49 protein-coding genes and 1 riboswitch (2 of these 50 only partly in view) are annotated in these 56,713 nt (G+C 73.0%); of the genes, 35 read left to right on the top strand and 14 right to left on the bottom strand.

What is annotated here, in order from left to right:
- Positions 1-185, top strand: partial view of a tRNA (adenosine(37)-N6)-threonylcarbamoyltransferase complex ATPase subunit type 1 TsaE gene (gene tsaE, locus B9W62_RS15320; RefSeq protein ID WP_373433688.1) — the 3' portion only. The gene continues 376 nt to the left of window position 1, outside the view; 185 of the gene's 561 nt are visible here — the last part of the coding sequence; its start codon lies beyond the left edge, outside the window; it ends in the stop codon at positions 183-185.
- Positions 186-340: 155 nt separating this feature from the next.
- On the top strand, positions 341-589 hold the full coding sequence (locus tag B9W62_RS15315) for a hypothetical protein (RefSeq protein ID WP_087811921.1): 249 nt from the start codon (positions 341-343) through the stop codon (positions 587-589).
- A gap of 61 nt (positions 590-650) precedes the next feature.
- Here the strand turns inward: B9W62_RS15315 and B9W62_RS15310 are convergent, their stop codons facing one another.
- A complete protein-coding gene (locus B9W62_RS15310) occupies positions 651-1,205 on the bottom strand; it encodes a hypothetical protein (protein WP_087807718.1) in 555 nt (184 codons plus the stop codon).
- A gap of 260 nt (positions 1,206-1,465) precedes the next feature.
- Here B9W62_RS15310 and tsaB point away from each other — a divergent pair, with 260 nt between their 5' ends.
- The 8 genes from tsaB to B9W62_RS15265 all read left to right on the top strand — a co-directional run bounded on the left by tsaB (position 1,466) and on the right by B9W62_RS15265 (position 8,247).
- Entirely contained in the window at positions 1,466-2,119 is a 654-nt protein-coding gene (tsaB, locus tag B9W62_RS15300) for a tRNA (adenosine(37)-N6)-threonylcarbamoyltransferase complex dimerization subunit type 1 TsaB (RefSeq protein ID WP_087807716.1), read from the top strand.
- On the top strand, positions 2,116-2,649 hold the full coding sequence (gene rimI, locus B9W62_RS15295) for a ribosomal protein S18-alanine N-acetyltransferase (RefSeq protein ID WP_087807715.1): 534 nt from the start codon (positions 2,116-2,118) through the stop codon (positions 2,647-2,649). Before tsaB ends, rimI begins: the two co-directional genes overlap by 4 nt.
- A complete protein-coding gene (gene tsaD, locus B9W62_RS15290) occupies positions 2,642-3,763 on the top strand; it encodes a tRNA (adenosine(37)-N6)-threonylcarbamoyltransferase complex transferase subunit TsaD (RefSeq protein WP_087807714.1) in 1,122 nt (373 codons plus the stop codon). Before rimI ends, tsaD begins: the two co-directional genes overlap by 8 nt.
- Positions 3,760-4,044, top strand: a complete 285-nt coding sequence (locus B9W62_RS15285; protein ID WP_087807713.1) for a hypothetical protein — start codon at positions 3,760-3,762, stop codon at positions 4,042-4,044. The genes tsaD and B9W62_RS15285 overlap by 4 nt, the downstream gene beginning before the upstream one ends.
- A 174-nt stretch (positions 4,045-4,218) precedes the next feature.
- Complete coding sequence (locus B9W62_RS15280; protein WP_087807712.1) at positions 4,219-5,286, top strand: LacI family DNA-binding transcriptional regulator; 1,068 nt, start codon at positions 4,219-4,221, stop codon at positions 5,284-5,286.
- Positions 5,287-5,419: 133 nt separating this feature from the next.
- The gene (locus B9W62_RS15275) at positions 5,420-6,457 is read left to right on the top strand and encodes an LCP family protein (protein WP_179236013.1); all 1,038 of its coding nucleotides are present in this window, start codon (positions 5,420-5,422) and stop codon (positions 6,455-6,457) included.
- Between the two features lie 109 nt (positions 6,458-6,566).
- Positions 6,567-6,923 (top strand): YciI family protein, encoded by a 357-nt coding sequence (locus B9W62_RS15270; RefSeq protein WP_087807710.1) that lies wholly within the window; start codon positions 6,567-6,569, stop codon positions 6,921-6,923.
- 64 nt (positions 6,924-6,987) lie between these two features.
- Positions 6,988-8,247, top strand: coding sequence for an RNA polymerase sigma factor (locus B9W62_RS15265; RefSeq protein WP_087807709.1), 1,260 nt, complete (start codon positions 6,988-6,990; stop codon positions 8,245-8,247).
- Here the strand turns inward: B9W62_RS15265 and B9W62_RS15260 are convergent.
- Positions 8,244-9,416: a class I SAM-dependent methyltransferase gene (locus tag B9W62_RS15260; RefSeq protein ID WP_179235502.1), complete on the bottom strand. Its 1,173-nt coding sequence runs from the start codon at positions 9,414-9,416 to the stop codon at positions 8,244-8,246. The genes B9W62_RS15265 and B9W62_RS15260 overlap by 4 nt on opposite strands.
- A gap of 90 nt (positions 9,417-9,506) precedes the next feature.
- Here B9W62_RS15260 and B9W62_RS15255 point away from each other — a divergent pair, with 90 nt between their 5' ends.
- The 4 genes from B9W62_RS15255 (at position 9,507) to groL (ending at position 13,585) form a co-directional block, all read left to right on the top strand.
- Complete coding sequence (locus B9W62_RS15255; protein ID WP_087807707.1) at positions 9,507-10,442, top strand: polysaccharide deacetylase family protein; 936 nt, start codon at positions 9,507-9,509, stop codon at positions 10,440-10,442.
- Positions 10,439-11,179, top strand: coding sequence for a polysaccharide deacetylase family protein (locus B9W62_RS15250; protein ID WP_087807706.1), 741 nt, complete (start codon positions 10,439-10,441; stop codon positions 11,177-11,179). Before B9W62_RS15255 ends, B9W62_RS15250 begins: the two co-directional genes overlap by 4 nt.
- A 338-nt stretch (positions 11,180-11,517) precedes the next feature.
- Positions 11,518-11,826 (top strand): co-chaperone GroES, encoded by a 309-nt coding sequence (gene groES, locus B9W62_RS15245; protein ID WP_019329594.1) that lies wholly within the window; start codon positions 11,518-11,520, stop codon positions 11,824-11,826.
- A 133-nt stretch (positions 11,827-11,959) separates the two neighbouring features.
- Entirely contained in the window at positions 11,960-13,585 is a 1,626-nt protein-coding gene (groL, locus tag B9W62_RS15240) for a chaperonin GroEL (RefSeq protein ID WP_052839820.1), read from the top strand.
- A 231-nt stretch (positions 13,586-13,816) separates the two neighbouring features.
- Here the strand turns inward: groL and B9W62_RS15235 are convergent, their stop codons facing one another.
- Together B9W62_RS15235 and B9W62_RS15230 are read right to left on the bottom strand one after the other, a co-directional pair.
- Positions 13,817-14,590 carry an SDR family NAD(P)-dependent oxidoreductase gene (locus B9W62_RS15235; protein WP_087807705.1) on the bottom strand — a complete coding sequence of 258 codons (774 nt, stop codon included), beginning with the start codon at positions 14,588-14,590 and terminating at the stop codon, positions 13,817-13,819.
- Positions 14,591-14,599: 9 nt separating this feature from the next.
- Complete coding sequence (locus B9W62_RS15230) at positions 14,600-15,313, bottom strand: MOSC domain-containing protein (protein WP_179235501.1); 714 nt, start codon at positions 15,311-15,313, stop codon at positions 14,600-14,602.
- Positions 15,314-15,409: 96 nt separating this feature from the next.
- Between B9W62_RS15230 and B9W62_RS15225 the strand changes: the two genes are divergently transcribed.
- Positions 15,410-16,324, top strand: coding sequence for a LysR family transcriptional regulator (locus B9W62_RS15225; RefSeq protein ID WP_087807703.1), 915 nt, complete (start codon positions 15,410-15,412; stop codon positions 16,322-16,324).
- Positions 16,325-16,430: 106 nt separating this feature from the next.
- Here the strand turns inward: B9W62_RS15225 and B9W62_RS15220 are convergent, their stop codons facing one another.
- Positions 16,431-16,769: a WhiB family transcriptional regulator gene (locus B9W62_RS15220; protein ID WP_007444023.1), complete on the bottom strand. Its 339-nt coding sequence runs from the start codon at positions 16,767-16,769 to the stop codon at positions 16,431-16,433.
- A gap of 381 nt (positions 16,770-17,150) precedes the next feature.
- On the opposite strand from B9W62_RS15220, the gene B9W62_RS15215 reads away from it, so the two are divergent.
- The 4 genes from B9W62_RS15215 (at position 17,151) to B9W62_RS15200 (ending at position 21,541) form a co-directional block, all read left to right on the top strand.
- Positions 17,151-17,762, top strand: a complete 612-nt coding sequence (locus B9W62_RS15215; RefSeq protein ID WP_003948568.1) for a response regulator transcription factor — start codon at positions 17,151-17,153, stop codon at positions 17,760-17,762.
- Between the two features lie 281 nt (positions 17,763-18,043).
- Entirely contained in the window at positions 18,044-18,631 is a 588-nt protein-coding gene (locus B9W62_RS15210) for a sigma-70 family RNA polymerase sigma factor (protein ID WP_087807702.1), read from the top strand.
- Positions 18,632-18,770: 139 nt separating this feature from the next.
- Positions 18,771-20,276 (top strand): IMP dehydrogenase, encoded by a 1,506-nt coding sequence (gene guaB, locus B9W62_RS15205; RefSeq protein WP_087807701.1) that lies wholly within the window; start codon positions 18,771-18,773, stop codon positions 20,274-20,276.
- A gap of 140 nt (positions 20,277-20,416) precedes the next feature.
- Positions 20,417-21,541 (top strand): GuaB3 family IMP dehydrogenase-related protein, encoded by a 1,125-nt coding sequence (locus B9W62_RS15200; RefSeq protein WP_052839813.1) that lies wholly within the window; start codon positions 20,417-20,419, stop codon positions 21,539-21,541.
- A 631-nt stretch (positions 21,542-22,172) separates the two neighbouring features.
- Here B9W62_RS15200 and B9W62_RS15195 read toward each other — a convergent pair.
- Positions 22,173-23,390, bottom strand: coding sequence for a nucleotide sugar dehydrogenase (locus B9W62_RS15195; RefSeq protein WP_087807700.1), 1,218 nt, complete (start codon positions 23,388-23,390; stop codon positions 22,173-22,175).
- Between the two features lie 302 nt (positions 23,391-23,692).
- Between B9W62_RS15195 and B9W62_RS15185 the strand changes: the two genes are divergently transcribed.
- The 8 genes from B9W62_RS15185 (at position 23,693) to B9W62_RS15150 (ending at position 39,385) form a co-directional block, all read left to right on the top strand.
- The gene (locus tag B9W62_RS15185; RefSeq protein WP_087807698.1) at positions 23,693-25,399 is read left to right on the top strand and encodes a glycerol-3-phosphate dehydrogenase/oxidase; all 1,707 of its coding nucleotides are present in this window, start codon (positions 23,693-23,695) and stop codon (positions 25,397-25,399) included.
- Between the two features lie 100 nt (positions 25,400-25,499).
- On the top strand, positions 25,500-27,614 hold the full coding sequence (locus B9W62_RS15180) for a serine/threonine-protein kinase (protein ID WP_087807697.1): 2,115 nt from the start codon (positions 25,500-25,502) through the stop codon (positions 27,612-27,614).
- Positions 27,615-27,787: 173 nt separating this feature from the next.
- Complete coding sequence (locus tag B9W62_RS15175; RefSeq protein ID WP_087807696.1) at positions 27,788-30,823, top strand: protein kinase; 3,036 nt, start codon at positions 27,788-27,790, stop codon at positions 30,821-30,823.
- Between the two features lie 145 nt (positions 30,824-30,968).
- Complete coding sequence (locus B9W62_RS15170) at positions 30,969-32,741, top strand: protein kinase domain-containing protein (RefSeq protein ID WP_179235500.1); 1,773 nt, start codon at positions 30,969-30,971, stop codon at positions 32,739-32,741.
- A 93-nt stretch (positions 32,742-32,834) separates the two neighbouring features.
- Complete coding sequence (locus B9W62_RS15165; protein WP_087811919.1) at positions 32,835-33,980, top strand: serine/threonine-protein kinase; 1,146 nt, start codon at positions 32,835-32,837, stop codon at positions 33,978-33,980.
- 92 nt (positions 33,981-34,072) lie between these two features.
- Positions 34,073-35,743: a serine/threonine-protein kinase gene (locus B9W62_RS15160; RefSeq protein ID WP_179235499.1), complete on the top strand. Its 1,671-nt coding sequence runs from the start codon at positions 34,073-34,075 to the stop codon at positions 35,741-35,743.
- Positions 35,744-35,882: 139 nt separating this feature from the next.
- Positions 35,883-37,496: a succinic semialdehyde dehydrogenase gene (locus B9W62_RS15155; RefSeq protein WP_087807694.1), complete on the top strand. Its 1,614-nt coding sequence runs from the start codon at positions 35,883-35,885 to the stop codon at positions 37,494-37,496.
- Between the two features lie 53 nt (positions 37,497-37,549).
- Positions 37,550-39,385: a GMC oxidoreductase gene (locus B9W62_RS15150; RefSeq protein ID WP_087807693.1), complete on the top strand. Its 1,836-nt coding sequence runs from the start codon at positions 37,550-37,552 to the stop codon at positions 39,383-39,385.
- Between the two features lie 529 nt (positions 39,386-39,914).
- Here the strand turns inward: B9W62_RS15150 and B9W62_RS15145 are convergent.
- Entirely contained in the window at positions 39,915-40,202 is a 288-nt protein-coding gene (locus tag B9W62_RS15145; protein ID WP_179235498.1) for a chorismate mutase, read from the bottom strand.
- A gap of 357 nt (positions 40,203-40,559) precedes the next feature.
- Between B9W62_RS15145 and guaA the strand changes: the two genes are divergently transcribed.
- Entirely contained in the window at positions 40,560-42,140 is a 1,581-nt protein-coding gene (gene guaA / locus B9W62_RS15140) for a glutamine-hydrolyzing GMP synthase (RefSeq protein WP_087807691.1), read from the top strand.
- A gap of 15 nt (positions 42,141-42,155) precedes the next feature.
- On the opposite strand, the gene B9W62_RS15135 is transcribed toward guaA, so the two are convergent.
- Positions 42,156-42,641, bottom strand: coding sequence for a pyridoxamine 5'-phosphate oxidase family protein (locus B9W62_RS15135; RefSeq protein ID WP_179235497.1), 486 nt, complete (start codon positions 42,639-42,641; stop codon positions 42,156-42,158).
- Between the two features lie 126 nt (positions 42,642-42,767).
- Between B9W62_RS15135 and B9W62_RS15130 the strand changes: the two genes are divergently transcribed.
- The 3 genes from B9W62_RS15130 (at position 42,768) to B9W62_RS15120 (ending at position 45,672) form a co-directional block, all read left to right on the top strand.
- Positions 42,768-43,571 (top strand): class II aldolase/adducin family protein, encoded by an 804-nt coding sequence (locus tag B9W62_RS15130; protein ID WP_087807689.1) that lies wholly within the window; start codon positions 42,768-42,770, stop codon positions 43,569-43,571.
- Between the two features lie 161 nt (positions 43,572-43,732).
- Positions 43,733-45,028 (top strand): hypothetical protein, encoded by a 1,296-nt coding sequence (locus B9W62_RS15125; RefSeq protein ID WP_087807688.1) that lies wholly within the window; start codon positions 43,733-43,735, stop codon positions 45,026-45,028.
- 116 nt (positions 45,029-45,144) lie between these two features.
- Positions 45,145-45,672, top strand: coding sequence for a DoxX family membrane protein (locus tag B9W62_RS15120; RefSeq protein ID WP_179235496.1), 528 nt, complete (start codon positions 45,145-45,147; stop codon positions 45,670-45,672).
- Between the two features lie 16 nt (positions 45,673-45,688).
- Here B9W62_RS15120 and B9W62_RS15115 read toward each other — a convergent pair whose 3' ends face one another.
- Together B9W62_RS15115 and B9W62_RS15110 are read right to left on the bottom strand one after the other, a co-directional pair.
- Complete coding sequence (locus tag B9W62_RS15115; protein ID WP_087807686.1) at positions 45,689-45,934, bottom strand: hypothetical protein; 246 nt, start codon at positions 45,932-45,934, stop codon at positions 45,689-45,691.
- Positions 45,921-47,369 (bottom strand): PspC domain-containing protein, encoded by a 1,449-nt coding sequence (locus B9W62_RS15110; RefSeq protein ID WP_087807685.1) that lies wholly within the window; start codon positions 47,367-47,369, stop codon positions 45,921-45,923. The genes B9W62_RS15115 and B9W62_RS15110 overlap by 14 nt, the downstream gene beginning before the upstream one ends.
- A gap of 190 nt (positions 47,370-47,559) precedes the next feature.
- On the opposite strand from B9W62_RS15110, the gene B9W62_RS15105 reads away from it, so the two are divergent.
- Both B9W62_RS15105 and B9W62_RS15100 read left to right on the top strand, forming a co-directional pair.
- A complete protein-coding gene (locus tag B9W62_RS15105) occupies positions 47,560-48,852 on the top strand; it encodes an ATP-binding protein (RefSeq protein ID WP_087811918.1) in 1,293 nt (430 codons plus the stop codon).
- Complete coding sequence (locus B9W62_RS15100) at positions 48,849-49,604, top strand: LuxR C-terminal-related transcriptional regulator (protein WP_087807684.1); 756 nt, start codon at positions 48,849-48,851, stop codon at positions 49,602-49,604. Before B9W62_RS15105 ends, B9W62_RS15100 begins: the two co-directional genes overlap by 4 nt.
- 21 nt (positions 49,605-49,625) lie before the next feature.
- Here B9W62_RS15100 and B9W62_RS15095 read toward each other — a convergent pair whose 3' ends face one another.
- Positions 49,626-50,669 carry a C40 family peptidase gene (locus B9W62_RS15095; RefSeq protein ID WP_087807683.1) on the bottom strand — a complete coding sequence of 348 codons (1,044 nt, stop codon included), beginning with the start codon at positions 50,667-50,669 and terminating at the stop codon, positions 49,626-49,628.
- Positions 50,670-51,026: 357 nt separating this feature from the next.
- On the opposite strand from B9W62_RS15095, the gene B9W62_RS15090 reads away from it, so the two are divergent.
- Entirely contained in the window at positions 51,027-51,380 is a 354-nt protein-coding gene (locus tag B9W62_RS15090) for a hypothetical protein (RefSeq protein ID WP_087807682.1), read from the top strand.
- Here B9W62_RS15090 and B9W62_RS15085 read toward each other — a convergent pair.
- Both B9W62_RS15085 and B9W62_RS15080 read right to left on the bottom strand, forming a co-directional pair.
- Positions 51,358-52,374, bottom strand: coding sequence for a tellurite resistance/C4-dicarboxylate transporter family protein (locus B9W62_RS15085; protein ID WP_087807681.1), 1,017 nt, complete (start codon positions 52,372-52,374; stop codon positions 51,358-51,360). The genes B9W62_RS15090 and B9W62_RS15085 overlap by 23 nt on opposite strands.
- Before the next feature lie 27 nt (positions 52,375-52,401).
- A complete protein-coding gene (locus B9W62_RS15080) occupies positions 52,402-53,592 on the bottom strand; it encodes a C40 family peptidase (protein ID WP_087807680.1) in 1,191 nt (396 codons plus the stop codon).
- Positions 53,593-53,598: 6 nt separating this feature from the next.
- Positions 53,599-53,781, bottom strand: a riboswitch (cyclic di-AMP (ydaO/yuaA leader).
- Between the two features lie 254 nt (positions 53,782-54,035).
- Here B9W62_RS15080 and pcrA point away from each other — a divergent pair.
- Positions 54,036-56,525: a DNA helicase PcrA gene (gene pcrA / locus B9W62_RS15075; RefSeq protein ID WP_087807679.1), complete on the top strand. Its 2,490-nt coding sequence runs from the start codon at positions 54,036-54,038 to the stop codon at positions 56,523-56,525.
- A 113-nt stretch (positions 56,526-56,638) separates the two neighbouring features.
- On the opposite strand, the gene B9W62_RS15070 is transcribed toward pcrA, so the two are convergent.
- Positions 56,639-56,713 carry the 3' portion of a peptidoglycan DD-metalloendopeptidase family protein gene (locus B9W62_RS15070; protein ID WP_087807678.1) on the bottom strand. The gene runs 1,518 nt beyond the window's last position, so 75 of the gene's 1,593 nt are visible here — the last part of the coding sequence; the start codon falls outside the window, past its right edge; it ends in the stop codon at positions 56,639-56,641.

Here is a 56,713-nt window from a genome sequence, read left to right as displayed (position 1 = left end):
CCCTGTCCGACTCGGTGATCGTGGTCGAGTGGGGCGAGGGCAAGGTCGAGGAGCTGACCGAGGACCGGTTGCGAGTCCGGATCGACCGGGCCGTCGGCGACACCACCGACGAGGTGCGGCACGTGACGGTGACCGGCCTCGGCGAGCGCTGGACCACGGCCGACGTGAGCGTCCTCGCCGGCTGAACCGCCCGGGCGGTGCCACCGGTGCCACCGCCCGCCGGATTTCCGACAAGGCGTCGGCAAAAGATTGCGCTCCGGGACATGCGCGTGGTCACATGGTACTCAGCTCGTAGTTAGGCATGCCTTACTACGCCGCCCCCGAGCTTCAGGAGGCGTCCATGTCGTCCACGTCATCCACGTCCCAGGCCCAGCCGCAGGGCCGCCCGAGGCCCCAGTCGCCCGCGCCCGCCGGAGTGTCGATGCGCGACCTGCTCGCCTCCTGCGCCGCCGCGACGGCGGTCTCGACGCCGCCCCGCGCCCCGGAACCCGACGCCGGTCGCGAACCGGTCCGCGACCGGCAGGGCCGCCTCGAACAGCCGGATCACCGCGAGCAGAGGCGCCACCGCGGCCACCGCGAGGCCGCCTGACGCCTGGCGGGAGCCTCACACCCCGCGCGCGCTGCGCACCCCGCGCGGGCTCCGCGCGTCGTCAGGGGACGACGACGACCGGCCGCCCGATCGTCGCGAACTTCCACATCGCGTCGCCGTCGGCGCGCGACTCGCGGATGCCGCCGGTGGGCCGGTCCGGGTCGGGCGCGGCCGTCGAGCCGTCGACCGCCGCGCTGAACCCGATGGCCACGCCCTGCGCGCCGGCGAAGCGCACCACGTGCTCGACCGGGATGCCGTCGGACCCGGTGATCCGGTTGGACCGGGAGGTGACCGTGTAGGCGCCCGGGGTCGGATCGACCGTGCTGGGCGTGACCTCGAAGGTGCGCCGCACCGTGTTCCCGGGGCCGACGAGCCAGACCCGGTCGTCGTCCACCGAGTACACCACCCGTTCACCCCTTCCGGACAGGGCGGGCAGGGCGTCCGGGTGCCGCCGGTCGCGCGGCGCCTTGGCGGCGCCCGGGGCCGGGCTGACGGTCGCGCCGGTTCGGCCGAGGTCGCCCGGGGCGCTGACGGACGCCTGGTGGGCGAGGACGCCGATGGTCACGAGGGCCGCCGCCGTGAGGCCGGTGACGATACCGGCGCTGCTGCTTGCCACTGGCGACCACCTCGTCGTCGTACTCGTGCGTATGGCGTCCTGCGTCCTGCGGCCCCGCGGCGCGTGCCGCGTGCCGAGGGCTGCGTGCGTGCCGCGCGTCGTGCGTCGCGTGCCGCGTCTCGTGCTCCGGGCGACGGTAGCAGTACGTGAGTGCGTGAACGCGGTGTGCGACACGGGGCGGTCGTGCCGGGCCCGGCGGGTGTCCCCGGGTTGTCCACAGGGCGTCCGACGCGGGCCCCGCGGCGCCGTAGGCTGTTTGCGTGCTCTTGCTCGCTCTGGATACCGCCACGCCCGCCGTCACCGTCGCGCTCCACGACGGTACGGACGTCATCGCCTCGTCGAGCCAGGTCGACGCGCGCCGGCACGGTGAGCTGCTGCTGCCCGCCGTCGACCGGGTGCTCGCCGAGGCCGGTCTGCGGCTCGACGCCGTCACCGGCATCGTCGCCGGCGTCGGCCCCGGCCCGTACACGGGGCTGCGCGTCGGCCTGATGACCGCGGACGCCTTCGGACTCGCGCTCGGCGTGCCCGTGCACGGCCTGTGCACGCTGGACGGCCTCGCGTTCGCCGCCGACCTCGAGGGTCCCTTCGTGGTGGCGACCGACGCCCGCCGCAAAGAGGTGTACTGGGCGCGGTACGCCGACTCCCGCACCCGGCTCACCGACCCGGCCGTCGACCGGCCCGCCGACATCGCCGGCGAGGTGGCCGGGCTCCCGGCCGTCGGCGCGGGCGCGCTGCTGTACCCGGACACCTTCCCCCGGGCGCACGAGCCGGAGCACGTGTCCGCCGCCGCCCTGGCCCGGCTGGCCGCCGAGAAGCTCGCGGCGGGGGAGGAGCTGCCCGCGCCCCGGCCGCTGTACCTGCGCCGGCCCGACGCCCAGGTCCCCAAGAACTACAAGGTGGTCACCCCGAAGTGACCGAGCCAGCCACCGCCGAGTCCGCACCCGCCGTCCTGCGCGAGATGCGCTGGTGGGACATCGACGCCGTGCTCCGCATGGAGCGCGAGCTGTTCCCGGAGGACGCCTGGTCGCGGGGGATGTTCTGGTCCGAGCTGGCGCACGCGCGCGGGCCCGGCGCGACCCGGCGCTACCTCGTCGCCGAGGAGGACGGCCACATCGTCGGCTACGCCGGCCTGGTCACCTCCGGGGAGCAGGCCGACGTGCAGACCATCGCCGTCGCCCGCGACCGCTGGGGCACCGGCCTCGGCGCGCGGCTGCTGACCGAGCTGCTGCGCGCGGCGACCGACTTCGAGTGCGCCGAGGTGCTCCTCGAGTGCCGGGTGGACAACACCCGGGCCCAGCGGCTGTACGAGCGCTTCGGCTTCGAGCCCATCGGCTTCAGGCGCGGCTACTACCAGCCGGGGAACGTGGACGCCCTGGTGATGCGCCTGACCGACCCGTCCACCTCCGTACCGGGAACCGAACGAGGAACCGAGAACCATGGCTGACTCACGCGACGAGCCTCTCGTCCTGGGGATCGAGACCTCCTGCGACGAGACCGGCGTCGGCATCGTCCGGGGCACCACCCTGCTGGCCGACGCCGTCGCCTCCAGCGTCGACGAGCACGCCCGCTTCGGCGGCGTCGTGCCGGAGGTGGCGAGCCGCGCCCACCTGGAGGCGATGGTGCCGACCATCGACCGCGCCCTCAAGGAAGCGGGGGTGAGCGCGCGCGACCTCGACGGCATCGCCGTCACCGCGGGACCCGGCCTCGCCGGCGCCCTGCTGGTGGGCGTCTCGGCGGCCAAGGCGTACGCCTACGCGCTCGGCAAGCCCCTGTACGGCGTCAACCACCTCGCCTCGCACATCTGCGTCGACCAGCTCGAACACGGCGCGCTGCCCGAGCCGACGATGGCGCTGCTGGTCTCCGGCGGGCACTCCTCGCTCCTGCTGTCGACGGACATCACCTCCGACGTCCGCCCGCTGGGCGCCACCATCGACGACGCGGCCGGCGAGGCCTTCGACAAGATCGCCCGCGTGCTCAACCTGGGCTTCCCGGGCGGTCCGGTCATCGACCGGTACGCGCGCGAGGGCGACCCGAACGCGATCGCCTTCCCGCGCGGTCTGACCGGGCCGCGCGACCCGGCGTACGACTTCTCCTTCTCCGGGCTCAAGACGGCCGTGGCCCGCTGGATCGAGGCGAAGCGGGCGGCGGGGGAGGAGGTGCCGGTGCGCGACGTGTCGGCCTCCTTCCAGGAGGCGGTCGTGGACGTGCTGACCCGCAAGGCGGTGCGGGCCTGCAAGGACGAGGGCGTCGACCACCTGATGATCGGCGGCGGTGTGGCCGCCAACTCGCGGCTGCGGGCACTGGCCCAGGAGCGCTGCGAGGCGGCCGGCATCCGGCTGCGGGTGCCGCGCCCCAAGCTGTGCACGGACAACGGCGCGATGGTCGCCGCGCTCGGCGCCGAGATGGTCGCCCGGAACCGGGCCGCGTCCGACTGGGACCTCTCGGCGGACTCCTCCCTCCCGGTGACCGACCCGCACGTGCCGGGACGGGGACACACGCACGGCCATCACGGCCACGACCACGTGCACGAGGTCAGCAAGGAGAACCTGTACTCGTGACCGTCGCGCTGATGTGGGAGGCGCGGGCCCTGCCCGGCCGGGGCGAGGAGCTGCTGACCTGGACCCGCGCCCAGGCACTCGCAGGCACCCCGCTCCGCCGGGAGACCCTGCGCGCCCCGCAGGACCGCGTCCTCGTCATCACCTGGTGGGACGCCGCCCTCGACGCCGAACTGCCGGAACTGCCGGAGCCGGACGAAGGTCTGGTGACGCGGCCGGTGCACCGGTGGCGGTTCGAGTCGGTCGAGGACGACGACGAGGACGAGGACGAGGGCGAGGGCTAGGGCCAGGGCCAGGGTTAGAACGAGGACTAGGGCCAAGGGCCGCGGCGACACCGACGACGGCGATGGCGACGGCGACGGTCGGGCGAATGATTCGGGGCCTGCGTCGAATGTTCCGAGGGCTCTCGGTCCGCCGCCCCCTTCGTCAGGCGGCCTCATGGGGTTACGATCGCCGCCATGACATCCCCGCAGCCCGCTGAAACCCGGACGCAAAAGCGGTCACCGCAGACCGCGACCCTCGCCGAGATCGCGCGTGAGGCCGGTGTGTCGGCGCCGACTGTTTCGAAGGTGCTCAACGGCCGCGCCGACGTCGCCCCGTCGACCCGGGCCCGCGTCGAGGAGCTGCTCCGCGTCCACGGCTACCGGCGCAGGCGGGCCGAGTCGACCCGCTCGCCCCTGATCGACCTGGTCTTCCACGAGCTGGAGAGCGCCTGGGCGATGGAGGTCATCCGCGGCGTGGAGAACGTGGCCAGGGACACCGGGCTCAGCGTCGTGCTCTCCGAGAGCGCGGGCCGCCTCACCCCCGGCCGGACCTGGGCCGACCAGGTCGCCGCCCGCCGCCCGCACGGGGTGATCCTCGTGCTGTCCGGCCTCGACGAGTCCCAGCGGGCGCTGCTCACCAGCCGCTCCATCCCGTTCGTGGTGATGGACCCGGCCGGCGACCCGGGCGCCGACGTGCCGTCCATCGGCGCCACCAACTGGCAGGGCGGCCTCGCCGCCACCCGGCACCTGGTCGACCTCGGGCACACCCGCATCGGCGCGATCAGCGGGCCCACCCGCATGATGTGCAGCCGCGCCCGCGTCGACGGGTACCGGGCCGCGCTGGAGACGGCGGGGCTGCCGGTCGACCCGGACCTGATCGTCACCGGCGACTTCCACCACGAGGCCGGCTACCGGCAGGGCCTGGAGCTGCTGCGCCGCCCGGACCGGCCGACCGCCGTCTTCGCCGGCAACGACCTCCAGGCGCTGGGCCTGTACGAGGCCGCGCGTGAGCTGGGGCTGCGCATCCCGCACGACCTGAGCGTGGTCGGGTTCGACGACCTGCCGGTGGCGCGCTGGGTGGGGCCGCCGCTGACGACCGTACGGCAGCCGCTGATGGAGATGGCCGAGGCGGCGGCCCGGCTGGTGCTGGACCTCGGGCGGGACGACGGCTCGTCGACGGCGACCCGGGTGGAGCTGGCCACCAGCCTGGAAGTGCGCAGCAGCACGGCGCCGCCCCAGGAGCGGCAAGCCGCGGCGGGATGAGCGGATAAGCCCCCAGTCTGAGAATTTCCGCAGAAGCCCGACCCACCTGTTCCAGTTTCAATAATTCGGACTTATGTTCCTTCCGGCGGGGCATCCGGGTGGGGACGCGGACGGGACGGGCGGGGGCTGGCGCATGGCGGCACGGGGCGGACAGGACGGGCGGGGCGGCCGCCGGAAGGGGCTGAAGGTAGCCGGCCTGGCCCTGGCCGGCTCCCTGCTGCTCGGTGCCGGGGCGGCGGGCTGGGCCTACTGGCACCTGAACGGCAACATCAAAAGCGTCGACATCAACGGCGCCCTCGGGGACGACCGCCCCGCGCGACCGGCCACCGTCCCCTCCGCCTCGCCCACCGCCTCCCCGGTGCCCACCGGCGCCCTGAACGTCCTCGTCCTCGGCTCCGACTCGCGCAGCGGCGAGGAGAACCAGGAGCTCGGCGGCGGCGACAGCGGCGGAGCCCGCTCGGACACCGCGATGGTCGTCCACCTCGACGCGGGCCGCACCGCCGCCACCGTCGTCAGCATCCCGCGCGACACGCTCGTCGAACGGCCCTCCTGTCCGCTGCCGTCCGGCGGGACGACCCGGGAGGCGAGCGGCGCGATGTTCAACACCGCCTACGAACTGGGCGGGCCGGTCTGCGCCGTCAAGACCGTCGAGACGCTCACCGGCGTGCGCATGGACCACTACGTCGAGGTCGACTTCTCGGGCTTCGCCGACCTGGTCGACGCGCTCGGCGGGGTCACGGTCACCACGGACGTCGACATCGACGACGACAAGAGCCACCTCCACCTGGACGCCGGCACCCACCGCCTCGACGGCACCGAGGCGCTCGGCCTGGCCCGCACCCGGTACGGGCTGGCGGGCGGCAGCGACCTCGCCCGGATAGAGCTCCAGCACAAGCTGGTGAAGGCACTCCTCGAGCAGGTCTCCGCCACCGACCTGCTCACCGACCCCGCCCGGCTCTACCAGGTCGCCGACGCGCTCACCGGCAGCCTCACCACCGACACCGGCCTGGACTCGCTGGGCGAGCTGGCGGACCTGGGCCGCAGCCTCGGGGACCTCGCCGCGGACGACGTACGCACCCTGACGATGCCGGTGCTGCCGGCGCCCTCGGACCCCAACCGGGTGGTCGCCGACCAGCCGGAGGCCGCCGACCTGTGGGAATCGCTGCGCTGAGAGAGGGCGCAGAAATCTTTCCGGTGTGTGTCGATCCGCGGCCGGCCCGTTCGACGCAGGGGTGAGAGGCCGGGAGAAGCCCGGCAGCCGAACCGTCCGAGGAGTCACCATGCCCCGCTACCTGTCGCTGATCCGCATCGAGGAGTCCGACGCCATGCCCGGCGGCCCCAGCCCCGAGCTGGTGCAGCGGATGGAGAAGCTGATGGAGGAGATGACCAAGGCGGGCGTCCTGCTGGACACGGCCGGGCTGACCCCGACCAGCCAGGGCACCCGCGTCCACTACGAGGGCGGACAGCTCTCCGTCACCGACGGGCCCTTCACCGAGACCAAGGAGGTCATCGGCGGCTACTCCCTCCTCCAGGCCAAGGACCGGGCCGAGGCGATCGAGTGGACCAAGCGGTTCCTGAAGACCCACGAGGAGTACTGGACGGTGACCTGCGAGGTGCGGGAGCTGATGGAGGGCTGAGCCCGCGCAGGGCGGACAGAGCCCCGTTTTGCCCCGGCGTCCCGAGGGTGTTGCATGGTGGGCTGTGGAACCGCAGCCCACCGCCGCCCTCGAAACCGTCTTCCGGCTGGAGTCGCCCCGCGTCATCGCCGGCGTGGCCCGGCTCGTCCGGGACGTGGGCATCGCCGAGGAACTCACCCAGGACGCCCTGCTCGCGGCCCTGGAGCAGTGGCCGAGGGACGGAGTGCCCGACAATCCGGGCGCCTGGCTCATGACCACCGCCCGCCGCCGCGCCGTCGACCTGATCCGGCGCCGGGAGACCTACGCCCGCAAGCTCGCGGAGATCGGCCGGGACCTGCCCGCCTCGGCGCCCCCGCCCGAGGAGCCCGCCGACCCCGAGGACATCGACGACGACCTGCTCCGGCTGGTCTTCACCGCCTGCCACCCGGTGCTGTCCGCCGAGGCCCGCATCGCCCTCACCCTCCGCCTGCTCGGCGGCCTGACCACCCCGGAGATCGCCCGCGCCCGCCTCGTCCCCGAATCGACGGTCGCCCAGCGCATCGTGCGCGCCAAACGCACCCTGGCCAGGAAGAACGTCGAGTTCGAGGTGCCGTACGGACCGGACCGCGCGGCCCGCCTCGGCTCGGTCCTCGAGGTCATCTACCTGATCTTCAACGAGGGCTACGCGGCCACCGCCGGCGACGACTGGCTCCGCCCCGCCCTGTGCGAGGACGCCCTGCGCCTGGCCCGCGTCCTGTCGGCCCTGATGCCGAAGGAACCCGAGGTCCACGGCCTGACCGCGCTGCTGGAGTTCCAGTCCTCCCGCACCGCCGCCCGCACCGGCCCCGACGGCGAGCCCGTCCTCCTGCGGGACCAGAACCGCCACCGGTGGAACCGCCTGCTCATCGCCCGCGGCGTCACCGCCCTCGACCACGCCCGCGCCACCGCCGGCTCCGGCGCCCCGGGCCCGTACGTCCTCCAGGCCGCGATCGCCGCCTGCCACGCGACGTCCTACACCTACGAGGAGACCGACTGGCCGCGCATCGCCCAGCTCTACGGCCTGCTCGCGGCCCGCGCCCCGTCCCCGGTCGTGGAACTCAACCGCGCGGTCGCCGTCTCGATGGCCGAGGGACCGGCCCCCGCGCTGGTCCTCGTCGACGCCCTCGTCGCCGAACCCGCCCTGCGCGACTACCACCTGCTGCCCAGCGTCCGCGGCGACCTCCTGCTCCGCCTGGGCCGTACGGCCGAGGCCCGCGCCGAGTTCGAACGGGCCGCGTCCCTGACCCGCAACGCACGCGAACGCGCCCTCCTGCTGGACCGGGCGCGGGAGGCCGGCACCCGCTAGCGGGCGGGGTGTCCGATCAGCATCGTCGGCGCCCCGGCGACCCGGGTCAGGAACACGGTCGCGGCGTTCGGCCCCTGCGGCCTGACCTTCTTCCGCAGCTCCTCCGGCTCGACCGCCGAGCCCCGCTTCTTCACGGTCAGCGTCCCGACCCCGCGCTCCCGCAGCAGCGCCTTCAGCTTCTTGACGCCGAAGGGCATCCGGTCGGTGATCTCGTACGCCGTGGCGTACGGCGTCGGCAGCAGTTCGTCGGCGGTGACGTACGCGATGGTCGCGTCGAGCAGCCCGCCGCCGACCTGCGCGGCGACCTCGGCGACCAGGTGGGCCCGGATGACGGCGCCGTCCGGTTCGTACAGGTACCGGCCGGGCGTACGCACCTCGGGGTCGGGCAGACCGGTGCCGGGCAGGGTGTGCGCACCGGGCAGCAGCGTGGCCCGCACCGCCCCGGGCGCCGTGCCGGCCCCGAACCACAGCACGGCCTCCTTCACGTCCCCGCCGTCGGAGATCCACTCCGCCTCGGCGTCCTCGGGCACCGCCTCGTGCGGGATGCCGGGCGCGACCTTCAGTGCGGCGGCCCGGGAAGCCGTACGGGCCGCCCGCACGGCCCAGGACAACGGCGGTGAGTATGCCTCGGGATCGAAGATCCGGCCCCGCCCGCCCCGGCGCGCGGGATCGACGAACACCGCGTCGTACGCCCCGGTGTCCACCTCCGTCACGTCGGCCTCGCGCACCTCGATCAGGTCGGAGAGTCCCAGCGCGTCGGCGTTGGCGCGGGCCGCCGCGGCCGCGGCCGGGTCCCGGTCGACGGCGAGCACCCGGATCCCGGCCCTGGCCAGCGCGACGGCATCGCCCCCGATCCCGCAGCACAGGTCGGCGACGGAGGTCACGCCGAGCGCCGCGAAGCGCCCGGCCCGGTACGCCGCCACGCTCGCGCGCGTGGACTGCTCGACCCCGTTGGGCGTGAAGAACATCCGTCCGGCGTCCTCGGCCCCGAACTTCGCCACCGCGCGCTGCCGCAGCCGCGCCTGCCCGAGCGCCGCCGACACCAGCTCGGCGGGATGAGTGCGGCGCAGCCGGGTCGCGACCGCCAACTCCCGTGCGGGGTCGGTGTCGCGCACCTCGTCGAGGAGCGCGCGGCCTTCGGGGGTGAGGAGGAAGTCGAGGTCGTTCACCGGGTCATTGTGGGCCAGTCGGTGGATGGTGTGCCTCCGGCGCGGTGTCGGGCCGGGTTCGGCGGCGGGGGACTGCGAGGATCCGGCACCATGCGAGAAGTCGTACAAAATGACAAAAGTCGGGCGTCGCGTCGCGTCTCCCGGGTGCCTCGTGCCACCGCCGTGCTCGCCGTCGCCGTAGCCGCCCTCGCCGCCGGCTGTGCGCAGGGCGACGACCAGGGGGTGCGCGGCGCGGCCGGCCAGCAGGCCCCGAAGGCGCCCCCCGCCCGCGCGGTCGACGGTGCGGCCGAGGCGCGCGAGGCCCGGGCCGCCCTCGTCGCCGCCGCCAAGCGCTGGGACCTGAGGAAGGTCCCGCTGACGGCTCCCGCGCCCCCCGCGAAGAAGCCGGAGATCAAGGCCCGCGAGGGCTTCGAGGTCGACGGCCAGGAGTCGGACGACCTCCCGCCGGTCTTCACCACGGTGCCCACCAAGGAGAAGATCGTCTTCCTCACCATCGACGACGGCGCCGAGAAGGACCCGGCGTTCCTGAAGATGATGAGCGAACTGAAGATCCCGTACACCGTCTTCCTCACCGACGAGGAGATCAAGGACGACTACGGCTACTTCAAGAAGATGCAGGCCCGCGGCATCACCCTCAACAACCACACCCTCAGCCACCCCTACCTCCCCGGCCTCTCCTACGAGGACCAGAAGCGGGAGATCTGCGGGATGCAGGACGTGATGGAGAAGCGCTACGGCAAGCGCCCCGTCCTCTTCCGCCCGCCCTACGGCAACTACAACCGCGACACCCTGCGCGCCGCCAAGTCCTGCGGCATCGAGTACGCCCCGATCTGGAGCGAGGAGGTGTACGTCGACCACTGGGAGTACCGCGAGTGGGACCAGGACCTGCACCCCGGCGACATCGTCCTCACCCACTTCCGGGGCACCGACGACTGGGACGGCACGATGACCGACATGGTCCGCCGCTTCCTGGACCGGATCACCGCCGACAGATACGCGGTGGCCCGACTGGAGGACTACCTGTGAGGCGAGGGCGGTTCCGCCCGGCCGGCGCCGCCCTGGCCGCCCTCGTGCTCCCCCTGCTCCCGCTCACCGCCTGCGACCGGCCCGCCGCCGCCCCCGCCACGCACGCGGCGGCGGCCGGGGACCCGGCCCAGGACGCCGACCGGGGCCGTCGGATGCCGTCCGTCGTGGACCACGTCCGCACCGACGACCCGGTCGTCTTCCTCACCTACGACGACAGCGCCGAGCGCGACCCCGCCTTCGCCGGCCTGGTCCGCGAACGGCGGCTCCCGGTGACCCTGTTCCTCACCGACACCGTCGCCGGACCGGCCTACGGCGACTTCGCCCGGCTGCGCCCGTTCGGCGCGAGCCTGCAGAACCACACCCTCGACCACCGCTCCCTGCGCGGCCTGCCGTACGCCGGGCAGCGCGCCGAGATCTGCGGCCAGCAGACCAAGCTCAGGTCCCGCTTCGGCGTCCGCGCCCACCTCTTCCGCCCGCCGCACGGCACGTACGACACCACGACCCTGCGCGCCGCCGCCGACTGCGGGATCACGGCCCTGGTCCTGTGGCGCGCCACCCTCGACGCCGGGGGCGCCCTCACCTACACGCGCGGCGACCACCGCCTCCACCCCGGCGACATCGTGGCCGTGGACCCGGACCACCCGACGGCCACGAACCTGACGGCCCGCACGGAACACCTGCTGAGGACGATCGAGGAGCAGGGGCTCAGGGTGGGCACATTGGAGGACTACCTGTAATTCCAGCCCGTTGGGGGTGCCCCCTCTGGGGGAGTTTGAGGACAAGGCCCGTTCAGGGCCGAAGCGGGGGCCTGGGGGCGGCAGCCCCCGGTGACGCCCACACCCGCGCAGGGTGCCTCCACGACCCGGCGTTCACCCGAAATCCGTGCCGACGCGCCGCCGGCATTGGCACTCCGCTTGACCGAGTGCTAATCGCGGTCATAGTCTCGGGTCTGGCACTCCCCACCGGAGAGTGCCAACACAGCGACGGGCAGGTCCGGCACCCGCGACGACGGATCGACCTGGTCGCCACCTCAGACAGTTAACCCCGTGAGATCTCCGAAGGGGGAGGTCGGATCGTGACGACCGCCAGCTCCAAGGTTGCCATCAAGCCGCTCGAGGACCGCATCGTGGTCCAGCCGCTCGACGCCGAGCAGACCACGGCTTCGGGCCTGGTCATTCCGGACACCGCCAAGGAGAAGCCCCAGGAGGGCGTCGTCCTGGCCGTGGGCCCGGGCCGCTTCGAGGACGGCAACCGTCTTCCGCTCGACGTCAGCGTCGGCGACGTCGTGCTCTACAGCAAGTACGGCGGCACCGAGGTGAAGTACAACGGCGAGGAGTACCTCGTCCTCTCGGCCCGCGACGTGCTCGCGATCGTCGAGAAGTAGAAGTAGTACTTCGCTTCACCGAAGCACCTTGCTTTCCAGCTGCGCCCCTGGCTCCCGCGACCTTAAAAAGCCGGGCGTCGGGGGCGCAGTTGCCGTATAACCCCAAGATTTCCGGAAGAGGGCTCACGCTCCCATGGCGAAGATCCTGAAGTTCGACGAGGACGCCCGTCGCGCCCTCGAGCGCGGCGTCAACAAGCTCGCCGACACCGTGAAGGTGACGATCGGCCCCAAGGGCCGCAACGTCGTCATCGACAAGAAGTTCGGCGCCCCCACCATCACCAACGACGGCGTCACCATCGCCCGCGAGGTCGAGGTCGAGGACCCGTACGAGAACCTCGGCGCCCAGCTGGTGAAGGAGGTGGCGACCAAGACCAACGACATCGCGGGTGACGGCACCACCACCGCCACCGTGCTCGCCCAGGCGCTCGTGCGCGAGGGCCTGAAGAACGTCGCCGCCGGTGCCTCCCCGGCGCTGCTGAAGAAGGGCATCGACGCGGCCGTCGCCGCCGTGTCGGAAGACCTTCTCGCCACCGCCCGCCCGATCGACGAGAAGTCCGACATCGCCGCCGTGGCCGCGCTGTCCGCCCAGGACCAGCAGGTCGGCGAGCTGATCGCCGAGGCGATGGACAAGGTCGGCAAGGACGGTGTCATCACCGTCGAGGAGTCCAACACCTTCGGTCTGGAGCTGGACTTCACCGAGGGCATGGCCTTCGACAAGGGCTACCTGTCGCCGTACTTCGTGACGGACCAGGAGCGCATGGAGGCCGTCCTCGACGACCCGTACATCCTGATCAACCAGGGCAAGATCTCCTCCATCGCGGACCTGCTGCCGCTGCTGGAGAAGGTCATCCAGGCCAACGCCTCCAAGCCGCTGCTGATCATCGCCGAGGACCTGGAGGGCGAGGCGCTCTCCACCCTCGTCGTCAACAAGATCCGCGGCACCTTCAACGCGGTGGCCGTCAAGGCTCCCGGCTTCGGCGACCGCCGCAAGGCGATGCTCCAGGACATGGCCGTCCTCACCGGCGCCACGGTCATCTCCGAGGAGGTCGGCCTCAAGCTCGACCAGGTCGGCCTGGACGTGCTCGGCACCGCCCGCCGCATCACCGTCACCAAGGACGACACCACGATCGTCGACGGTGCCGGCAAGCGCGACGAGGTCGAGGGCCGCATCAACCAGATCAAGGCCGAGATCGAGTCCACGGACTCCGACTGGGACCGCGAGAAGCTCCAGGAGCGCCTCGCGAAGCTGGCCGGCGGCGTGTGCGTGATCAAGGTCGGCGCCGCCACCGAGGTGGAGCTGAAGGAGCGCAAGCACCGTCTGGAGGACGCCATCTCCGCGACCCGCGCCGCGGTCGAGGAGGGCATCGTCTCCGGTGGCGGCTCCGCGCTGGTCCACGCCGTCAAGGTGCTCGAGGGCAACCTCGGCAAGACCGGCGACGAGGCCACCGGTGTCGCGGTCGTCCGCCGCGCCGCGGTCGAGCCGCTGCGCTGGATCGCCGAGAACGCCGGCCTGGAGGGCTACGTCATCACCTCCAAGGTCGCCGAGCTCGACAAGGGCCAGGGCTTCAACGCCGCCACCGGCGAGTACGGCGACCTGGTCAAGGCCGGCGTCATCGACCCGGTGAAGGTCACCCGCTCCGCCCTGGAGAACGCCGCCTCCATCGCCTCCCTCCTGCTGACGACCGAGACCCTGGTCGTCGAGAAGAAGGAAGAGGAAGAGCCGGCCGCCGCGGGCCACGGCCACGGCCACTCCCACTGAGCGCTGCGCTGAGCTGAGCTGAGCTGAGCGAACGGTGCCCGGTCCCCTGCGGGGGGCCGGGCACCGTTGCTTCCGGGCGCCGTGCCGGGGGCGCGTCTGCCCCGTCGGGTTCGTTGCCGGGTGCGGCGCCGTCGTGGCCGGTCGCGCAGTTCCCCGCGCCCCTTGGGGCGCTTTCCCTCACGTCCCTCAACGAGGAGCCGTCGGAGCAGTCCGCTCAGCGGCCCGGCGGCCCTACTGCGGCCCGTACTTGCGTCCCGTCCGTGACGTGATCCCGCCCAGCAGGCCCCGCGGCACCAGCTTCGCCGCGCCCATCAGGGTCTTGTAGCGGGGGTCGGGGATCGACAGGGACTTGCCGCGGGACAGGTCGGCGAGGGCGGCCGCGACGACGTTGTCCGCGTCGAGCCACATCCAGTTCGGGATGTTGTCCGTGCCCATGCCGGCCCGCTCGTGGAACTCCGTGCGCACGAAACCGGGGGCCAGGGCCATCAGGCGTACGCCGCTGCCGGCCAGGTCCTTCGCCACGCCCTGGGTGAACTGCACGACCCACGCCTTGGAGGCGCCGTAGGTGCCGCGCGGGACGAAGGCGGCGACCGAGGCCACGTTGACGACGCCGCCGCGGCCGCGTTCCCGCATCGCCTCCACGGCCGCCGAGGTCAGCCGCAGCACCGCCTCGCAGTGCACCTTGAGCATGGTCAGCTCGTCGGCCATGGAGACGTCGAGGAAACGGCCCTTGTTGCCGAAACCGGCATTGTTGATCAGCAGGTCGACGGGGTTCCTGCGGTCGGACAGCCGGGCGGCCACCGCGTCGATGCCGGCGTCCGTCGACAGGTCCGCCGTCAGCACCTCGGCCTCGATGCCGTGCCGGTCGTGCAGCTCGGTGGCCTGCTCGCGCAGCCGCTTGGTGTCGCGGGCCACCAGCACCAGGTCGTGTCCGTCGGCCGCCAGCCGCCGGGCGAACGCGGCGCCGAGGCCCGCCGTCGATCCCGTAATCAATGCCGTTGTCATGGCGCAAGGTTAGGGCGCGTCGTCACCGGTGCGGACCGAGCTCGTCCGCTTCGCTCGGGCGCCGTACTGCGCCACGTACTTCCGTGCCGACGCCAGCGCCTCCCCGTGCAACGCGTCGCTCGCCGCGAGCAGCCGGGGGAGTAGCTCCCGCTGGGTGGTCACCGCGCGGAACTGGAGGGCCACCGTCACCTCGTGGGCGGGCCGGTGCACGATCCGCACCGGGTCGCCGGCCTGGATCTCGCCCGGCTCCAGGACCCGGAAGTAGGCGCCCGGCGCGCCCTTCTCCGTGAAGCGCTTCACCCAGCCCGGTTCACCCATGTGGCCCTGGAAGGTGCGGCAGGGGATGCGCCCGGACGTCACCTCCAGGAGCAGCTCGGGGCCGACCCGCCAGCGTTCGCCGACGAGGGCACCGGCGAGGTCGAGGCCGGTGGTGGTGAGGTTCTCGCCGAACGAGCCGTTCGGCAGCGCGCGGCCCAGTTCGCGTTCCCAGGCGTCCAGGTCCTCGCGCGCCATCGCGTACACCGCCTGGTCGTCCCCGCCGTGGTGCCGGGTGTCGCAGACGGTGTCGCCGGCCAGGCCGCTCGCCCCGACCCCCTTCGCTTCGGGCGCCGCGACCCGCACGGGGCCCTCGGCGGGTCGCTTGTCGATGCCGGTGACGCCCTCGGGCTGGTCCGTGTACGGCACCGCCTTCGCGCGTCCCAGGTTGACGGACAGAAGCCTCATGGCGGGAAGGTGCATGCGAGAACGGTAGGACACGCACGGTCAAAGCGGCGACGCATTATTCGTCGCCCGGTCAAAGGGTCGCTTATCCTCGACGGTGTGATCGAGGCTCGTCATCTCCGCGTGCTGCGCGCCGTGGCATCCACCGGTTCCTTCTCCGCCGCCGGGCGCGAGCTGGGCTGCACCCAGCCGGCCGTCAGCCAGCAGATGAAGGCCCTGGAGTCCTCCGTCGGCACGCCCCTGCTCGTGCGCACCGGACGCGAGATGCGGCTGACCCAGGCCGGAGAGGCGCTGGTGCGGCACGCCGCCGGGATCATCGCCGGGCTCACGGCGGCCGAGGAGGAGGTCGCCGCGATCGCCGGGCTGCGCGCCGGGCGGGTCCGGCTGGTCTCCTTCCCCAGCGGCAGCTCCACCCTCGTACCGACCGCCCTGGCCGCGCTGCGCGCCGCGCACCCCGGCACCCGGGTCTCCCTGGAGGAGGCCGAGCCGCCGAACTCCGTCGAGCTGCTGCGCGAGGGCGACTGCGACGTGGCGCTCGCCTTCCGCTACGAGGGCGCGGCCGGCGCCGAGGAGTGGGACGACCTCGTGGTACGGCCGCTGCTGACCGACCGGCTGGTGGCGCTGGTCCCCGAGGGGCACCGGCTGGCCCGTACCGAGGGGTCCGTGGCCATCGGGGAGCTGGCCCGGGAGTCCTGGATCGCCGGCTGTCCGCGCTGCCGGGGCCAGCTGGTCGAGGTGTGCGAGGGGGCCGGGTTCTCTCCCCGCATCGACTTCGCGACCGACGACTACCCGGCGGTGGTCGGCCTGGTCGGCGCGGGCCTCGGCGTGGCCGTGCTGCCCCAGCTCGCCGTCGAGTCCGTACGGCCCCGGGGGGTGCGGACGGTCGCGCTGGAGCCGGCCGTGCGGCGGGAGATCGTCGCGCTCACGCTGCCCGACCTGGCGCAGGTGCCGGCGGTGGCGGCGACCCTGGACGAGCTGGCCCGGGCGGGGGCACGCCAGTCGGCGGCGCGCTGAGCGCACCGGGGAGTCACGCGCCGCCGGGTATCCCCCAACCGCATCGCGGTGTCCTGCGCCCGGTTGTCGGAAGCCTTTCGTCGCCTTCTTCCAGAGAAACGTTCCTTCAGTGAGGCGCGGCCGTCTCCCCGCCGGCCGACGCCGAGGCCGTCGCCGCGACCAGGCGGTTGCGGGCCCGTCCCATGAGTTCTTCGCGCTCGTCCTCGGTCAGCCCGCCCCACACGCCGTACGGCTCACGCACCGCCAGCGCGTGCGCCGCGCACTCGGCGCGGACCGGGCACCTCATGCAGACCTCCTTGGCCGAGTTCTCGCGAGCGCTCCGTGCCGCACCGCGTTCGCCTTCCGGATGGAAGAAGAGCGAGCTGTCCACCCCGCGGCACGCGGCCAGGAGCTGCCAGTCCCACAGGTCCGCGTTCGGTCCGGGAAGGCGGGAGAAATCTGCCATTGCGTGACCCCTTGTAGCCGTTCTGGGTGGATACGGTGTCCACGACCGTACAACTACGATCTAAGGAGATGAAAATATGACTCATTGCGAATCTAGCCGCAGACACCAGCGAAGTGGAAGAAAAGCGGCTGAATGGGGCACCGCTTGTGATGAAACGGCGCGGGTCCGACGCGCATGTCTGCTGCGTGGCGGCCCCCTCACGTAGAGTGCCGAAGACGACACACAGCCCCGTAACTCTTTCGAGTGACCATCGTTGAGAGTGCGGAGGCGGTTGAAGGAACAAGTGCTCGGGCGGGCGTCCGGGACGGTCGACCGCACAGGTGACGATTTCGTACCAGCCTGGAGGCTCAACGTGACGCGCATCAGCTGCGGAGGACGGCCATGACTTCCGTCCTCGTCTGCGACGACTCCCCGCTTGCCCGAGAGGCGCTCCGCCGCGCGGTCGCGACCGTGCCCGGCGTCGAGCGCGTGACGACGGCCGCCAACGGCGAGGAAGTCCTCCGCCGCTGGGGAGCCGACCGCTCGGACCTGATTCTGATGGACGTGCGCATGCCCGGTCTGGGCGGCGTCGAGACCGTCCGGCGGCTACTGTCCGCCGACCCCGGCGCGCGCATCATCATGCTCACCGTCGCCGAGGACCTGGACGGCGTGGCCCTCGCGGTCGCCGCCGGTGCCCGTGGCTACCTGCACAAGGACGCCTCGCGCGCCGAGCTGCGCGCCACCGTGACCCAGGCCCTCGCCGACCCGACCTGGCGGCTCGCCCCGCGCCGGCTGCGCTCGGCCGAGATGGGCGCCGCGCCCACCCTCACCGCGCGTGAGATCCAGGTGCTCGAGGGCATGAGTCACGGCCGTTCCAACGCGGAGATCGGCCGCGAGCTGTTCCTCTCCGAGGACACCGTCAAGACCCACGCCCGGCGGCTCTTCAAGAAGCTCGGCGCCTCGGACCGGGCGCACGCCGTGGCGCTCGGCTTCCGGTGGGGCCTGGTCCGCTAGGAGCGCCCCCGTGCGAGGGAGTCCGAAAGGACCCGTCGGGGACGCGACGGTCCCCGCTTATCGCGAGGTGAGCGGGGGTGACAAGACGACCCGCCGGGTGCCCGCTGCTCGTTTCGCCGCGGATGACGCATCCTTGAGGTGTGGAGTTCCTCGGGGACGAGTCGGTCGAGCGGAAGGGGAGGGCGCAGGGGATGAGTTCCGGCGCACCTGCTCATAACGCTTCGGTGCACAACAACGGGCACGAAGCCACGGATCGGACGGCCGCAAGGCACGATGGACCGATGCGTGACGACGAGACGCCCCCGGACCAGGGGACGGTAGGTGGGCTCGTCCACCGCGCCGTAGACGGGGACGAGCAGGCCACGCACGACCTGCTCGCCCATGTCCACCCCCTGGCGCTGCGCTACTGCCGTACGCGTCTGTCCCGCCTGCCCGGCGACGCCCGGCACTTCGTCGAGGACCTCGCCCAGGAGGTCTGCGTCGCGGTGCTGCTCGCGCTGCCCCGCTACAAGGACACCGGACGCCCCTTCGAGGCGTTCGTCTTCGCCATCGCCGCCCACAAGGTCGCCGACCTCCAGCGCGCCGCGATGCGCCACCCCGGCTCGACGGCCGTCCCGTCCGACGAGATGCCCGAGCGGCCGGACGACTCGCTGGGCCCCGAGGAGCGCGCGCTGCTCAACAGCGACGCCGCCTGGGCCAAGAAACTCCTGGCCAACCTGCCGGAGAACCAGCGCGAGCTGCTCCTGCTGCGCATCGCGGTCGGGCTCACGGCCGAGGAGACCGGGCAGATGTTGGGAATGTCACCCGGGGCGGTACGGGTCGCCCAGCACCGGGCGCTGAGCCGGCTGCGGGCGCTGGCGGAGCAGTAGTCCGGGCGACCACTTGCGCGGCGGCCCCTCTCGTACAAAAGCACGAAGGCCGCACGCTTCCTTGATCGTGGAATGACCCACGTCCACTTCCCGTTAGCATGGACATCCGCACCGATCAAGGCCATTTGGGGAAGGTGTCATGACTGCCAACGTCGACGGAGTGCCCGAGAAATTCGCGACACTCGGGCTGACCTACGACGACGTGCTGCTGCTGCCGGGCGCCTCCGCGGTGCTTCCGAACGCGGTCGACACCTCGTCCCGCATCTCCCGCAACGTGCGGGTCAACATCCCGCTGCTCTCCGCGGCCATGGACAAGGTGACCGAGTCCCGGATGGCCATCTCCATGGCCCGCCAGGGCGGCGTCGGCGTCCTGCACCGCAACCTGTCCATCGAGGACCAGGCCAACCAGGTCGACCTGGTGAAGCGCTCCGAGTCCGGCATGGTGGCCAACCCCATCACCATCCACCCGGACGCCACCCTCGGCGAGGCCGACGCCCTGTGCGCCAAGTTCCGCATCAGCGGCGTCCCGGTCACCGACGGCGCGGGCAAGCTGCTCGGCATCGTCACCAACCGCGACATGGCCTTCGAGACCGACCGCACCCGGCAGGTGCGCGAGGTCATGACGCCGATGCCGCTGGTCACCGGCCAGGTCGGCATCTCCGGCGTGGACGCCATGGAGCTTCTGCGCCGCCACAAGATCGAGAAGCTGCCGCTGGTCGACGGCGACGGCGTCCTCAAGGGCCTGATCACGGTCAAGGACTTCGTCAAGGCCGAGCAGTACCCGCACGCCGCCAAGGACGCCAAGGGCCGCCTGCTCGTCGGCGCCGCCGTGGGCGCCAGCCCCGAGGCCCTCGACCGCGCCCAGGCGCTCGCCGAGGCCGGGGTGGACTTCCTCGTCGTCGACACCTCGCACGGCCACAACAGCAACGCGCTGAGCTGGATGTCGAAGATCAAGTCGAGCGTCGGCGTCGACGTCGTCGGCGGCAACGTCGCCACCCGCGACGGCGCCCAGGCCCTGATCGACGCCGGCGTCGACGGCATCAAGGTCGGCGTCGGCCCCGGCTCCATCTGCACCACCCGCGTGGTCGCCGGCATCGGCGTCCCCCAGGTCACCGCGATCTACGAGGCCTCCCTCGCCGCCCGCGCCGCCGGGGTGCCCCTGATCGGCGACGGCGGCCTCCAGTACTCCGGCGACATCGGCAAGGCGCTCGCCGCCGGCGCCGACACCGTGATGCTGGGCAGCCTGCTCGCGGGCTGCGAGGAGTCGCCGGGCGAGTTGCAGTTCATCAACGGCAAGCAGTTCAAGTCGTACCGCGGCATGGGCTCGCTGGGCGCCATGCAGTCCCGCGGCCAGGGCCGGTCGTACTCGAAGGACCGCTACTTCCAGGCCGAGGTCGCCTCCGACGACAAGCTCGTCCCCGAGGGCATCGAGGGCCAGGTCCCCTACCGGGGTCCGCTCGCCAACGTCCTGCACCAGCTCGTCGGCGGCCTGCGCCAGACCATGGGCTACGTGGGCGCGGCCACCATCGAGGAGATGGAGTCCAAGGGCCGCTTTGTCCGGATCACCTCCGCGGGCCTCAAGGAGAGCCACCCGCACGACATCCAGATGACGGTCGAGGCGCCGAACTACAGCCGCAGCAAGTAGGCGGACGCAGCAAGCAAGCACACGGGCAGCAGCCTCCCGAGGGCGGCTCCGGAGCATCCGGGGCCGCCCTCAGCGGTGCCCCGGCGGGTCCGTCGGGGATACTGGAAGGCGCTGCAACGCATCAGGGAAAGGCCACAGACGTGACTGAGATCGAGATCGGGCGCGGCAAGCGCGGCCGCCGGGCGTACGCCTTCGACGACATCGCCGTCGTCCCCAGCCGCCGTACGCGGGACCCGAAGGAGGTCTCGATCGCCTGGCAGATCGACGCCTACCGCTTCGAGCTGCCGTTCCTGGCCGCTCCCATGGACTCGGTCGTCTCCCCGGCCACCGCCATCCGCATCGGCGAGCTGGGCGGCCTCGGCGTCCTCAACCTGGAAGGGCTCTGGACCCGGCACGAGGACCCGCAGCCGCTGCTCGACGAGATCGCCGAGCTGGACACCGACAACGCGACCCGCCGCCTCCAGGAGATCTACGCGGCTCCTATCAAGGAGGAGCTGATCGGGCAGCGCATCAAGGAGGTGCGCGACTCGGGCGTGGTCACCGCCGCCGCGCTCTCCCCGCAGCGCACCGCCCAGTTCTCCAAGGCCGTCGTGGACGCGGGCGTCGACATCTTCGTCATCCGGGGCACCACCGTCTCCGCGGAGCACGTCTCCGGCTCGCACGAGCCGCTGAACCTGAAGCAGTTCATCTACGAGCTCGACGTCCCGGTGATCGTCGGCGGCTGCGCCACCTACACCGCCGCCCTGCACCTGATGCGCACCGGCGCCGCGGGCGTCCTCGTCGGCTTCGGCGGCGGCGCCGCCCACACCACGCGCAACGTGCTGGGCATCCAGGTGCCCATGGCCACCGCGGTCGCCGACGTGGCGGCGGCCCGCCGGGACTACATGGACGAGTCCGGCGGCCGGTACGTGCACGTCATCGCCGACGGCGGCGTCGGCTGGTCCGGCGACCTGCCCAAGGCCATCGCCTGCGGCGCCGACTCCGTGATGATGGGCTCCCCGCTGGCCCGCGCCACCGACGCGCCGGGCAAGGGCAACCACTGGGGCATGGAGGCCGTCAACGAGGAGCTGCCGCGCGGCAAGAAGGTCGACCTCGGCACGGTCGGCACCATCGAGGAGATCCTCACCGGCCCGTCGCGCAACCCCGACGGCTCGATGAACTTCTTCGGCGCCCTGCGCCGCGCCATGGCCACCACCGGCTACAGCGAGCTGAAGGAGTTCCAGCGCGTCGAGGTCACGGTCGCGGACTCGCAGCACCGGCGGTAGTCCTCACGGCATGTGAAGGGGCCGGTCACCTGGTGGGGTGACCGGCCCCTTTCGCGTGCTCGGGGGCTCTTGAGGGGGCGCGTGACGCGGCGCGAGGGCGTGCGGTGGTGTTCGGGGTGAATACGCCCGGGAGGGCCGTGCCGGATCGGTAATGTCCCTGCTCGGCGACCCCGTCTTTGGGGCGCCCCCTTCCAAGGAACCGTTCCGGACCCCGCTCCTCGGGGCCCGGCCCGAATTCCAGACGGACCGCCTCACCGGGATATGGGCGGCATCGTGGAAGGGGGCGCGCCATGGGCCGCCACCGCAAGCCCACCCGCTGGGACCGGATCCGTCTGCGGATGGTGAAGTTCCGGAGGAGGTGGATTCTGCGGATTTACGGGAAGTGAGCGGCCACCCCTAGAAGACATAGGGGTGGACACTCCGTTCACTTTTCTGGAGCCTGCCGCAAATCCCCTGCGGTGGGCTCCACCCTTTCGGACGGTGAGTGACCGTCCCTACGAGAATTAGGGGCGGACACCCGTTACCCGGCCACAGGCCCACTGCGGAGGGCGCCATCCGCTCCCCACCGTACCGGCGCAGCCGCCCTCCCACCACCAGCCCCGTGGCACGGTCACCCCCGTGCGCCCCCGCCTCACAACCGGTGCGCCGCCCCCGTCGGTGTGGCGCCTCGCGTGTCCAGGAGCAGCTGGGCCTTGACCGACAGGCCCTGGAGGTCGTACGTGCGGTGCTGCTGGAGGAGGATCGTGAGGTCGGCGTCGGCGGCGGCCTCGTAGAGGGAGTCGGCGCGGGGGACGGGGCGGTCGGCGACGTTCCAGGACGGGATGTGCGGGTCGTGGTAGCTCACGGCGGCGCCCATGGACATCAGGCGGGTCGCGATCTCCTCGGCCGGGGTGGCCTGCTGGTCGGCGAGGTCGGCCTTGTAGGTGACGCCGAGCAGGAGGATCCGGGCGCCGCGTGCGGACTTGCCGTGCTCGTTGAGCAGGGCGGCGGCGCGCTGGACGACGTAGCGGGGCATCTGGGAGTTGACCCGCTGGGCCAGCTCCACCATGCGCAGGCTGTGCGGGGCCCGGCCGGTCAGGTCCTGGGCGACGGAGTGGCCGCCGACGCCGGGTCCCGGGCGGAAGGCCTGGAAGCCGAAGGGCTTGGTCTCCGCGCAGCGCAGGACGTCCCACAGGTCGACGCCGAGGTCGTCGCAGAGCACCGCCATCTCGTTGACCAGGGCGATGTTCACGTGCCGGAAGTTGGTCTCCAGGAGCTGCACCGTCTCCGCCTCCCGCGGGCCCCGCGCGCGGACCACCTTGTCCGTGAGGCGGCTGTAGAAGGCGGCGGCCGACTCGGTGCAGGCGGGGGTGAGGCCGCCGATGACCTTCGGCGTGTTGGCCGGGGTGAAGTCGCGGTTGCCGGGGTCCACGCGGCTGGGGGAGTAGGCGAGGTGGAAGTCGCGGCCGGCGCGCAGCCCGGAGTCCTGCTCCAGGAGCGGGCGCAGGAACTCCTCCGTCGTGCCGGGCCGCACGGGCGACTCCAGGATCACCGTGGTGTGCGGGCGCATATGGGCGGCCAGGGTGCGGGCCGCGGCCTCCACCTGGGTGAGGTCCAGGCCGCCGTCCGCGCCCGGCGGGGTGGGCGCGCAGATGACGGCGGTGCGGACCCGGCCCAGCTCGGCCGGTCCGGCCGGTCCGGTCGGGGTGCGGAAGCCCGTGGCGAGCATCCGGCGCACCTCGGCGGGGGTGAGCGGGTCGGCCTCGGGTCCGGTGCGGTAACCGAGGGTGGGGATGCCGGCGGCGACGGCGGCCTGGGCCAGCGGCAGGCCGTACGGGCCGAGTCCGATGACGGCGAGATCTGCGGGCATGGCGTGGGCCGTCCTTCCCAGTAGCCGAAGCGGGACAGGTGCGCAAGCCCGGTGGACAGGACGGGCGAGCACAACGTCAGACTAGGAGTAAATATGACCGATTTGCGGTATTGGTCTGCGGAGTTTCGGCGAGTGTCGACGGCGCGCTGCCTGCCGGTACGGGCCGGTGGGGAAGTTGTCCACAGGTTCGGGACCGCGGCTGCCGAAGTCGGGCAGGCCGGTCAGAATCTGGGCATGGTGGGTACCAGGAACCGGGCTCGCCCGACGGGCGCGGCCGACGCGACCGACAGCGGGAGGCAGCAGTGAGGACAGCGACCCTTGGGCCGGCGCAGCGCGCCGAGTCACTCGCGGCCATGGCCGAGCGCGAACTCGACGTACTGGTGGTGGGCGCGGGTGTGGTCGGTGCGGGCACCGCCCTCGACGCCGTGACACGCGGCCTGTCCGTCGGCCTGGTGGAGGCGCGGGACTGGGCCTCGGGCACCTCCAGCCGGTCCAGCAAGCTGATCCACGGCGGCCTGCGCTATCTGGAGATGCTCGACTTCGTGCTCGTGCGCGAGGCGCTGAAGGAGCGCGGACTGCTGCTGGAACGGCTGGCGCCGCACCTGGTGAAGCCGGTGCCGTTCCTGTACCCGCTCCAGCACAAGGGCTGGGAGCGGCTGTATGCCGGATCGGGCGTCGCGCTCTACGACGCCATGTCCATGGCCCGCGGGCACGGGCGGGGCCTGCCGCTGCACCGGCACCTGAGCCGCCGTCACGCCCTGCGCGTGGCGCCCGCACTGAAGAAGGACGCGCTGGTCGGCGCATTGCAGTACTACGACGCCCAGATGGACGACGCCCGGTTCGTGGCCACCCTGGTGCGCACCGCGGCGGCGTACGGCGCCAAGGTCGCCAACCGCGCCCGGGTCACCTCCTTCCTGCGCGAGGGCGAACGGGTGGTCGGCGCGCGGGTGCAGGACGTCGAGGCGGGCGGCGAGTACGAGGTCCGCGCCAAGCAGGTGGTGAACGCGACCGGGGTGTGGACCGACGACACCCAGGCGATGGTGGGCGAGCGCGGCCAGTTCCACGTCCGGGCCTCCAAGGGCATCCACCTGGTCGTGCCCAAGGACCGCATCCACTCCAGCACCGGTCTGATCCTGCGCACCGAGAAGTCCGTGCTGTTCGTCATCCCCTGGGGCCGGCACTGGATCATCGGCACCACGGACACCGACTGGGACCTGGACAAGGCCCACCCGGCCGCCTCCAGCGCCGACATCGACTACCTGCTGGAACACGTCAACTCCGTGCTGTCGGTGCCCCTCACGCGCGACGACGTCGAGGGCGTGTACGCCGGGCTGCGCCCGCTGCTGGCCGGGGAGTCGGACGCGACCAGCAAGCTGTCGCGCGAGCACACCGTCGCCCACCCGGTGCCCGGCCTGGTCGTCGTGGCGGGCGGCAAGTACACGACGTACCGGGTGATGGCCAAGGACGCCGTCGACGAGGCCGTGCACGGGCTCGACCTGCGGGTCGCCGACTGCGTCACCGAGGAGACCCCGCTGCTCGGCGCCGAGGGCTACCACGCGCAGTGGAACGCGCGGGCCCGGATCGCCGCCCGCACCGGACTGCACGTCGTACGCGTCGAGCATCTGCTCAACCGCTACGGCTCGCTGACGGAGGAACTGCTCGAACTCGTCGCCGCCGACCCCTCCCTGGGCGAGCCCCTCACCGGTGCCGACGACTACCTGCGCGCCGAGGTCGTCTACGCCGCCTCGCACGAGGGCGCACGGCACCTGGACGACGTACTCACCCGGCGCACCCGCATCTCCATCGAGACCTTCGACCGGGGCACGCGCTGCGCCCGCGAGGTCGCCGAGCTGATGGCGCCGGTCCTCGGCTGGGACAAGGGCCAGGTCGAGCGGGAGATCGAGCACTACGAGAAGCGGGTCGAGGCCGAGCGGGAGTCGCAGCGCCAGCCCGACGACCTGACGGCCGACGCGGCCCGGCTGGGGGCGCCGGACATCGCGGCGCGGTAAGGAGGGCGGGGAGGGAACCCTGCGGGCACCCTGGGCGTAGAGCACTTGTCGGGTGAGGGACAATGAAGGCTCTGTCAGGGCGGGTTGCATGAGGGGACGCATGTCGGAGGCGGAGCGGGCGGGGACATCCCGTACGGACAAGAGCGCACGTCTCCTCGCCGGGCGGTACCGGCTGGGAGACGTGCTCGGCCGCGGCGGCATGGGGACGGTGTGGCGGGCGGAGGACGAGACCCTCGGACGCACGGTCGCCGTCAAGGAGCTGCGGTTCCCGGGGAACATCGACGAGGAGGAGAAGCGGCGCCTGATCACGCGCACGCTGCGCGAGGCCAAGGCGATCGCGCGGATCCGCAACAACAGCGCGGTCACCGTCTACGACGTGGTCGAGGAGGACGACCGGCCGTGGATCGTGATGGAGCTGGTCGAGGGCAAGTCGCTCGCCGAGGCCATCCGTGAGGACGGGCTGCTGGAGCCCCGGCGCGCCGCCGAGGTGGGCCTGGCCGTCCTGGACGTGCTGCGCTCCGCACACCGCGAGGGCATCCTGCACCGCGACGTGAAGCCGTCGAACGTGCTGATCGCCGAGGACGGCCGGGTCGTGCTCACCGACTTCGGCATCGCCCAGGTCGAGGGCGACCCCTCCATCACCTCCACCGGCATGCTCGTCGGCGCCCCCTCCTACATCTCGCCCGAGCGTGCACGCGGCCACAAGCCCGGCCCGGCCGCCGACCTGTGGTCGCTGGGCGGACTGCTGTACGCCGCTGTCGAGGGCACCCCGCCCTACGACCGGGGCTCGGCCATCGCGACGCTCACCGCGGTGATGACGGAGAACCTGGAGGAGCCGAAGAACGCCGGCCCGCTGCGGGACGTCATCTACGGGCTGCTCACCAAGGACCCCGACCAGCGGCTGGACGACGCGGGCGCCCGCGCGATGCTCAACAAGGTCATCCACGCCCCGGAGCAGGCGGCCGGGGACGAACCGGCCGACGCCACCAAGGTCGTGCCGCTGCCCCCGCAGCCGGACGGGCGCAGGCGTCGCGGCGGTGCCCAGGGCTCCGGCGGCAAGCTGGGCGAGGAGGCCGGGGAGAAGCTTCGCGGGGCGCTGCGTTCCGTGCGCAAGGCCGCCGTCGGGGCCGGTGCCGCCGGTGCGGCGGCCGCCTCGCGGACCAAGCCGGGCGACGGCGGCCGGACGGCGACCGGAGCCGAGGGCGCCAGGGCCGCCCACGGGTCCGGCGGGACGGCCGCCGCCCCGCCGGCGCCGAGGACCGGATCGGCCTCGGGCCCGGTCTCGGGACCGGGTGCGGGTGCACGTACGGGTGCGCGTCCCGGTGCCGTGGGCAGTGGCGCCGGGACGTTCGGCGCGGGGACCGGTGCGGCGAACCCGGCCGGTGGAACGCGGAGTTCCGGCTGGCCGGTCGTGCCGCCGCCGGACCTGCCCGCCCGGCCCGTGCCCCGGGCCCCGCTCACCGACGTGGTGCCGCGCCGGACGCTGATCATCATCGCGGTGGTCGTGGCACTGGCGGTGCTCGGCACCGTGCTGGCGCTCACGCTCGGCGGTGGCGACGACGACAAGGGCGCCGAGGGCGGCAGCGGCGGCAAGGCCGTCGCCTCCGCCGGTGCGAGCGGCGACACCAAGCAGGACGACGAGAGCGGCACCGGCACCGACGGCGCCGCCTCCGACCCGGCGGCGAGCGAGGAGGCGTCCGGCGCCGCCCCGGACGCCGGCCCGGGCGCGTCCGGCGAGGCCGGCGACACGTCGGACGACGCCGGGAAGTCCGACGACGACGAGGACGTGGCCACCACCCACAAGGGCGGCCAGGGCTACCGCATCGGACTTCCCGAGGGCTGGAAGTTCACCACCACTGGCTCCTCGGGCGACCGGTTCACCGGGCCCCGCGGACAGAAGCTGCTGGTCGCCTGGACCTCCACCCCCAAGGGCGACCCGGTCGCGGACTGGAAGAACCAGGAGCGGTACATGGTCCGCTCGAACTACCAGAAGATCCGCATAGAGAAGGTGGACTACCGGGACTGGAACACGGCCGACTGGGAGTTCACCTACACCGACGGCGGCACCAAGTACCGCACCGTGGACCGGGGTTTCGTCGTCAACGACCACCAGGGCTACGCGCTCATGTACACCGCGAAGGCCGCCGACTGGGGGGACGACCTGCGCCGGGACACCTGGCGGACCCTGTCGAAGACCTTCGTACCCAAGTCCTGAGCGGAGGGGGCCGGTGCCCGGGGTGCCGGGCCACGGGTTTCAGCCGCGCGATATCTGGCATCAGCTCATTGCGGGTTGCCTCCGGCACGTATCGTGAGTGGTTGCGGACCGTACGCAGCCGGAACGGCCCGCCGGACGAACGGAATTGACCGACGGCTGCCGGGGGTGGCGACGTGGACGACTACGCGGGACGGGTGCTCGCCGACCGCTACCGCCTGCCCCTGCCGCCGTCCGACGAGTACGAACTCACCGAGACCCGGGCCTTCGACACCTACAGCGGTCAGGAAGTCCTGGTCCGCCAAATCCCGTTGCCGGAGGTCGTCGAGGCCGAGGTGCTCGACGCGGACGGTCTGCCCGACGGCTTCACGGCCCGCGACGGCGGCGCCCGGCACCCCGGCAGGCGGACACCGGCCGCGGGCGGCGGCATCAGGCGGCCGGCCGATCCGGTGGTACGGCGTGCCGTCGAGGCCGCGCAGGCCGCGGCGGCGGTGCCCGACCATCCGCGCCTGGACCAGGTCTTCGACGTCTTCGCCGAGGGCGGTTCGCTGTGGATCGTCAGCGAGCTGGTGGCCGCGAGGCCGCTGGCCGCGCTGCTCGCCGAACAGAACCTGACGCCGTACCGGGCGGCCGAGGTGGCCTCCGACGTCCTCCTGGCCCTGCGGGTGCTGCACTCGTACGGCTGGGTGCACCGCAACATCACCGCACGCACCGTGCTCGTCTGCGACGACGGGCGGGTCATGCTGACCGGCCTGGCGGTCGGAGCGGCGGAGGAGGCGCTGTGCGGGTACGACCCCGTGCCCCCGCCGCCCGACGACGAGCCGGGCACCGCCGTCGACCCGGACGGCACCTTCGGCCCGGGCGGCGGCGTTTCGAGGACCGTGGCCCTCGGTCCGGGCGGCGCCGACCCCGGCGTCGACCCCGAGGCCGCCCGGCGCGCCGCCATCGAGGCGCGCGGTGTCGGCGCGCTCCCCGCGCCCGGGGGTCCGGGGCCGGGCGGAGCCCCCGCCCCCGCCGGACTCGCACCCGCGACGCTCGACGCCGCCGGGGACGCCCGTGCCGCCCGCGCCGGTGCGATCGCCGCCTACCGCGCGGGAGCCAGGGCCGCCGCCCGCGTCCAGGAGGCCCAGACCGGCCGCGCGGCCCTGCCGGGCGCCCGCCCCGCCCCCGACGACGCCTCGCGGGCCGATGGTCCCGGCACGGTGAGCGGACGTCCGGGTCCCGCCACCGGCCCCGGCCGGGCGGCGCACCCCGAGGGCTCCGGCGGCCCCGAGGGCCCCGACGCGGCGTCCGGCGGTGCCCCGTGGGACGACGAGGGCGTCGGTGACGTCGCCCCGCCGGGCCAGATCACCGACCCCTACGGCGTACGCACCACCTCCTGGCACGGCGCCACACCCCGCCGCCCCGGGGACCCGGCGTCCGCCGCGCACCTTCGCCCCGGCGACCCGGCGTCCGCCGCGCACCCTCGTCCCGGCGAACCGGGGTTCCCCGCCCCGCGACCGGCCGGTGAACCGGCGCCCGGCTCCGGCCCGGCGGCCGGGCGGTCCCTGCCCGCCGCACGCCGGGAGGACACCGCGCAGCCCACCGCCGCATGGCGGGAGGCCGCGCCCGGAACCGCCCCAGGACCGCGCGAAGCCGGCCCCGGAGCCACCGGCGCCTGGGAGGTCGGCCCCGGAGCGGCGGCACGGCCGTCGGAAGCCGCGCCCGGGAGCGCCGCGGGGCCCCGGGGGGCTGCCTCCGGGACAGCCGCCGGGGCATGGGAGACCCGTTCCGGGGCCGCCGCGGTCCGGCCGGGGGAAGCCGCCCCTCGCTCCGGGGCCGCGGCCCGACCGTGGGAGGCCGGCTCCGGGGAGGTGGCGCGGTCGTACGGGGCTGGCTCCGACGTGGCCGGGCCGGTGCGCGAGGGCGGGGCCGGGGGCTGGGACGGCCCGGGCGGCCGGGCGGCCGTGCCGCGCGGGCCCGCCACCGCGCTCGACGCCGAGCGGGCCCGGCAGACGCGGATGGCCGTGGTCGGACCCGTCACCGAACGCTGGGCGCCCGAACAGGCCGGACCGGTGCACGAGAACTGGCAGCTGGCCGCGCCCATCGGCCCCGCCACCGACCTGTGGGCCCTGGGCGCGCTGCTCTTCCGCGCCGTACAGGGACACGCGCCCTACCCGGAGGAGGCGACCGCCGAGCTGGTGCAGATCGTGTGCGCGGAGCCCCCGGCGTTCGCCGAGGAGTGCGGGCCGCTCCGGCCGGTCGTGGAGTCGCTGCTGCGTCAGGACCCCACCGAGCGCATCGACTTCGAGGAACTGAGCGGCTGGCTGCGCTCCCTGGTGCGTTCCGCGCCCGAGCCGGAAGCGGGCCTGCACGTCGTCTCGGCGCCCCCCGTCGAGACCGGCCGGCTGCCGATCGTGCGCCGCCGCGGCGAGCTGGTGCGCAGGCGGCGCGCCGGTCTGCCCGCGCACCACGGACGGCACAAGCGGGGCAGGCCGGAGACCGGCCGCTCCCCACGCAGCCTCGGCCGGACCCTGCTCCTGCTGATACTGCTGGCGCTGGCGGGCGCGGTCGCCTACGCCATGTTCTTCATGCCCAAGAGCGACACCAGCGGCACGGGCACCGCCGACCGGACCGGCGCCGCCAGCGAGGTGAGCCAGGCACCGCCCGCGCAGTCACCGGACGCCGGCGGCGAGCCCCGGCCGGACCAAACCTCCCCGGAGCCCGACCCCGACGCCTCGCGGACGGCGGGCGGCTCCACCGAGCCCCAGTCCAACGTCGCCGACGGATTCACCCTGCGCAAGGACGCCGAGGGCTTCCGCGTCGCCGTCGCCGAGGGCTGGAACCGCACGCCCCGCAACGGCAGCGGCCAGGTCGTGTACGGCAAGGGCGACTTCGAGCTGATCGTCGTGCCGGGCCGCGACCGCGCCGCCGAGTTCGGCGACGACCCGATGACCTACCAGCGCGACAGCGAACCCGAGTTGGCCTCCTACCGGGCCTCCAGCTGGGCCACCTCCAGCGGCCTGAAAACCATCGAGGTCGGTGGACGGACCATGGCGGAGGGGCAGTTCACCTGGACCGCCGCCGACGGCGGTGAGCTGTACGTGCGCAACGTCGCGATCCTCATCGACGGGCGCTACCACGTGGTGCAGGTCCGCGGCCCGGAGGCGGAGCGTGACGAGGTGACCCGGCTGTTCGAACAGGCCTCGGCCAGCTACCAGTACACGCGCTGACCGCGGTGCGGCCCGATGGTTGCCTCCTGTCACGGAAAGCGACAACCGTCACAGAGCGGTTTCCATACCACCCCACCCGTTCCTTCGACGGGGGCCGGTCCCTAGTGTGGCCCTGACAAGACCATTGCGGGGCAACGTGAATCAGATGCAGGGCCGGCTCGTCGCGGGACGCTACCGGCTCGGGGAAGCCATCGGCAGCGGCGGCATGGGCCGGGTGTGGCGCGCACACGACGAGGTGCTGCACCGGACCGTCGCCATCAAGGAGTTGACCGCCGCGCTCTATGTCTCCGAGAGCGACCAGGCCATCCTCCTGGCGCGCACCCGGGGCGAGGCGCGCGCGGCGGCACGGATCAACCACTCGGCCGTCGTCACCGTGCACGACGTACTCGAACACGACGGCCGGCCGTGGATCGTCATGGAGTTGGTCGAGGGCCGCTCGCTGGCCGACGCCGTCAAGGACGAGGAGCGGGTCGACCCGCGGGAGGCGGCCCGGATCGGCTTGTGGGTGCTGCGGGCCCTGCGCGCCGCGCACACCGCCGGAGTCCTGCACCGCGACGTCAAGCCGGGCAACGTCCTGCTCGCCGACGACGGCCGGGTGCTGCTCACCGACTTCGGCATCGCGCAGATCGAGGGCGACTCCACCATCACCCGCACCGGAGAGGTCGTCGGCTCCGTCGACTACCTCGCGCCCGAGCGCGTCCGCGGCCACGACCCCGGCCCCTCCTCCGACCTGTGGGCGCTCGGCGCGACGCTGTACACGGCGGTGGAGGGCAGGTCGCCGTTCCGCCGCACCTCCCCGCTGACCACCATGCAGGCGGTCGTCGAGGAGGAGGCCACCGAACCCCGGTACGCCGGTGCGCTCGCGCCCGTCATCAGCGCTCTGCTGCGCAAGGACCCGGCCGGGCGGCCCGACGCGACCGAGGCCGAGCATCTGCTCGCCCAGGCGGCCGAGGGCCGGCGCCCGGACGCGGCCCAGGCATATGTGCCGACCACCCGGTACGCGGGGCCCCCGCCGCAGGCGGGCGACACGACCCACCAGGGGACACCGGGGGCACCCGGGATGCCGGGCGCACCGGGGATGCCGGGCGCACCGGGGTGGACCGGCGAGACCCCCGCCACGCCCTACCCGCCGACCCCCGGTCCCACGGTGACCGGTCCCACGACCATCGGCCCCGCCCCGGCCGGGCACACCGCGTCCGGTCACCCGATGGCACCGGCGGCGGGCGGCGCCGCTCCCGGACGCCGCCGGGTTCGCGTGCGCACCCTCGCCCTGGTCGTCGCCGTCGCCGCGCTCATCGGCGCCGGCACCGCCGTGGTGCTGCAACAGCGCGACGACACAGGCTCGTCGGCCGGTGGCGACCCCACCCAGGGGTCGTCCGCCACCGCCTCCCCTTCCCCCTCGGCCTCCGCCACGACCGACAAGGGCCCCGGCGGTTCCGTCCCGGCCGACTGGACACGCCGCGACGACCCGCTGGGTTTCAGCCTCTACCTGCCCGAGAACTGGCAGCGGACGGACTTCGGCGGCGACAGCGGCGAACTGCGGCAGATCGACTACACCCCCGACGGCGGCGAACACTTCCTGCGCATATCCGTCGACACCGCGCCCGACTACAACGACCCGTACGTCCACCTGGAGGACCTGGACGCGCAACTCCGCCAGCGGCTCGTCGACTACCAGCGCGTCAGACTGGAACGCGTCGGCTACCGAGATCGCGACAGTGCCCGGTGGGAGTACACCTTCACCGCGCTGGCGAAGGACACCGAGTTCCCCGGCCCGCGCCGTGCCGTGTCGCAGACGTACATGTCCCGCGACGGCGTCGAGTACGCCCTCAACATGTCGGGACCGGCGAGCGACTGGCCCACCACCCAGCGGCGGTTCACAGCGGTGTTGCAGAGCTGGCAGGAGAAGACCGGCTGAGCCCTGCGGCGGCGGTGCCGGCGCACCCGCGCCCGTCGGTTGTCGGCCACCCGTGTGACAGCGGTCCGGAGCCGCTGCGTCCGGTGGGGCATGATGGGACGCATGGTGACCGAGGGGGCGGGCGGGCGTGTCATCGCGGGCCGTTACCGGCTCCACGAGCGGCTCGGCAGCGGCGGCATGGGCATCGTGTGGCGGGCCACCGACCAACTGCTCGCCCGCGAGGTGGCCGTGAAGGCGCTCCCCCTCGACGAGACCCTCTCCGCGGCCGAGGCCCGGCGGCGCCGTGAGCGCACCCTGCGCGAGGCCCGCGCGGTCGCGCAGCTGCGGCACCCGCACGTCATCGTCGTGCACGACGTGGTCGAGGACGACGAACGCGCGTACATGGTCATGGAACTGGTCGACGGCGGCTCCCTCGCCGACCGCGTCGTCAGCCGCGGCCCGGTCGACGCCGCCGAGGCCGCCCGTATCGGCATCGCCCTGCTCGACGCCCTGGGCACGGCCCACACGGCGGGGATCCTGCACCGGGACGTGAAGCCGTCGAACGTGCTGGTCGCCGACGACGGCCGGGTCGTCCTCACCGACTTCGGAGTGGCCCAGGTCGCGGGCGCCACCACGCTCACCGAGAGCGGTTCCTTCGTCGGTTCCCCGGAGTACACCGCTCCGGAGCGGATGTCCGGGGCCGGGACCGGGCCGGAGTCCGACCTGTGGTCGCTGGGTGTGCTGCTGTGCGCGGTCCTCAGCGGCGCGTCCCCCTTCCACCGCGACTCGCTCGGCGGCGTCCTGCACGCCGTGGTCACCGAGGAGATCCGCCCGCCCGCGCAGGCCGCACCGCTCCTCCCGGTCGTACGGGGCCTGCTGGAACGCGATCCGCGCCGGCGGCTGGACGCGGCGTCGGCGCAGCGGATGCTGCGCGCCTTCCTCAGCACGGGCCGTACGCCCGCGACAGCGGCACAGGCCGCGGTCCCCGAGCCCCTGCGCGCGCGACGGAGCGTGAAGCGGAGCGTGCTGATGGCGGCGCTGCTGGTCGTCGCGGCGGCGGCCGCGGGTGTCTCGGCGGCCGCGCTGCTCGCGGACGGAGGCGACGACGGGGGCGGTACGCCGACGCGTTCGGTGCCCGCCACGCCGACGCCGACCCCCACGCGGCCGACGCCCACCCCCACGCGGCCGACGGCGGAGCCCGCGTCGCCGACGGCGGAGCCCGTGTCGCCGACCGCGTCCGGATCCGGCACCGGTACCTAAACGGTAGATAAGCGGCACCCCGCGTCACGGGTCTGTGACCGCCGCGCACCGGCGGTGGAAAGGGGCGCGCCCGGCGCGGTATGGATGGACCCATGAGCAGCAACGGGGGGCCCCGCAGCGGGGCGGACGAGCCGACCAGTTTTGACCTGCAACCACCGAACCCGCCGGTCGCGGTGCCGCATCCCGGCAATCCGTACGCGGTGCCCACGCAGGTCGTGCCGGCGCCCGCGCCCGCGTCCTCCCCCGCCGCGCCGGACCCCGGTGCCGGGCGGCTCATCGCCGGCCGCTACCGCCTGATCGCCAAGCTCGGGCACGGCGGCATGGGCACGGTGTGGCGGGCCAAGGACGAGACCGTCGACCGCGAGGTCGCCGTCAAGGAACCCCGCGTCCCCGACCACCTTCCCGAACGCGAACGCGCCAACGCCTTCGAGCGGATGCGCCGCGAGGCGCGCGCCGCCGCCCGGCTCGACCACCCCGCCGTGGTCGACGTGCACGACGTGGCGGTCGTGGACGGGCAGCCGTGGATCGTGATGGAACTCGTGCGCGGACGCTCGCTCGGCGACGCCCTCCAGGAGGGCACCCTCGGCGCGCGCGAGGCGGCCCGCATCGGCCTGGAGGTGCTCGGCGCGCTGGAGGCCGCGCACGCCGCCGGTGTCCTGCACCGGGACGTGAAACCGGACAACGTCATGCTCGGCCGGCACGACCGGGTCGTCCTCACCGACTTCGGCATCGCCCAGATCGAGGGCGAGACCAGCCTGACCGACACCGGCGGCTTCGTCGGCTCGCCCGAGTACATCGCCCCGGAACGGGTGCTGGGCCAGCGCCCCGGCCCGGCGAGCGACCTGTGGTCCCTTGGCGTGGTGCTGTACGCGGCGACGGAGGGCGTCTCGCCGTTCCGCCGCAGCAACACCCCGGCCACCCTCCAGTCGGTGCTCAACGCCACGCCCGCGCCGCCCGCCTCCGCGCAGGGCCCGCTGGCCGAGGTGATCACGGGCCTGCTGGCCAAGGACCCCGCGCGCCGCCCGGACGCCGCCCGGGTCCGCGCCCTGCTGGACGCGGCGGTGAACCCGCCCGCTCCGCCGCCCACCCAGGTGGTCCGCGTCGACGGTCCCGAGGGGCCGGGCGCGGCGCCCGCGTCCCGCTGGAGCGTCCGGCTGGGCCGCAACGCGTGGATCGCCCTCGGCGCGATGGTCGTCGCGGCGGCGGTGGCCTCGTACCTGGTGCTCGCGGACCCCTTCGCGGGGCCGCTGCCGGACGGTTGGGACACCCCGCACGAGAAGCAGCTCGCCGCGACCCTGGCGGTGCCCGAGGGCTACAAGCGCACCGCTCCCGAGGAGGCCGGCCAGCACTGGGTCACCTACACCGACGAGAGCGGCGCCGTCTGGATCGGTCTGACCCTGGACAAGAAGCGGGAGGACACCCTGGGCAACATCGCCGGGTCCGCCGCGGCCGAGATGTACGACGACGACGGGAAGTTCAAGGAGAGCGGGGAGTTCGACCTCTCCATGCCGCCCAAGAGCCCGAAGACCGACCCCAAGGAGACCGAGTACCGGGGCGGCAAGTCCGCCGAGAACACGGTGGTCTACACCACCACCGACAGTCAGAACCCCCGCCCGCGCGAACTGCGGATCTTCTACTACCGGACGTCCGCGGGCGACATGTACAAGCTCACCGTCAGCTACCCGGGCAAGGGCGACTTCACCGAGCGTGGGCGCGAGGTGGCCAGTACGGCCGTCGCCAATCTGGACATCGACGGCACCTGAGCGCTCCGCTCGCACAACGCCCTGATCAGCGGGTTTGTTGCCAGCGATCACTGGCGGCATGTGAGCACTCGGTGAATCACCGTGAATCACCGTTACCGACGGGTACACAAAGCCCGCCCGGCGTCATACCCTGCGGCTCATGACGGACGCGCAGGCCCCGGAACTCACCGGCACGAACCCCCTCGCCCCCACCCCGGAGGGCGCCCGCACCGCTGCCGACGTGGTCACGCCCGAGCTGGTCGCCCAGCTCACCAAGGGCGTGGCCGGGTCCGGCCGCACCGCCAACCACACCCCGTTCACCGGCGAGAAGCTGGCCGACCTGCCCGAGTCGACACCCGAGGACGTGGCCGGCGCCTTCGAGCGGGCCCGCGCCGCCCAGGCCGTGTGGGCGCAGGTGCCGGTGCGGCAGCGGACCGCGGTGCTGCTGCGCTTCCACGACCTGGTCCTGGAGCGGCAGGCCGAGGTCCTCGACCTCATCCAGCTGGAGACCGGCAAGGCCCGCCTGCACGCCCACGAGGAGGTCCAGGCCGTCGCGGTCGCCGCCCGGCACTACGGCCGCAAGGCCCCGGCGTACCTGCGCCCCAAGCGGCACACCGGCGCCGTACCGACCCTCACCAAGGTCACCGAGCTGCGCCACCCGCGCGGCGTCGTCGGCCAGATCGCCCCCTGGAACTACCCGCTGGAGCTGTCCGTCGGCGACGCGCTCCCCGCCTTCGTCGCGGGCAACGCGGTCGTCATGAAGCCCGACACCGAGACCTGCCTGACCGCCCTGTGGGCCCGTGACCTGCTCATCGAGGCCGGACTGCCCGCCGACGTCTTCCAGGTCGTCCTGGGCGACGGCCCGGTCGTCGGTCCCGAGGTCGTCAAGCACGCCGACTACGTCTCCTTCACCGGCTCCACCCGCACCGGCCGCGAGGTCGCCCAGGGTGCCGCCGCCCGCCTGGTCGGCGTCTCCCTGGAACTCGGCGGCAAGAACGCCATGCTGGTCCTCGAGGACGCCGACATCGAGAAGGCCGCGGCGGGCGCCGTACGCGCCTGCTTCTCCTCGGCCGGCCAGCTGTGCATCTCCATCGAGCGGCTCTACGTCCACGAGTCCGTCGCCGACGCCTTCCTGGAGCGGTTCGCCGCCCGCACCAGGGCCATGCGGCTCGGCACCTCCCTCTCCTACGGCGCCGACATGGGCTCGCTGGTGGGGGAGCGGCAGCTGGAGACCGTGCGGGCGCACGTCGCGGACGCGGTGGAGCGGGGCGCGAAGCTGGTCGCGGGCGGTGTCGCCCGCCCGGACATCGGCCCGTACTTCTACGAGCCGACCATCCTCGACGGCGTCGCGGCCCCCATGACCGTGTGCACCGAGGAGACCTTCGGCCCGGTCGTCTCCGTCTACCGCTTCACGACCGAGGACGAGGCGGTCGAGCAGGCCAACTCCACGCCGTACGGCCTGAACTCCTCGGTGTGGACGAAGAACGCCCGGCGCGGCCACGAGGTCGCCGCGCGGATGCGCACCGGGACCGTCAACATCAACGAGGGGTACGCCCCCGCCTACGGCAGCGTCCAGTCCCCGATGGGCGGCATGAAGGACTCCGGCCTCGGCCGCCGGCACGGATCCGAGGGCATCCTCAAGTACACCGAGGCCCAGACCGTCGCCCACCAGCGCCTGCTCCCGATGGCACCCTCGCTCGGCATGGACGACGAGAAGTACGCGGCGTTCATGAGCCGCAGCCTGCGTCTGATGAAGGCGTTCCGCCTCCGCTGACCCCCTCCGCCGGCCCCCACCCCACCACCGCCCGTTCTCAACGAGGAGAGCACGTGTCGCAGGAGAACTCTGTCCAGACCCGGGACGAGAACGGGTACGACTACGACGTCCTCGTCGTGGGATCCGGCTTCGGCGGCTCCGTCTCCGCCCTGCGCCTCACCGAGAAGGGATACCGCGTCGGCGTCCTGGAGGCAGGCCGCCGCTTCACCCGCGAGTCGCTGCCCAGGAACTCCTGGGACCTGAAGAACTACCTCTGGGCGCCGAAGCTCGGCATGTTCGGCATCCAGCGCATCCACCTGCTCGGGAATGTCATGGTCCTGGCAGGAGCCGGGGTCGGCGGCGGCTCGCTCAACTACGCCAACACCCTGTACGTGCCGCCGAAGCCCTTCTTCGACGACCCCCAGTGGCGCGACATCACCGACTGGCACGAGGAGCTGGCGCCGTACTACGACCAGGCCAAGCGCATGCTCGGGGTCCGCCTCAACCCGACGATGACCCCCTCCGACGTGCACCTGAAGGCGGCCGCCGAGCGGATGGGCTGCGGCGACACCTTCCACATGGCGCCGGTCGGCGTCTTCTTCGGCGACGGCGAGGACGCCGACGGCAGGGCGAAGGCCGAGCCGGGACGGCAGGTGCCCGACCCGTACTTCGGCGGGGCGGGCCCCGACCGCAAGGCCTGCAACGAGTGCGGCGAGTGCATGACCGGCTGCCGGCACGGCGCGAAGAACACCCTCAACGAGAACTACCTGTACCTCGCCGAGAAGGCCGGCGCCGTCGTGCACCCGATGACGACGGCCGTCTCCGTCACGGACGACTCGCGCGGCGGATTCGCGATCGCCACGCTCCCCACCGACCACAAGAAGCGCGGCAAGCGCGGGAAGCAGGACGCGGGCCGCACCTTCACCGCCCGCCGGGTCGTCATAGCCGCCGGCACCTACGGCACCCAGACCCTGCTGCACCGCATGAAGGCGGGCGGCCAGCTGCCCCACATATCCGACAAGCTCGGCGAGCTGACCCGCACCAACTCCGAGGCACTGGTGGGCGCCCAGACCGACGACCGGCGCTACCGCGGCGCCACCGGCGAGCCCCGGGCCGACTTCACGCGCGGCGTCGCCATCACGTCCTCGATCCATCCCGACGCCAACACCCACATCGAACCGGTGCGTTACGGCAAGGGCTCGAACTCGATGGGCGGCCTGTCGATCCTCCAGGTCCCCTACGCCGGGCAGACCGCGTCCGGCGCCACCCGCGTCCTGGGCTTCCTGGGCCATGCGGCCAAGCACCCGCTGCTGGTCCTGCGGTCCCTGTCCAACCGCAAGTGGTCCGAGCGGACCATCATCGGCCTGGTCATGCAGTCCGTGGACAACTCCCTGTCCACGCACCTGAAACCGGCGGGTGTCGGCAAGGGCCTGCTCACCGCGCGCCAGGGCCACGGCTCGCCCAATCCGAAGCAGATCAAGGCCGCGACCGAGGGCGCCTCCGCCCTCGCCGCCGAGATCAACGGCTTCGCCGGGTCCAACGTCGGCGAACTGATGGGCACCCCGCTCACCGCCCACTTCCTCGGCGGCTGCCCGATCGGCGCCTCCCGCGAGACCGGCGTCATCGACCCGTACCACCGCCTCTACGGCCACCCCGGCATCTCGGTCGTCGACGGCGCCGCCGTCTCGGCCAACCTCGGGGTCAATCCGTCCCTGACCATCACGGCGCAGGCCGAGCGCGCGATGTCGTACTGGCCGAACAAGGGCGAGAGCGACCCGCGTCCCGCGCAGGGGGCCGGCTACGAGCGGGTGGCCGCCGTCGAGCCCCGCTCCCCGGCGGTCCCGGAGAAGGCCTTCGGCGCGCTGCGACTGCCGTTCCTGGACCTGCCGACCGTGCCGCCGAAGAAGTAGCGGACCCGCACCCCCCTCCGAGCGCGGGTCCCCACTCCATGCCTGTTCTGATCGGCGAAGCCTGTGAATGGTTGTCCCCACATTCACAGAATCCTTATGTGGCCTGTGTCACTCGAGGGGTGTGGGAGGCAGGAGGGGGTGGCGGGCGGCGCCCGCGGAGACAGGCTCGTGTCGAACGGGGGGACACGTTCCGACGGCCGGCCCCGGGCGTCCCCGGAGCCGGCCGTTCTCTTGGGTGACCGGGCTGCTGTCCCCTGCCGTCCGGTCACTTCCTGGAGCGAGGTCCCACGACGTCCGGCACAGCCGTACGTCTCATCGCTCCAGCGAGCCACGCGTGGTTCTTTCGGGCCCGCCCCTGGCTGACACGGACACCGGGACCAACGAAGCCGCTCGCGCACCGGTCACGCTCCGTACGGGTGAGAAGGGGCCCGAACTCAGATACGACCGGTCGGGCCGCGAACGGGGTCCGACCGGGCCGCGGACCTGGACCCGGTCGGGCCGCGGACGGGACCCGGGCGGGCCGCGGGTCTCAGACGCGCCCGCGGCACAGCTCCAGCGTCGTCATCGCCAGCGCCGTGCCCGGCTTGCCCAGCGCCTGCCGGTAGTGGTCGAGCACCTCCATCTCGCGGGAGAGGTTCACCCGCCGGCCGCCGGAGGTGATCCTCGCCTCCTGGATGACGGCGGACACGGCCATCCGTTCCTGGATCAGCCCGATGATCCGGTCGTCCAGGGCGTCGATGCGCTCCCGGGCGCCGGTGATCACGTCGGCGGCCTCGGGGGTGTGGGCGCCGGTCTTGTCTGCTGCGGTGACGGTCATGTCGGTGTCTCCTCGCCGAAGAGTGGCGGCACCCGGGACCGGCACGGTCCGCGAACGCCAAGCGCCCCGGACCTTGTCGGCCCGGGGCGCCTGGGAAGTCGCTTGTCAGTTGCTCAAGCAGCACGACCATGGCAGCCGGTGGGCCGGTTGCCATAGGTAAACAGGAACGCCTGGTGCTTGAGCATGGGCCCAAGTATGCCCCGGCGACGGTCGGTGTCCAACCCGGTTCGCATGGTGAGACCCGGGGCGGGACGGGGGAGCAGCGACGGTGGCGGCCGACGGCGGGGCCGGGCCACCCGCCCCGCTCGGTAGAATCGGGAGCACAAGCCCCCCGCCCGACCCGCCGGAAGGCACCCCGTGTCATCAGCGACTCCCGCTGCCGCCGCCCCCGACACCGTCCTGGTCGTCGACTTCGGCGCGCAGTACGCCCAGCTCATCGCCCGTCGTGTCCGCGAGGCGCGGGTCTACAGCGAGATCGTGCCGAGCTCCATGCCGGTCGAGGAGATCCTCGCCAAGAACCCGGCGGCCATCATCCTCTCGGGCGGCCCCTCCTCGGTGTACGAGCCGGGCGCCCCGACCCTCGACCGCTCCCTGTTCGAGGCCGGCGTCCCGGTCTTCGGCATGTGCTACGGCTTCCAGCTGATGGCGCAGACCCTCGGCGGCACCGTCGACAACTCCGGCGCCCGTGAGTACGGCCGCACCGAGCTGGCCGTCTCCAAGCCCTCCTCCACCCTCTTCGAGGGCACCCCGGCCGAGCAGTCGGTGTGGATGTCGCACGGCGACGCCTGCTCCGCCGCCCCCGAGGGCTTCACCGTGACCGGCTCCACGGACGTCGTCCCGGTCGCCGCCTTCGAGAACGACGAGAAGAAGCTCTACGGCGTCCAGTACCACCCCGAGGTGATGCACTCCACGCACGGGCAGCAGGTGCTGGAGCACTTCCTGTACCGGGGCGCGGGCCTGAGCCCCGACTGGACCACGGGCAACGTGATCGAGGAGCAGGTCGCCGCCATCCGCGAGCAGGTCGGCGACAAGCGGGCCATCTGCGGCCTGTCCGGCGGTGTGGACTCCGCCGTCGCCGCCGCCCTCGTCCAGAAGGCCATCGGCTCCCAGCTGACCTGCGTCTACGTCGACCACGGCCTGATGCGCAAGGGCGAGACCGAGCAGGTCGAGAAGGACTTCGTCGCCGCGACCGGCGTGCAGCTGAAGGTCGTGGACGCCGAGGAGCGCTTCCTCAAGGCGCTGGCCGGGGTCTCCGACCCCGAGCAGAAGCGGAAGATCATCGGCCGCGAGTTCATCCGGGTCTTCGAGCAGGCGCAGCTGGAGATCATGCGGGAGGACGGCCCCGAGGTCGCCTTCCTGGTGCAGGGCACGCTCTACCCGGACGTCGTCGAGTCCGGCGGCGGCACCGGCACCGCCAACATCAAGTCCCACCACAACGTGGGCGGCCTCCCCGACGACATCGAGTTCGAGCTGGTCGAACCGCTGCGCCAGCTGTTCAAGGACGAGGTCCGGATGGTCGGCCAGGAGCTGGGCCTGCCGGACGAGATCGTCCAGCGCCAGCCCTTCCCGGGCCCCGGCCTCGGCATCCGGATCGTCGGCGACGTGACCAAGGAGCGGCTCGACCTGCTGCGCGAGGCCGACGCCATCGCCCGCGAGGAGCTGACCGCGGCCGGCCTCGACCGCGACATCTGGCAGTGCCCGGTGGTGCTGCTCGCGGACGTCCGCTCCGTCGGCGTCCAGGGCGACGGCCGCACCTACGGCCACCCGATCGTCCTGCGGCCGGTCTCGTCCGAGGACGCCATGACCGCCGACTGGTCCCGGCTGCCGTACGACGTGCTCGCCAAGATCTCGACCCGGATCACCAACGAGGTCGCGGACGTCAACCGCGTCGTCCTCGACGTGACCTCGAAGCCGCCGGGGACGATCGAGTGGGAGTGAGACCGAGGGTGCTCCCTACGTGCGCCTGATCGTGCGCACGGGCTGACCGGGCTGCCAGATCTCGACGACGAGGTACGTGTCGTCCTCGACGCGGGTCCGCACGACCTCCGTCAGCTCGGTACGGAAGAGGTGGAACGGCTCCGGCGGTTTCACCTCTTCCGCGTATCCGGCCCGGGCCTGCGGGTCCTCGACCTCGACCGCCCGGCCGGCGATCCGCACGTCCCCGCCGCCCATGCCGGTGCCGTCCCCCGGGTTCGCCTGGAGCGCGAAGCGCGGGTCGCGGCGCAGGTCGAGCGCCTTCAGCGAGCCCGGCATCATGCCGAGCCACAGCTCGCCGCCCAGGAACCGCACCTCCAGGCCGGTGGTGCGGGGCGAGCCGTCCTTGCGGAGGGTGGCGAGGACGTGGTGCGTGTACGCGCCGAAGCGCGCTTCGGCGGTGGCGGCCAGGGCGGGTTCCGCGGCGGCGAAACCGGCCCAGTTCACAGCGGTGCCTGAAGTCATGCACCGAGTGTGAACGCCAAAACCGACATCCTCTGTCGCGTATTGGCCCCGGACCTGTCCTCCCGGCCGCACCGCCGGTAACTTCCGGCCCGTAGGGCACATCCGGCGCCGAAGGACAGAGAACACATGCACGGGACGCCCGGGGCCACCGAGCCCCCGCCGCTGCCCACCGACCGGCTGCGGTTCGCCATGCCGCCCCGGCACGACTCGGTCGAGGACGAACGCCGGCACCGCAAGGAGCGGCTCGCCTGCGCGCTGCGCCTCTTCGGGCGGCACGGGTTCGAGGACGGGGTCTCCGGGCACATCACCGCCCGCGACCCCGAGTACACCGACTGCTTCTGGGTCAACCCGTTCGGTGTGCCCTTCGCCCACATCACGGTGAGCGATCTGGTGCTGGTCAACTCCGAGGGGCAGGTGGTGGAGGGCGGCCACCACGTGAACCAGGCCGCCTTCACCGTGCACTCCCAGGTCCACGCCGCCCGCCCGGACGTCGTCGCGGTCGCCCACTGCCACTCGGTGCACGGGCGCGCGCTGTCGGCCCTCGGCGAGCTGCTCGAACCGATCACCCAGGAGAGCTGCGCCTTCTACGAGGACCACGCGCTGTACGACTCCTACTCGGGCGTCTCCGTCGACGCCGAGGAGGGGCGGCGCATCGCACGGGTGCTCGGCTCCGGCAAAGCCCTCGTGCTGCGCAACCACGGGCTGCTGACGGTCGGCGACTCGGTGGACGCGGCGGCCTGGTGGTTCCTGTCGCTGGAGCGGTCCTGCCAGGTGCAGCTGCTGGCCGAGGCGGCGGGCCGGCCGGTGCGGATCGACCACCGGCAGGCCGTGGCGACCCGGGAACAGCTCGGCGGCGACCTGGTGGCGTGGATCAACTACCAGCCCCTGTGGCAGGAGGTCAGCCGCCGCGAACCGGACCTGTTCGACTGACCTTGTCCCGGGCGGTGCGGTGCGGCGTCAACACGGCGGTCCGCGCATCACCCGTGCTGAGCAGACGTAAGACGGGGCGGCGCGCGGGCACGGGCCGGGGTACGGCACAATTCGCTGTCGTTCCAAGGGACTTACCGGGTGCGGGAAGGCGGGCGTCGGGCGTGGCGGTGCAGGAGGCGAGACGCGGGAGCGGCTCGGACAGGGGTGCGTACGAGGCGGCGCACGGCGGTGGCTGCACCTGCGGGGACTGCCCGCACGGTGCCCGTGAGGGGCACCGCAGGGCGGTCGCCGCGTTCCTGCTGCGACGGGACGAGTTCGCGGCCGGGCAGGGGCTGCCGGCGGCGGTGGCCCACTCGGCCTCCGCGTCCCGCCAGTGGGTCTCGGAGGAGCTGACCCAGTCGGCGGAAGCCGTCGCCGAACGCGGCCGCGCCGAGGGCGACGCGTGGCTCGCCGCGCTGGGCCGGCGCACGACGGCCGTCGTGTGGGCGGCGGTCGTCCTCCTGCTGCTGGGACAGTCGCTCACCGCGGTCGGCGCGGGCTGGTCGGCGGCGCGCACCGCCGGACTCGCGGCGGCCCTGGTGGTGGCCGGTGCGCTGACGGCCGCGTCGTGGTTCCACCGGGCCCGGGGCGGGGCGCTGGCACCGGTCATCGGCGAGGACAACCGCCTGTCCACCTCCCGTGCGGTGGCGGCGGCCTGGGTCCTCTTCGTCGCCTACGCCGTCCTGGTGCTCGCCGGGCAACTGGCCGTCGCTTCAGGGCACGACCGGCGGGACGCGCTGATCTCCGGTCTCGAACTCGGGCGCGGCACCGGCGCGGTGACCGTGCTCGCGGTGGTCTGCGGCATCGCGGTCCTGGTGCGCCGGGTGGTCGGCCTGCGTGTCCTGGGGCAGCGGTTGCAGAAGGTACGGGCCGACCGGCCGCGCGCCTGCGACCTGCTGACGGACGACGCGGGCCGCGGCACCTTCGCCGACATCCAGTACGTCGTGATCAGCGGCGTGGCCATGGTGTTCGCGGCGGTACGGCTGGCCCGGCGTCCGGAGCAACTGCCCGATCTGCCCTGGGGCCTCGCGGTGATCGTGCTGATCTCGGCGGCGACCTATGTGGCCGGGAAGTACGCCGAGGGCGGCCGGCCGGTGATCCTCTCCGTGGTCCGGGCCCGGGAGGCCGGCGACCTGGACGCACCCATCCGCACCGGCGACGACATCGAGATCCGCGGCGCGGGCTTCGTGCCGCCGGGCGCCCAGCGGGCGGACCGGCTGTCGCGGATGGTCGTCCGCATCGGCGCGGTCCACGTCCACGTCCCCCTGGTCCCGGTGACCGGCGGCTTCAGCAACCCCGCGGACGACCTGCTGACGGTCCCCGTCCCGGCGGACGTGGAACCGGGCCGGGTGGACGTCCAGGTCGTCACGGGCGCGGGCGTGGAGACCAACCGCTACCCGATCGACGTGACGGACTGACCCCTCGCGCGCAACCCGCAGCGAGAAACCGGTCGCCGGGGTTGAGCGGAGCCCGGGTTTCGTACGTATGGTCTGTGGGGGCTCTGGGCATGCGCGGCGAGAGGCGGCTGGCAGTGATGACTCACGGTATGCGGACGGATGTCGACATCTCACCCGGGGGCGGGGGAGACTGGCGGGACAACGCCGCCCGCTACGCCCTCCTTCCCCTGCGGATCTTCCTCGGTGTCACCTTCGTCTACGCCGGTCTGGACAAGCTCACCGACAGCGCCTTCATGAAGGACGCGGGCGCCGGTTCCATCGGCGACATGATGCGGACGGTCCGCGACTCCTCGGCCGTCCCCGCCCTGGTCGACCTCGCCCTGAAGAACCCGGCCGGGTTCGGCTACGCCATCGCCCTGGGCGAGCTGGCCGTGGGCATCGGCACCCTGCTCGGGCTGCTCACCCGCCTCGCGGCGCTGGGCGGTGCGCTGATCTCCCTCAGCCTGTGGCTGACCGTCAGCTGGGCCTCCGATCCCTACTACTACGGCAACGACCTCGCCTACCTCATGGCCTGGCTCCCCCTCGTCCTCGCCGGCGCCCCGCTGCTGTCGCTGGACGCCGTACTGCGCACCCGGCGCAGGCGACGGACGGGCGGGTACCGCTGACACCCGTCCGGCGTCGTCAGCGGGGGAGGTCCGCCGAGGGCGCGTCCGGCGTCGCCGCGCCGGGCTCCCCGCGGCGTCGGTGCACGGCCCGCGCCACGACGCCGACCGCGCCCGCGATGCCGAGCCCGCCCGAGACGACGGGGATCACCGCGAACCACGGCGTCTCCCAGACGCCGCCCGCGTCACCGGCGTAGAGCACGCCGGCCAGCATCAGGAAGAGGCCGGCCACCAGGCGCCCCGGCTGGAACCTATGACGCAGCACGGGCCACCTCCGCCTGACCGACGCCGACCTGGAGGTCGAGGTCGAGCGTGCCGCCGTCCTTGCCGCCCCCGGCGGGGGACAGGGTGATCTCCTTGTGCTTGCCCGGTGCCACGTCCACGTCCTTCTCGTCGTCGCCGGGCAGCTGGATGTCGCCCACCCCCACCTCGACGCTCAGCCGCACGGTCACGTCCTGCGGCACGACCACCCGTATTCGGCCCAGGCCCACGTCGGCCCGGGTGCTCACCGTCTGCCCCCCGGCCAGGTCGAGGCGGGACAGGTCGAGGGTGCCGCTGCCCGCACCGACCTCGTACTGGTCGCGCACGTCGGCCGCGACCACGGGCTTCCAGGTGGTCCGGACCCATTCCGTCCCGACGTTCTCCGGCACGGCGGCCGACCCGGCCAGCAGGCCCGCCGTGACGACCGCCAGGAAGATCGAACCGGCGCCCGTGCGCCCGAGGAAGGCACTGACCGCGATACCGAGGCCGAAGACGGCGAGCGCGCACGCCAGACCGGTCTGCAAACTGCTGCCCAGCGGATGGTCGTCCCAGGTCAGCCGGGTCCCGAGGAAGCCGGCGAGCAGGGCGAGCAGGAACACCCAGCCGCCGATGCCGCGGGGCCCGCGGGTCTGCGGGGACCAGGGGCGCCGGTCGCCCGCGGGGCCGCGGTCGCCACGCCCCGGGATGCCGCGGCCGATGTTGACGGCCGCCGCGATGTCACGCTCCGCGGAGTCCGGCGGGCCCCACATGTAGCCCGTCCCGCCGTCGTGGGTGCCGTCCTTGACGATGGGGTCGCGCCACCAGGAGGGCCAGGTGTACATGATCGGCGGCGCCTGGGCCTCCGGCGGGGCGTCGGCGACGGCCTGGGCCGAGAGCGGGTCCGGTTCGGGGGCCCTGCGGTGCCGCGACCAGTACCCGGCGCCCGCGAGGAGCAGGGAGAGGACGACGGCGAAGGTCAGCACGCCGCCGTTGTGCAGCATGGTGAGGAAGACCCCGCAGCCGACCAGGGCGAAGAGCACCGCCGCGAGCGCCTGGCCGTCGACCCGGCCGGTCAGCAGCTTGCGCACCTCGTTCTCCTCCTCGTCGTCGTAGGGGACGAAGAGCCAGGCGAAGCCGTAGAAGAGGAGGCCGATGCCGCCGGTCGCGGAGAGCACCGCGAGCGTGATCCGGAAGATCACCGGGTCCAGGTCGCACTGCCGGCCCAGGCCGGCGCACACTCCGGCGAGCGCCTTGTGCCGCCGGTCCCGCCGGAACCGGTGCGGCGGCCCGGGGGCGTCCGCGCCGCCGGCGGCTCCCGCGTCGCCCGGGTCGCCCGGTGGACCCGGGTCGGCCGCACCGGCATCCGCGGCGGGCGCGGCATCCCGCGGCCCGGCGCCCAGCGGGGGGCGCGGGCCGGAGCCGGGTCCCGGACCCGTCGCGGCGCGCTCGTGATCTGTCATGAGTCCATGGTGACGGGCGCGGCGCCGTGACGGCAGCCGGTTCGACCCTGGTCGGACCCTGATATCGGCCCTGACTCCGGGCCCGGGGAGCGTTCGAGACCACCCCGGCCCTGCCCGGTCCGAAGATCAGGGGTGATTGGGGGAACGACCCTGATGCTCCGGCTCCCGCCCCCGTGTGACCATCGGTGTCATGCCGGAAGCCGCAGCAGCACCCGTCGTCGAACCGCGGCCGCCGCGCAAGCTCTACCGAAGCAGCGACGGACGCTGGCTCGGCGGGGTGGCGCGGGGGCTCGCCGGGCATCTCGGGCTGCCCGTCATCTGGGTGCGGTTCGCCTTCGTCGGCCTGTTCATGGCCGACGGCCTGGGCGCCCTGCTGTACGCCGCCTTCTGGTTCTTCGTGCCGCTGGGCGTCGGTGGAGTGGAGGCGCAGAAGCCGCCGTCCCTCGTCACCTCCGAGACCGGGCCGGACGGCCGCCGCAGACTCGTGGCCCGCAAGCCGGACAAGGGGCAGCTGGTCGCCCTGCTGCTGATGGTCGTCGTGGCCCTGGTCTTCGTGGGCAACGTCGACCTCGGCGGCGGCGCCAAGGCCTACCTGTGGCCGACCGTGCTCGTCGGCGCCGGCGTCGCCCTCGTCTGGCGCCAGGCGGACAACGCGCGCCGGGCCCGCTGGGCCGAGGTGGGACGCCACCGCCGCACGGTCACCCTGCTGCGCTCGGTGGCGGGCGTCCTGCTGGTGACGGCCGGGGTCACCGGCATCTTCGTCCTCCAGGGCTCCGCGGCCCACCTCGGCTCCGTCCTCCAGGCGGCCCTCGCCGTCCTCGTCGGCATCACCCTCCTCGCCGGCCCCTACCTGGTGCGGATGACGCAGGACCTCTCCGAGGAGCGGCTGATGCGCATCCGCGCGCAGGAGCGCGCCGAGGTCGCCGCCCACGTCCACGACTCGGTGCTGCACACCCTGACCCTGATCCAGCGCAACGCGGAGAACGCGGGCGAGGTCCGCCGCCTGGCCCGGGCCCAGGAGCGGGACCTGCGCTCCTGGCTCTACAAACCGGAGGGCAACGGCAAGGACGAGGACGACGAGCCCACCACCCTCGCCGAGGCCGTGAAGCGCAACGCGGCGGAGGTCGAGGACAAGCACGGCGTCCCCCTCGAGGTGGTGGTCGTCGGCGACTGCCCCCTCGACGAGCGGATCAGCGCACAGATGCAGGCCGCGCGCGAAGCGATGGTGAACGCCGCCAAGTACGGTGGCGAGGGCGGCGCCGTACAGGTCTACGCCGAAGTCGAGGGCAGGACGGTCTTCGTGTCCGTCCGGGACCGCGGTCCCGGCTTCGACCTCGACTCGATACCCGCCGACCGCATGGGCGTCAGAGAATCGATCATCGGCCGCATGGAGCGCAACGGCGGCACGGCGCGGCTGCGCGCGGTGCCGGACGGCGGCACGGAGGTCGAACTGGAAATGGAGAGGGCGGAGAAGACGTCATGAGCGACCCGACCGAGGCGAACGGAACGGCGGGAACGGCGGGAGCGGACGAGGCGGCCGAGCCCGCGCAGGCGGCGAGTGGCGGCGCGGCGGAGCGCCACGTGCGCGTGGTGCTCGTCGACGACCACCGCATGTTCCGCACCGGTGTCCAGGCCGAGATCGGCCAGACCGCCGAGACCGGGGTCGAGGTCGTGGGCGAGGCCGCCGACGTCGACCAGGCCGTCACGGTCATCACCGCGACCCGCCCCGAGGTCGTGCTCCTCGACGTCCACCTCCCGGGCGGCGGCGGGGTGGAGGTGCTGCGCCGGTGCGCGCCCCTGATGAGCGACGCCGAGCGGCCCGTCCGCTTCCTCGCCCTGTCCGTCTCGGACGCGGCGGAGGACGTGATCGGAGTGATCCGCGGCGGCGCCCGGGGCTATGTCACCAAGACCATCACCGGCACCGACCTGGTCAACTCCGTCTTCCGCGTCCAGGAGGGCGACGCCGTCTTCTCCCCGCGGCTGGCCGGCTTCGTCCTCGACGCGTTCGCCTCCACGGACGCGCCGCCGGTCGACGAGGACCTCGACCGGCTCACCCAGCGCGAGCGCGAGGTGCTGCGCCTGATCGCCCGCGGCTACGCGTACAAGGAGATCGCCAAGCAGCTCTACATCTCGGTGAAGACGGTCGAGTCCCACGTGTCGGCGGTCCTGCGCAAGCTCCAGCTGTCCAACCGCCACGAGCTGACCCGGTGGGCGACGGCACGGCGCCTGGTCTGACGGCCCGCACGGGGCGGCGTCTCAGACCACCCGCGTCGCCCCCGCGAACGGCATCTCGTCGACCGGGGCGACGCGCACCGGCGCCGAGGGGTTCGGGGCGTGGATCATCTGCCCCTTGCCGACGTAGATGCCGACGTGGCTGATGCCCGAGTAGAAGAAGACCAGGTCGCCCGGGAGGAGTTCGGACCGTGGGACGCGGCGGCCCGCGTCGATCTGGGCGTAGGTCGTACGGGGCAGGGAGACCCCGGCGGCGCGGTAGGCGGCCTGGGTGAGGCCCGAGCAGTCGAAGGCGTTCGGGCCGGTCGCGCCCCACACATAGGGGCTGCCGAGCTTCTGGTAGGCGTAGGCGACGGCCGCCGCGGCGCGGGAGTTGGGGGCCTGGGCCGAGGCGGACAGGCTCTCCCGGGGACCCGGCGCCGAGCGGGAGGCCCGGTCGCCGGCGTCGGCGCGTTCATCGGCGGTGAGCCGGGACAGCAGGCGGCGGGCCGCCGCCAGCTTGCCGGTGACGGTCTCGCGGTGACGTTTCAGCTCGGCGCGCCGCGACTTCAGCGAGGACACCTCGACGCGGGCGGCGCCGCGCAGTTGCTCGATCTCCCGGAGTTCCTTGCGTACGCGGCCCACCGCGGCCTGCTGCCGGCTGCCCGCGCGCTCGGCGAACGCGGCCCCGTCGAGGTACCGGTCCGGGTCGGAGGAGAGCGCGAGTTGCAGCGCCGGGTCCAGACCGCCGCTGCGGTACTGCGCCGCCGCCACCGAACCGAGCGCCTCCCGGGCCGAGTTCAGCCGGTCCTCCTTGCGGGCGGCGGCGTCCCGCAGTTCCTCCAGGCGCCGTTCGGCGGCGTCCGCCTTCTCCTTCGCGCCGTTGTACTTCTCCGTGGCCACCTCGGCCTCCTGGTAGAGCTTGTCCACCTTGTCCCTGACCTGTGCCGCCGTCGGCTGCGGGTCGGCGTGTCCGGTGCCGCCGCCCAGCCCCGCGGCGGTGGCCGCGCCCGCGAGGGTGATGGTGGCCGCCGTACGGGCCCTGCCGCCGCCCGTCGCGCGCTGTCGCGGCCTGCGGTGCGCTCCCACCTGCGATCCACGTCCTTCCGTACGACTCGACTCCGGTCCGTGCCGGGTCGGCTCCGGTCCGTTCCGGCTGCCTGAGCGAGGACGCTAGGCGGGTCGGTAACGGTCCGGTGACGGAATGCGCGGAAGTGGCGGCACCGGATCGCACGGCGACCGCACGTGACCGCCGGCGCCTCCAGGGCGCGTCGTCTTCACACAGGGTGATGACCGATGTGCCGGATCGGAGGCGGGTGGGGGTGGGGAGCTGTTATGGGGTCGGCGGGGCAGGCCGGTGTCCGGCGGCGGCGGGGCAAGCCGGTGTCCGGCTGCGGGGCAGGCCGGTGTCCGGGCGTGGCGGGCCCCTCATTAGGCTCCGGCCCCATGGACGTACTCATCCACATCTTCGTCGGCCTGCACATCATCGGTATCGCCTCGCTCCTGGGCGGCTTCCTGACCCAGATGAAGGCGATGGGCCAGGGCACGGCCCGGTTCACCCCCGCGATGCTGCACGGCGCGCTGACGATGCTGGTCACCGGCGCCGTCCTGGTCGGCCTCAACCAGGCCCAGGACTACTCCGTCGACAACGTCAAGATCGGCGTCAAGCTCGCCGTACTGATCGTGATCCTCGGCCTGGTCTACGTGAAGCGGGACGAGGAGAAGGTGGAAAAGCCGCTGTTCGCGCTGGTGGGCGGGCTGACCCTGGTCAACGTCTTCATCGCGGTGCTGTGGACCTGACCGTCGCACCGGGGTCCGCTGCCGCGGACCGCAGCCCCGCCCGGGCCCGTACGACCGCGCCCGCGGCGACCGCCAGCCACCCGGCCACCGCGATCCACAGCAGCGCCCGGCCGGGCACGTCCAGCCACGGGACGTCGACGACGGCGGCCACCGACAGCGTCGCCGCCGCCGTCATACCGAGCGGGAAGACGGTCGACCAGCGGCGCACGTCGTAGCGCAGGCGGGGCCAGGCGATCTCCGCCGCCAGGAGCACGGCGTACCAGGCGAGGTCGAGCGTGAGCAGGAAGACCGTCACGTCGTGCAGGACGGCCTGGTCGTCGGCGTTCCACAGGTACATGCCGGTCCCGGCCGCCGCGAGCAGCTTGGCGCCGGCGAGGGCCGAGATGGCGAGCGCGCCGCCCGCCACCCAGTGGTCGCCCGAGCCCCGGGCCACCTGCCGCAGATCGAAGCGGAACAGCGCGATCAGGTAGAGCACGATGCCCAGCCAGAACGGCACCAGCGCCGCGTGCGCCAGCCAGGGCGTCGAGGTGGCCGCGGCCAGTGTGGCGGCGAGCACGGCGAGCCCCTCCGTGGCCACGCAGCTCAGGAACACCGCCCCGGGCATCCGCCGCCCCCAGTGCCGCACCACCAGGAGCAGCAGCCACGGCCACAGCAGGGCGGCCAGGGCCAGCAGCACCGCCGCCAGGAGCGACCAGCCGAGCAGCGAGAAGCGGGTGCCGAGCACGGTCGTCGCGGCGACGGCGGTGAGCGCCCCCGGTGTCCCGGCCCGCTTCACCCACTGCGCCCGGTCGGCCAGCAGCAGGTAGACGAAGTTCGCGGCCAGTATCAGCCAGGCGGCGCACGCCAGGACCAGGGCGATCCGGGACAGGACCTCGCGGCCCGTCAGATGCAGGGCGACCGACACGATGCCGGTCGCCATCACCGCGGCCCCGGCCGCCGGTGGACGCTGCGCCCACCAGGCGCGCAGCGCGGAGGGATGGGTGGCCGATGACATGGGCCCGATGCTAAGGACCCGCGGCGATCAGGCCGGGCGCACCACGCTGTAGATCGACGACTCGCCGTCGTAGAAGATCGACTCCTCGCGGACGTACGCGCCCGGCTTCGGCGCGTGGATCATCATGCCGTCGCCGATGTACAGGCCGACGTGGCTGATGTCGTCGTAGAAGAAGACCAGGTCACCGGGTTGTGCCTGGGAGACGGAGACGGTCGTGCCGGCGTTGACCTGGTCGTAGGTGACGCGCGGCAGGGTCACGCCCGCGGCCTTCCAGGCGGCCTGGGTGAGGCCCGAGCAGTCGTAGGAGCCGGGGCCCGTGGCGCCCCAGACGTACGGCTTGCCGATCTGGGCGCGGGCGAAGGCGATCGCCTTCTCGGCCTTGGTGCCGTTCGAGGTGCCCGGCGTCGACGAGCCCGACTCCGACGTGCCGGTGCCGCCGGAGCTTCCCGAGGATCCGGAGCCGCTCTCCTGCTCGGCGGCCTCCTCCCGGCGCTTGCGCTCGGCCTCCTCCTGCGCCGCCTGCCGCTTCGCCAGCTCGGCGGCCTTGCGGGCGGCCTCCTGCTGCTTCTTCTTCTCGATCGCCGCGAGCCGGGCCTTCTCCTCGGCGGTCAGTTCCGAGAGCAGCTCCCGCGCGGTGGCGAGTTTCTTCTGGACGGTCGCCTTGGCCGTCTTCAGGTCCTTCTGCGAGTCGGTGAGCGTCTCGAGGCTCTCGGTGGCCTCGCGGCGCTTCTTCATCGTGTCGGACTGCTGGGTGACGTAGTCGTCGACGGCGGTCTTCTGCCGGCCGGTGAGCCGGTTCATCAGCTGGTTCTGGTCGAAGTAGTCCTGCGGCGAGTCCGCGAGGAGCAGTGTCGCGGTCTCCGGGACCGAGGCGCCCGTGCGGTACTGGGCGGAGGCGAAGGAACCCAGCTCCTCGCGCGCGTCGTTGAGCTTCTGGGTGCGCTGGGCGACGTCGTCGAGGAGGGTGTCGACCTTCTTGCGCTGCTTGGAGGTCTTCTCCTTGGCCGCGTTGTACTTCTCGGTCGCCGACCCGGCCTGGCGGTAGAGGTCGTCGACCTTCTTCTCGACCTCTTCGAGGGTCGGCCGGTCGTCCGACGGCGTGGCGTTCGCCGTCTGGGACAGCAGGGCGACGGAGGTGAGGGCCGCGGTGGCGAGGGCCGGGGTCCGTATGCCCGCGACGCGGGGACCGGTGGGACGCGACTTGCGGTGCGACGCCAAGGAGGCGACTCCTTCCAGTGCTCCGCCTACCGGGTTAGCTGTCGGGTTCGGGCGGTGTGATGCGGAAGGGTTGCCCTACGGCGAGTCCGTCCCTCACGGAGGGCGGTGTCGCCGATTCACCCCAAAGTTCTCGGTTGGGTCCCCGGCTCCGGCTGCCGTGCGGCGTACCGGACTCGGCGGAGGCCGCGCGGCCCGGCGAGGTTCGCCGGAGGGGGTCGAGCGGCCTGCCCCGCACCGTAGCCAACTCGTGTGGCCGCTGTGAAGGTTGGTGGGTGATATGCCCGATACATTTTCGTGACCTTCTGTTCGGGTGCCTCCGGGGCGGTCATGGGCGTCACTCTTCGTGGTTCCGCTGGTCGCAGGGCGTGTCCGCGCCCGGGAGCGGTGGGCATTTTCCGGGGTGGCACCGGGTTGTCGGTGGGGCGCCCTAGACTCGGAGAGCGATGAGCAGCCTCTTTGACGACAGCTTCCTGGCGAGCCTCCAGACCCCCCGGGGTCACGAGGAGGAACCCCCGCCGCCGCCCGAGGACGAGCACGGACCGGAGCCGGTGCCGCACGATCTGTTCGGCGGGAAGTTCGACGCGCCTCCGGAGCGGGAGACCCACTACCGGGACGGCGCCCCGCGCCCCGCCCTGGACGCCGCCGCGCTCCTGGAGGGGCTGAACGAGTACCAGCGGGCCGCCGTCGTCCACTCCGGCTCCCCGCTGCTCATCGTGGCCGGTGCCGGTTCCGGCAAGACCCGCGTCCTCACCCACCGCATCGCCCACCTGCTGGCCGAGCGGAGCGTCCACCCCGGGCAGATCCTCGCGATCACCTTCACCAACAAGGCCGCGGGCGAGATGAAGGAGCGCGTGGAGCAGCTCGTCGGCCCGCGCGCCAACGCGATGTGGGTGATGACCTTCCACAGCGCGTGCGTGCGCATCCTGCGCCGCGAGTCGAAGAGGCTCGGCTTCACCTCGTCGTTCTCGATCTACGACGCCGCCGACTCCAAGCGGCTCATGGCGCTGGTCTGCCGCGACCTCGACCTGGACCCGAAGAAGTTCCCGCCGAAGTCCTTCAGCGCCAAGATCTCGAACCTGAAGAACGAGCTGATCGACGAGGAGGACTTCGCCGCGCAGGCTGCCGACGGCTTCGAGAAGACCCTCGCCCAGGCGTACGCGATGTACCAGTCGCGGCTGCGCGAGGCCAACGCCCTCGACTTCGACGACCTGATCATGACCACGGTCAATCTGCTGCGCGCCTTCCCGGACGTCGCCGAGCACTACCGCCGCCGCTTCCGGCACGTCCTGGTCGACGAGTACCAGGACACCAACCACGCCCAGTACGCCCTGGTGCGCGAGCTGGTCGGCGTGCCCTCGGAGCACCCCGTCGACGTGCCGCCGGAGGCCGAGGTGCCGCCCGCCGAGCTGTGCGTGGTGGGCGACGCCGACCAGTCGATCTACGCCTTCCGCGGCGCCACCATCCGCAACATCCTCCAGTTCGAGGAGGACTACCCGGACGCGACGACGATCCTGCTCGAGCAGAACTACCGCTCCACGCAGACCATCCTCAGCGCCGCCAACGCCGTCATCGAGCGCAACGAGTCCCGCCGCCCGAAGAACCTGTGGACCAACCAGGGCAGCGGCGCGCAGATCACCGGGTACGTCGCCGACACCGAGCACGACGAGGCGCAGTTCGTCGCCGACGAGATAGACCGCCTCACCGACGCGGGCGAGGCCAAGGCCGGAGACGTCGCGGTCTTCTACCGGACCAACGCGCAGTCCCGTGTCTTCGAAGAGGTCTTCATCCGCACCGGCCTGCCCTACAAGGTCGTCGGCGGCGTCCGCTTCTACGAGCGCAAGGAGGTCCGGGACGTCCTGGCCTACCTGCGGGTGCTGGCCAACCCGGAGGACTCGGTGCCGCTGCGCCGCATCCTCAACGTCCCCAAGCGCGGCATCGGCGACCGTGCCGAGGCGATGATCGACGCGCTCTCCCAGCGCGAGAAGATCAGCTTCCCGCAGGCGCTCAGGCGCGTCGACGAGGCGTACGGCATGGCCGCGCGCTCCGCGAACGCCGTCAAGCGGTTCAACACGCTCATGGAGGACCTCCGTACGATCGTCGAGTCCGGCGCCGGACCGGCGACCGTCCTGGAGGCGATCCTCGAACGCACCGGGTACCTCGCGGAGTTGCAGGCCTCCACCGACCCGCAGGACGAGACCCGCATCGAGAACCTCCAGGAACTCGCGGCCGTCGCCCTGGAGTTCGAGCAGGAGCAGGCCGAGGGCGAGGAGTCGGGGACCCTGGCCGACTTCCTGGAGAAGGTCGCGCTCGTCGCGGACTCCGACCAGATCCCGGACGAGGAGGACGGCGACGGCGTCGTCACCCTGATGACCCTGCACACCGCCAAGGGCCTGGAGTTCCCGGTCGTCTTCCTCACCGGCATGGAGGACGGCGTCTTCCCGCACATGCGCGCCCTCGGCCAGGCCAAGGAGCTGGAGGAGGAACGGCGCCTCGCCTACGTCGGCATCACGCGCGCCCGTGAGCGCCTCTACCTGACCCGGTCGACGCTGCGCAGCGCCTGGGGCCAGCCGTCGTACAACCCGCCCTCGCGGTTCCTGGAGGAGATCCCGGCCCCGCACCTGGAGTGGAAGCGGACCGGGGCGAACGGTCCCGCGCCCTCCGCGCCGGTCTCGGGCGTGGCGGCGTCGCTGTCGTCGTCGCGTTCCCGCTCGTCGGCGTCGGGCGCGTCCGGCTTCGCCACCCGCAGGTCGGCCGGCGCCGAGCAGCCGACGGTCTCGCTGGCGGTCGGCGACCGCGTCACGCACGACCAGTTCGGACTCGGCACGGTCGTCGGGGTCAAGGGCACCGGGTCCAACGCCGAGGCGACGATCGACTTCGGGGACACCAAGCCGAAGCGGCTGCTGCTGCGGTACGCGCCGGTGGAGAAGCTCTGAGGGGCGGTTCGACGCCACGCGGCACGGTCCCGGACGGTCGTCCGGGACCGGTCCGGGACCGGCCCGGGACCGGCTCGGGGACGGGCCCGGCGATCTGCTGAGACGTTACGGCGTCACGTCGGGTTGAGGCCGTGGCTGCGCAGCCACGGGAGCGGGTCGATCGACGAGCCGCCCGCGGGGCGCACCTC

Origin of the sequence: Streptomyces sp. CS113 (assembly GCF_002188365.1) — a bacterium.
GTDB lineage: Bacteria > Actinomycetota > Actinomycetes > Streptomycetales > Streptomycetaceae > Streptomyces > Streptomyces tendae.
The sequence above is the reverse complement of the archived record's forward strand: the minus strand, read 5'-3'. Positions and strand labels throughout refer to the sequence as shown.

What these genes read in the sequence shown, in the direction of transcription:
- B9W62_RS15315 (WP_087811921.1), top strand. Translation starts at nt 341, where the DNA reads ATGTCGTCCACGTCATCCACGTCCCAGGCCCAGCCGCAGGGCCGCCCG.
- tsaD (WP_087807714.1), top strand. Translation starts at nt 2,642, where the DNA reads ATGGCTGACTCACGCGACGAGCCTCTCGTCCTGGGGATCGAGACCTCC.
- B9W62_RS15280 (WP_087807712.1), top strand. Translation starts at nt 4,219, where the DNA reads ATGACATCCCCGCAGCCCGCTGAAACCCGGACGCAAAAGCGGTCACCG.
- B9W62_RS15275 (WP_179236013.1), top strand. Translation starts at nt 5,420, where the DNA reads ATGGCGGCACGGGGCGGACAGGACGGGCGGGGCGGCCGCCGGAAGGGG.
- B9W62_RS15270 (WP_087807710.1), top strand. Translation starts at nt 6,567, where the DNA reads ATGCCCCGCTACCTGTCGCTGATCCGCATCGAGGAGTCCGACGCCATG.
- B9W62_RS15255 (WP_087807707.1), top strand. Translation starts at nt 9,507, where the DNA reads ATGCGAGAAGTCGTACAAAATGACAAAAGTCGGGCGTCGCGTCGCGTC.
- groL (WP_052839820.1), top strand. Translation starts at nt 11,960, where the DNA reads ATGGCGAAGATCCTGAAGTTCGACGAGGACGCCCGTCGCGCCCTCGAG.
- B9W62_RS15235 (WP_087807705.1), bottom strand. Translation starts at nt 14,590, where the DNA reads ATGACAACGGCATTGATTACGGGATCGACGGCGGGCCTCGGCGCCGCG.
- B9W62_RS15230 (WP_179235501.1), bottom strand. Translation starts at nt 15,313, where the DNA reads ATGAGGCTTCTGTCCGTCAACCTGGGACGCGCGAAGGCGGTGCCGTAC.
- B9W62_RS15220 (WP_007444023.1), bottom strand. Translation starts at nt 16,769, where the DNA reads ATGGCAGATTTCTCCCGCCTTCCCGGACCGAACGCGGACCTGTGGGAC.
- B9W62_RS15215 (WP_003948568.1), top strand. Translation starts at nt 17,151, where the DNA reads ATGACTTCCGTCCTCGTCTGCGACGACTCCCCGCTTGCCCGAGAGGCG.
- B9W62_RS15210 (WP_087807702.1), top strand. Translation starts at nt 18,044, where the DNA reads ATGCGTGACGACGAGACGCCCCCGGACCAGGGGACGGTAGGTGGGCTC.
- guaB (WP_087807701.1), top strand. Translation starts at nt 18,771, where the DNA reads ATGACTGCCAACGTCGACGGAGTGCCCGAGAAATTCGCGACACTCGGG.
- B9W62_RS15195 (WP_087807700.1), bottom strand. Translation starts at nt 23,390, where the DNA reads ATGCCCGCAGATCTCGCCGTCATCGGACTCGGCCCGTACGGCCTGCCG.
- B9W62_RS15180 (WP_087807697.1), top strand. Translation starts at nt 25,500, where the DNA reads ATGTCGGAGGCGGAGCGGGCGGGGACATCCCGTACGGACAAGAGCGCA.
- B9W62_RS15170 (WP_179235500.1), top strand. Translation starts at nt 30,969, where the DNA reads ATGCAGGGCCGGCTCGTCGCGGGACGCTACCGGCTCGGGGAAGCCATC.
- B9W62_RS15165 (WP_087811919.1), top strand. Translation starts at nt 32,835, where the DNA reads ATGGGACGCATGGTGACCGAGGGGGCGGGCGGGCGTGTCATCGCGGGC.
- B9W62_RS15160 (WP_179235499.1), top strand. Translation starts at nt 34,073, where the DNA reads ATGAGCAGCAACGGGGGGCCCCGCAGCGGGGCGGACGAGCCGACCAGT.
- B9W62_RS15155 (WP_087807694.1), top strand. Translation starts at nt 35,883, where the DNA reads ATGACGGACGCGCAGGCCCCGGAACTCACCGGCACGAACCCCCTCGCC.
- B9W62_RS15145 (WP_179235498.1), bottom strand. Translation starts at nt 40,202, where the DNA reads ATGACCGTCACCGCAGCAGACAAGACCGGCGCCCACACCCCCGAGGCC.
- B9W62_RS15135 (WP_179235497.1), bottom strand. Translation starts at nt 42,641, where the DNA reads ATGACTTCAGGCACCGCTGTGAACTGGGCCGGTTTCGCCGCCGCGGAA.
- B9W62_RS15130 (WP_087807689.1), top strand. Translation starts at nt 42,768, where the DNA reads ATGCACGGGACGCCCGGGGCCACCGAGCCCCCGCCGCTGCCCACCGAC.
- B9W62_RS15120 (WP_179235496.1), top strand. Translation starts at nt 45,145, where the DNA reads ATGACTCACGGTATGCGGACGGATGTCGACATCTCACCCGGGGGCGGG.
- B9W62_RS15110 (WP_087807685.1), bottom strand. Translation starts at nt 47,369, where the DNA reads ATGACAGATCACGAGCGCGCCGCGACGGGTCCGGGACCCGGCTCCGGC.
- B9W62_RS15105 (WP_087811918.1), top strand. Translation starts at nt 47,560, where the DNA reads ATGCCGGAAGCCGCAGCAGCACCCGTCGTCGAACCGCGGCCGCCGCGC.
- B9W62_RS15100 (WP_087807684.1), top strand. Translation starts at nt 48,849, where the DNA reads ATGAGCGACCCGACCGAGGCGAACGGAACGGCGGGAACGGCGGGAGCG.
- B9W62_RS15090 (WP_087807682.1), top strand. Translation starts at nt 51,027, where the DNA reads ATGGACGTACTCATCCACATCTTCGTCGGCCTGCACATCATCGGTATC.
- B9W62_RS15085 (WP_087807681.1), bottom strand. Translation starts at nt 52,374, where the DNA reads ATGTCATCGGCCACCCATCCCTCCGCGCTGCGCGCCTGGTGGGCGCAG.
- pcrA (WP_087807679.1), top strand. Translation starts at nt 54,036, where the DNA reads ATGAGCAGCCTCTTTGACGACAGCTTCCTGGCGAGCCTCCAGACCCCC.